The sequence below is a fragment of the Streptomyces tuirus genome (assembly GCF_014701095.1).
GTDB lineage: Bacteria > Actinomycetota > Actinomycetes > Streptomycetales > Streptomycetaceae > Streptomyces > Streptomyces tuirus.
Genome location: NZ_AP023439.1, coordinates 6,508,391 through 6,565,332 on the forward strand (window position 1 = coordinate 6,508,391; position 56,942 = coordinate 6,565,332).

At 72.6% G+C, this 56,942-nt stretch carries 50 protein-coding genes and 4 pseudogenes (2 of these 54 running past the window's edge); 32 read left to right on the forward strand and 22 right to left on the reverse strand.

From position 1 onward, the window contains the following. Window positions 1-220, reverse strand: partial view of a glycoside hydrolase family 16 protein gene (locus IGS69_RS29570; protein WP_190903519.1) — the 5' portion only. Its footprint begins 1,178 nt before the window's first position; 220 of the gene's 1,398 nt are visible here — the first part of the coding sequence; the start codon lies at window positions 218-220; the stop codon falls past the left edge of the window. Between the two features lie 328 nt (window positions 221-548). On the opposite strand from IGS69_RS29570, the gene IGS69_RS29575 reads away from it, so the two are divergent. The 4 genes from IGS69_RS29575 (at window position 549) to IGS69_RS29590 (ending at window position 4,523) form a co-directional block, all read left to right on the forward strand. After that, a complete protein-coding gene (locus tag IGS69_RS29575; RefSeq protein ID WP_190903520.1) occupies window positions 549-1,058 on the forward strand; it encodes an SRPBCC family protein in 510 nt (169 codons plus the stop codon). Further along, window positions 1,051-2,673 carry a phytoene desaturase family protein gene (locus IGS69_RS29580; protein ID WP_190903521.1) on the forward strand — a complete coding sequence of 541 codons (1,623 nt, stop codon included), beginning with the start codon at window positions 1,051-1,053 and terminating at the stop codon, window positions 2,671-2,673. The genes IGS69_RS29575 and IGS69_RS29580 overlap by 8 nt, the downstream gene beginning before the upstream one ends. 45 nt (window positions 2,674-2,718) lie before the next feature. Further along, a complete protein-coding gene (locus IGS69_RS29585; RefSeq protein WP_190903522.1) occupies window positions 2,719-3,600 on the forward strand; it encodes an SDR family oxidoreductase in 882 nt (293 codons plus the stop codon). A gap of 71 nt (window positions 3,601-3,671) precedes the next feature. Beyond that, entirely contained in the window at window positions 3,672-4,523 is an 852-nt protein-coding gene (locus IGS69_RS29590) for an oxygenase MpaB family protein (protein ID WP_190903523.1), read from the forward strand. Window positions 4,524-4,554: 31 nt separating this feature from the next. Here IGS69_RS29590 and IGS69_RS29595 read toward each other — a convergent pair whose 3' ends face one another. The 4 genes from IGS69_RS29595 to IGS69_RS29610 all read right to left on the reverse strand — a co-directional run bounded on the left by IGS69_RS29595 (window position 4,555) and on the right by IGS69_RS29610 (window position 8,511). Next, entirely contained in the window at window positions 4,555-5,298 is a 744-nt protein-coding gene (locus IGS69_RS29595; RefSeq protein ID WP_190903524.1) for an IclR family transcriptional regulator, read from the reverse strand. Beyond that, window positions 5,295-6,662 (reverse strand): alpha/beta hydrolase family protein, encoded by a 1,368-nt coding sequence (locus IGS69_RS29600; protein ID WP_232543676.1) that lies wholly within the window; start codon window positions 6,660-6,662, stop codon window positions 5,295-5,297. The genes IGS69_RS29595 and IGS69_RS29600 overlap by 4 nt, the downstream gene beginning before the upstream one ends. Then, window positions 6,659-7,957: an MFS transporter gene (locus IGS69_RS29605; RefSeq protein ID WP_232543677.1), complete on the reverse strand. Its 1,299-nt coding sequence runs from the start codon at window positions 7,955-7,957 to the stop codon at window positions 6,659-6,661. Before IGS69_RS29605 ends, IGS69_RS29600 begins: the two co-directional genes overlap by 4 nt. Before the next feature lie 128 nt (window positions 7,958-8,085). After that, window positions 8,086-8,511: a MarR family winged helix-turn-helix transcriptional regulator gene (locus IGS69_RS29610; protein WP_190903527.1), complete on the reverse strand. Its 426-nt coding sequence runs from the start codon at window positions 8,509-8,511 to the stop codon at window positions 8,086-8,088. A 289-nt stretch (window positions 8,512-8,800) separates the two neighbouring features. On the opposite strand from IGS69_RS29610, the gene IGS69_RS29615 reads away from it, so the two are divergent. The 4 genes from IGS69_RS29615 to IGS69_RS29630 are packed head-to-tail and all read left to right on the forward strand — an operon-like array spanning window position 8,801 to window position 12,582. Beyond that, a complete protein-coding gene (locus IGS69_RS29615; RefSeq protein WP_269783190.1) occupies window positions 8,801-9,718 on the forward strand; it encodes an SDR family NAD(P)-dependent oxidoreductase in 918 nt (305 codons plus the stop codon). A gap of 11 nt (window positions 9,719-9,729) precedes the next feature. Then, window positions 9,730-10,614, forward strand: a complete 885-nt coding sequence (locus tag IGS69_RS29620) for an amidohydrolase family protein (protein ID WP_190903528.1) — start codon at window positions 9,730-9,732, stop codon at window positions 10,612-10,614. 1 nt (window position 10,615) lies between these two features. Continuing rightward, window positions 10,616-12,118, forward strand: a complete 1,503-nt coding sequence (locus tag IGS69_RS29625; protein WP_190903529.1) for an acyl-CoA synthetase — start codon at window positions 10,616-10,618, stop codon at window positions 12,116-12,118. A gap of 8 nt (window positions 12,119-12,126) precedes the next feature. Further along, on the forward strand, window positions 12,127-12,582 hold the full coding sequence (locus tag IGS69_RS29630) for a MaoC family dehydratase (RefSeq protein WP_190903530.1): 456 nt from the start codon (window positions 12,127-12,129) through the stop codon (window positions 12,580-12,582). On the opposite strand, the gene IGS69_RS29635 is transcribed toward IGS69_RS29630, so the two are convergent. Continuing rightward, a complete protein-coding gene (locus tag IGS69_RS29635) occupies window positions 12,573-13,400 on the reverse strand; it encodes a PaaX family transcriptional regulator (protein ID WP_190903531.1) in 828 nt (275 codons plus the stop codon). The genes IGS69_RS29630 and IGS69_RS29635 overlap by 10 nt on opposite strands. 81 nt (window positions 13,401-13,481) lie before the next feature. Then, a pseudogene (locus tag IGS69_RS29640) lies at window positions 13,482-13,771 on the reverse strand (sugar-binding domain-containing protein); the annotation flags it as partial. A 343-nt stretch (window positions 13,772-14,114) separates the two neighbouring features. On the opposite strand from IGS69_RS29640, the gene IGS69_RS29645 reads away from it, so the two are divergent. The 4 genes and pseudogenes from IGS69_RS29645 to IGS69_RS35255 form a co-directional block, all read left to right on the forward strand. Beyond that, on the forward strand, window positions 14,115-14,879 hold the full coding sequence (locus IGS69_RS29645; RefSeq protein WP_190904699.1) for a DeoR/GlpR family DNA-binding transcription regulator: 765 nt from the start codon (window positions 14,115-14,117) through the stop codon (window positions 14,877-14,879). 190 nt (window positions 14,880-15,069) lie between these two features. Beyond that, entirely contained in the window at window positions 15,070-16,410 is a 1,341-nt protein-coding gene (locus IGS69_RS29650) for a 6-phospho-beta-glucosidase (protein ID WP_190903532.1), read from the forward strand. 71 nt (window positions 16,411-16,481) lie between these two features. Then, complete coding sequence (locus IGS69_RS29655) at window positions 16,482-19,523, forward strand: alpha-mannosidase (protein WP_190903533.1); 3,042 nt, start codon at window positions 16,482-16,484, stop codon at window positions 19,521-19,523. A 4-nt stretch (window positions 19,524-19,527) separates the two neighbouring features. Continuing rightward, window positions 19,528-19,620: pseudogene (locus IGS69_RS35255) on the forward strand (alpha-L-fucosidase); the annotation flags it as partial. 84 nt (window positions 19,621-19,704) lie between these two features. Here IGS69_RS35255 and IGS69_RS29665 read toward each other — a convergent pair. Then, window positions 19,705-20,841, reverse strand: coding sequence for an ATP-grasp domain-containing protein (locus IGS69_RS29665; protein WP_190903534.1), 1,137 nt, complete (start codon window positions 20,839-20,841; stop codon window positions 19,705-19,707). A gap of 258 nt (window positions 20,842-21,099) precedes the next feature. Here IGS69_RS29665 and IGS69_RS29670 point away from each other — a divergent pair, with 258 nt between their 5' ends. Further along, a complete protein-coding gene (locus tag IGS69_RS29670) occupies window positions 21,100-21,960 on the forward strand; it encodes a metallophosphoesterase family protein (protein WP_190903535.1) in 861 nt (286 codons plus the stop codon). Continuing rightward, the gene (locus tag IGS69_RS29675) at window positions 21,957-22,616 is read left to right on the forward strand and encodes a 4'-phosphopantetheinyl transferase family protein (protein WP_190903536.1); all 660 of its coding nucleotides are present in this window, start codon (window positions 21,957-21,959) and stop codon (window positions 22,614-22,616) included. The genes IGS69_RS29670 and IGS69_RS29675 overlap by 4 nt, the downstream gene beginning before the upstream one ends. 73 nt (window positions 22,617-22,689) lie before the next feature. Here IGS69_RS29675 and IGS69_RS29680 read toward each other — a convergent pair whose 3' ends face one another. The 3 genes from IGS69_RS29680 to IGS69_RS29690 all read right to left on the reverse strand — a co-directional run bounded on the left by IGS69_RS29680 (window position 22,690) and on the right by IGS69_RS29690 (window position 24,313). After that, entirely contained in the window at window positions 22,690-22,914 is a 225-nt protein-coding gene (locus IGS69_RS29680; RefSeq protein WP_190903537.1) for a hypothetical protein, read from the reverse strand. A gap of 176 nt (window positions 22,915-23,090) precedes the next feature. Then, window positions 23,091-23,621, reverse strand: coding sequence for a toxin-antitoxin system, toxin component (locus tag IGS69_RS29685; protein WP_190904700.1), 531 nt, complete (start codon window positions 23,619-23,621; stop codon window positions 23,091-23,093). 32 nt (window positions 23,622-23,653) lie between these two features. Next, window positions 23,654-24,313 carry a helix-turn-helix domain-containing protein gene (locus tag IGS69_RS29690; protein WP_190903538.1) on the reverse strand — a complete coding sequence of 220 codons (660 nt, stop codon included), beginning with the start codon at window positions 24,311-24,313 and terminating at the stop codon, window positions 23,654-23,656. A gap of 238 nt (window positions 24,314-24,551) precedes the next feature. Here IGS69_RS29690 and IGS69_RS29695 point away from each other — a divergent pair, with 238 nt between their 5' ends. From IGS69_RS29695 to IGS69_RS29755, 13 genes and pseudogenes are all read left to right on the forward strand, one after another. Continuing rightward, window positions 24,552-25,217 (forward strand): MmyB family transcriptional regulator, encoded by a 666-nt coding sequence (locus IGS69_RS29695; protein ID WP_190903539.1) that lies wholly within the window; start codon window positions 24,552-24,554, stop codon window positions 25,215-25,217. Between the two features lie 99 nt (window positions 25,218-25,316). Next, the gene (locus IGS69_RS29700) at window positions 25,317-26,471 is read left to right on the forward strand and encodes an NAD(P)/FAD-dependent oxidoreductase (RefSeq protein ID WP_190903540.1); all 1,155 of its coding nucleotides are present in this window, start codon (window positions 25,317-25,319) and stop codon (window positions 26,469-26,471) included. After that, window positions 26,468-26,764, forward strand: a pseudogene (locus tag IGS69_RS29705) ((2Fe-2S)-binding protein); the annotation flags it as partial. The gene IGS69_RS29700 and the pseudogene IGS69_RS29705, both read left to right, overlap by 4 nt. Window positions 26,765-27,041: 277 nt before the next feature. Further along, window positions 27,042-28,406 carry an FAD/NAD(P)-dependent oxidoreductase gene (locus IGS69_RS29710; protein ID WP_232543678.1) on the forward strand — a complete coding sequence of 455 codons (1,365 nt, stop codon included), beginning with the start codon at window positions 27,042-27,044 and terminating at the stop codon, window positions 28,404-28,406. Then, window positions 28,403-29,293, forward strand: a complete 891-nt coding sequence (locus IGS69_RS29715) for a dihydrodipicolinate synthase family protein (RefSeq protein WP_190903542.1) — start codon at window positions 28,403-28,405, stop codon at window positions 29,291-29,293. The genes IGS69_RS29710 and IGS69_RS29715 overlap by 4 nt, the downstream gene beginning before the upstream one ends. Before the next feature lie 30 nt (window positions 29,294-29,323). Further along, on the forward strand, window positions 29,324-30,325 hold the full coding sequence (locus tag IGS69_RS29720; protein WP_190903543.1) for a proline racemase family protein: 1,002 nt from the start codon (window positions 29,324-29,326) through the stop codon (window positions 30,323-30,325). Window positions 30,326-30,363: 38 nt separating this feature from the next. Next, window positions 30,364-31,035, forward strand: coding sequence for a GntR family transcriptional regulator (locus IGS69_RS29725; RefSeq protein WP_190903544.1), 672 nt, complete (start codon window positions 30,364-30,366; stop codon window positions 31,033-31,035). A gap of 111 nt (window positions 31,036-31,146) precedes the next feature. Continuing rightward, window positions 31,147-32,142: a LacI family DNA-binding transcriptional regulator gene (locus tag IGS69_RS29730; RefSeq protein WP_190903545.1), complete on the forward strand. Its 996-nt coding sequence runs from the start codon at window positions 31,147-31,149 to the stop codon at window positions 32,140-32,142. Between the two features lie 133 nt (window positions 32,143-32,275). After that, a complete protein-coding gene (locus IGS69_RS29735; protein WP_190903546.1) occupies window positions 32,276-33,619 on the forward strand; it encodes an ABC transporter substrate-binding protein in 1,344 nt (447 codons plus the stop codon). A gap of 113 nt (window positions 33,620-33,732) precedes the next feature. After that, window positions 33,733-34,743 (forward strand): carbohydrate ABC transporter permease, encoded by a 1,011-nt coding sequence (locus IGS69_RS29740; protein WP_232543679.1) that lies wholly within the window; start codon window positions 33,733-33,735, stop codon window positions 34,741-34,743. Further along, window positions 34,740-35,603: a carbohydrate ABC transporter permease gene (locus IGS69_RS29745; protein WP_190903547.1), complete on the forward strand. Its 864-nt coding sequence runs from the start codon at window positions 34,740-34,742 to the stop codon at window positions 35,601-35,603. The genes IGS69_RS29740 and IGS69_RS29745 overlap by 4 nt, the downstream gene beginning before the upstream one ends. A gap of 33 nt (window positions 35,604-35,636) precedes the next feature. Then, entirely contained in the window at window positions 35,637-37,217 is a 1,581-nt protein-coding gene (locus IGS69_RS29750; RefSeq protein WP_190903548.1) for a glycoside hydrolase family 13 protein, read from the forward strand. 47 nt (window positions 37,218-37,264) lie between these two features. Next, entirely contained in the window at window positions 37,265-39,433 is a 2,169-nt protein-coding gene (locus IGS69_RS29755; RefSeq protein WP_190903549.1) for a discoidin domain-containing protein, read from the forward strand. Window positions 39,434-39,518: 85 nt separating this feature from the next. Here the strand turns inward: IGS69_RS29755 and IGS69_RS29760 are convergent, their stop codons facing one another. Genes IGS69_RS29760 through IGS69_RS29770 form a run of 3 tightly spaced genes read right to left on the reverse strand, consistent with a single transcriptional unit; the run spans window position 39,519 to window position 41,697 of the window. Continuing rightward, entirely contained in the window at window positions 39,519-40,454 is a 936-nt protein-coding gene (locus tag IGS69_RS29760; protein ID WP_190903550.1) for a PDR/VanB family oxidoreductase, read from the reverse strand. Continuing rightward, entirely contained in the window at window positions 40,451-40,630 is a 180-nt protein-coding gene (locus IGS69_RS29765) for a hypothetical protein (protein ID WP_190903551.1), read from the reverse strand. The genes IGS69_RS29760 and IGS69_RS29765 overlap by 4 nt, the downstream gene beginning before the upstream one ends. Further along, entirely contained in the window at window positions 40,627-41,697 is a 1,071-nt protein-coding gene (locus IGS69_RS29770) for an aromatic ring-hydroxylating dioxygenase subunit alpha (RefSeq protein WP_190903552.1), read from the reverse strand. Before IGS69_RS29770 ends, IGS69_RS29765 begins: the two co-directional genes overlap by 4 nt. Before the next feature lie 181 nt (window positions 41,698-41,878). On the opposite strand from IGS69_RS29770, the gene IGS69_RS35260 reads away from it, so the two are divergent. Both IGS69_RS35260 and IGS69_RS29780 read left to right on the forward strand, forming a co-directional pair. After that, window positions 41,879-42,319 (forward strand): peptidoglycan-binding protein, encoded by a 441-nt coding sequence (locus IGS69_RS35260; RefSeq protein ID WP_190903553.1) that lies wholly within the window; start codon window positions 41,879-41,881, stop codon window positions 42,317-42,319. A 38-nt stretch (window positions 42,320-42,357) separates the two neighbouring features. Continuing rightward, window positions 42,358-43,533, forward strand: coding sequence for a hypothetical protein (locus tag IGS69_RS29780; protein WP_232543680.1), 1,176 nt, complete (start codon window positions 42,358-42,360; stop codon window positions 43,531-43,533). Here the strand turns inward: IGS69_RS29780 and IGS69_RS29785 are convergent. Beyond that, window positions 43,512-44,795 carry an MFS transporter gene (locus IGS69_RS29785; RefSeq protein WP_190903554.1) on the reverse strand — a complete coding sequence of 428 codons (1,284 nt, stop codon included), beginning with the start codon at window positions 44,793-44,795 and terminating at the stop codon, window positions 43,512-43,514. The two genes, IGS69_RS29780 and IGS69_RS29785, sit on opposite strands and share 22 nt — an antisense overlap. Window positions 44,796-44,964: 169 nt before the next feature. Here IGS69_RS29785 and IGS69_RS29790 point away from each other — a divergent pair, with 169 nt between their 5' ends. Then, window positions 44,965-47,016, forward strand: a complete 2,052-nt coding sequence (locus IGS69_RS29790; protein ID WP_190903555.1) for a phosphocholine-specific phospholipase C — start codon at window positions 44,965-44,967, stop codon at window positions 47,014-47,016. Here IGS69_RS29790 and IGS69_RS29795 read toward each other — a convergent pair. Together IGS69_RS29795 and IGS69_RS29800 are read right to left on the reverse strand one after the other, a co-directional pair. Next, window positions 47,006-47,953, reverse strand: a complete 948-nt coding sequence (locus tag IGS69_RS29795; RefSeq protein WP_190903556.1) for a DMT family protein — start codon at window positions 47,951-47,953, stop codon at window positions 47,006-47,008. The two genes, IGS69_RS29790 and IGS69_RS29795, sit on opposite strands and share 11 nt — an antisense overlap. Next, a complete protein-coding gene (locus IGS69_RS29800; RefSeq protein WP_190903557.1) occupies window positions 47,950-48,756 on the reverse strand; it encodes a phosphatase PAP2 family protein in 807 nt (268 codons plus the stop codon). The genes IGS69_RS29795 and IGS69_RS29800 overlap by 4 nt, the downstream gene beginning before the upstream one ends. Before the next feature lie 166 nt (window positions 48,757-48,922). Between IGS69_RS29800 and IGS69_RS29805 the strand changes: the two genes are divergently transcribed. Continuing rightward, window positions 48,923-49,531 (forward strand): TetR/AcrR family transcriptional regulator, encoded by a 609-nt coding sequence (locus IGS69_RS29805; RefSeq protein ID WP_190903558.1) that lies wholly within the window; start codon window positions 48,923-48,925, stop codon window positions 49,529-49,531. Window positions 49,532-49,692: 161 nt separating this feature from the next. Here IGS69_RS29805 and IGS69_RS29810 read toward each other — a convergent pair whose 3' ends face one another. The 4 genes and pseudogenes from IGS69_RS29810 to IGS69_RS29825 form a co-directional block, all read right to left on the reverse strand. Then, window positions 49,693-50,826 (reverse strand): hypothetical protein, encoded by a 1,134-nt coding sequence (locus tag IGS69_RS29810; RefSeq protein ID WP_385864727.1) that lies wholly within the window; start codon window positions 50,824-50,826, stop codon window positions 49,693-49,695. Window positions 50,827-51,045: 219 nt separating this feature from the next. Then, a pseudogene (locus IGS69_RS34830) lies at window positions 51,046-51,126 on the reverse strand (DUF2510 domain-containing protein); the annotation flags it as partial. Between the two features lie 53 nt (window positions 51,127-51,179). Next, complete coding sequence (locus IGS69_RS29820; protein ID WP_190903559.1) at window positions 51,180-52,334, reverse strand: anhydro-N-acetylmuramic acid kinase; 1,155 nt, start codon at window positions 52,332-52,334, stop codon at window positions 51,180-51,182. 46 nt (window positions 52,335-52,380) lie between these two features. Then, window positions 52,381-53,685: an MFS transporter gene (locus IGS69_RS29825; RefSeq protein ID WP_190903560.1), complete on the reverse strand. Its 1,305-nt coding sequence runs from the start codon at window positions 53,683-53,685 to the stop codon at window positions 52,381-52,383. A 180-nt stretch (window positions 53,686-53,865) separates the two neighbouring features. Here IGS69_RS29825 and IGS69_RS29830 point away from each other — a divergent pair, with 180 nt between their 5' ends. Beyond that, window positions 53,866-56,550, forward strand: coding sequence for an ATP-binding protein (locus tag IGS69_RS29830; protein ID WP_190903561.1), 2,685 nt, complete (start codon window positions 53,866-53,868; stop codon window positions 56,548-56,550). A gap of 37 nt (window positions 56,551-56,587) precedes the next feature. On the opposite strand, the gene pcaDC is transcribed toward IGS69_RS29830, so the two are convergent. Next, window positions 56,588-56,942: the 3' end of a bifunctional 3-oxoadipate enol-lactonase/4-carboxymuconolactone decarboxylase PcaDC gene (pcaDC, locus tag IGS69_RS29835; RefSeq protein ID WP_190903562.1), read on the reverse strand. Its footprint extends 764 nt past the window's final position; only the last 355 of its 1,119 coding nucleotides appear in the window; its start codon lies off the right edge, out of view — the gene reads right to left on this strand; the stop codon is at window positions 56,588-56,590.

Consider the following 56,942-nt stretch of genomic DNA (forward strand, 5'->3'; position numbering starts at 1 on the left):
CGTACTGCCAGTCGGAGGTGTTGACGCCGGTGCCGGCGGCGCCGTTGAAGTCGTCCAGGAACAGCTGCGTCCAGCCCGACGGGGGTGTCGGCGCGGAGGCGGTCGCGGACGGGGTGGCGACCGCGGAGGCGGCGGCCGCGAGACCGAGCGTGCTGACGACGGCGACGAACGCCCGCCGCAGCGGGCGCCGTCTGCGCGAGGTGCCGGTGGTGTCGCTCATGTGGGGATGCCTCTCGGATCGGATGCGGGAGGGTGAGAGCGCTCTCAAAGTGCCGTCAATGTGCTCCACGCGACCCGGGTCGTCAAGAGGTAAAGCCGGGATTGGTGCGGGGACGGTCGGTGAGTGCACAGCTTGAACAGGCCGGTGCCGAAGGGAAGGCGCGAGCGGGGAGCGAGGGAGGCCTGGTGAGGCTGCTTTCCACGGGCTGAGAGCGCTCTCACGTCTGTCTCAGTGACAGCGGCGAGCCTCAGGACCGCGCTGTTGAACCAGGGCTACCGGGGCACTCGGGGTGGACGCAGACCACCGGTCGAGGCAGCAGGAGGCATCCGTGGCCGTACGCCATCACCTGATCCGAGTCGCCCCGGGCGCCGTGTGGGACGTCCTCGCCGACGGCCACCGCTACGCGGAGTGGGTGGTGGGCACCTCGGAGTCCCACCCGGTGCGCGGACAGTGGCCGCGCACCGGCGCGGCGATCCGCTACGAGATCCGTCTCGGCCCGGTGCGGCTCGACAACGAGACGGTCGTCCGCCACTGCGAGGAAGGCAAGCTGCTGGAGCTGGAGGCCCACGCCGGTGTGCTCGGCACGGCACGCATCGCGATCGAGCTGCGGCCTTGGGGCGAGCACTGCCTGGTGATCGTGGACGAGCACCCCCTGAGAGGCGCCGGCGGCCGGCTGCACAACGTCGGCTTCGAGGTGCTGATCCAGCTCCGCCACCGCGCCATGCTGGCCCGGCTGGCCAGACTGTGCGAGGCCGAGGCGCGGGTCCCCGGAGGCACCCGCCGCGCCCTGGGCCAGGTGACCAGCGGGTCCGGCGGGGACGGAGCCGGCCATGCCTGACGCCGTGGTGATCGGCGCGGGCCCCAACGGCCTGGTGGCCGCCAACATCCTCGCGGACGACGGGTGGAGCGTCGAGGTGCTGGAGGAACAGCCCGAACCGGGCGGCGCCGTACGCCACGACCGCGGCGTCGACCCCGCCTACGTCAACGACCTGTTCAGCTCCTTCTACCCCCTCGCCGCCGCCTCGCCGGTTCTGGCAGCGCTGCGCCCCGAGGAGCACGGACTGCGCTGGAGCCACGCGCCCAGCGTGCTGGCCCACCCCCTCACCGACGGCAGCTGCGCCGTCCTGGACCGGAACATCGAGACCACCGCCGCGTCCCTCGACACCTTCGAGCCGGGCGACGGAGCCGCCTGGCAGCGGCTGCACCGGGTGTGGCAGGGCTTGCGCCCCGGCCTCCTGGACGCCCTGTTCACCCCGTTCCCGCCCGTCCGCGCCACGGCCCGGCTCGCACTCAGGCTGCGGGCAGCGGGCGGACTGCGCATCGCCCGCTCCCTGGTGCTGCCGGTGCGGCGCCTGGGGGAGGAGGAGTTCCGCGGCCAGGGTGGGCGGCTGCTGCTGGCCGGCAACGCCCTGCACGCCGACCTCGCCCCCGAGTCGGCCGGCAGCGGCGGCTTCGGCTGGCTGATGGCAATGCTGGGACAGACCTACGGCTTCCCGGTCCCGGCCGGCGGCTCCGGCGCGCTGACCTCGGCCCTGGTCCGGCGTCTGGAGAGCCGGGGCGGACGGGTCCGCTGCGGGCAGCGCGTCGAACACGTCGTCGTCCGCGGCGGGCGGGCCGTCGGCGTGCGCACGGCGGGCGGTGACGCGGTGCCGGCCCGCCGGGCGGTGCTCGCGGACGTGTCGGTGCCCGCCCTGTACGGCGAGCTGGTCGACCCCGCTCACCTGCCCGCGCAACTCCTCGACGACCTGCGGCGCTTCCAGTGGGACTTCGCCACGTTCAAGGTCGACTGGGCGCTGGACGGGCCGGTGCCCTGGCAGAGCGAGCAGGCGTCCCGGGCCGGCACCGTGCACCTCGCCGACGGCATGGACGAGCTGACCCGGTTCACCGCGCAGATCGCCATGCGGCAGGTCCCGGACCGGCCGTTCACCATCTTCGGCCAGATGACCACCGCCGACGCCACCCGCTCCCCCCAAGGCACCGAATCGGCCTGGGCGTACACCCACATCCCGCACGAGATCCGCGCCGACGCCGCCGACGAGGGCATCACCGGCCGCTGGGACACCAAGGACCAGGAACTCATGGCCGACCGCGTCGAACGCCAGGTGGAGCGCTTCGCGCCCGGCTTCCGCTCACTGATCCGGGGCCGCCGCATCCTGGCACCCCCGACCCTGGAGGCGCTCGACCGCAATCTCGCGGGCGGCGCCATCAACGGCGGCACCACCGCGATGCACCAGCAGCTCGTCTTCCGCCCCCTGCCCGGCACCGGCCGCCCGGAGACCCCGCTACCGGGCCTGTACCTCGCCTCCGCCGGAGCCCATCCCGGCGGCGGGGTGCACGGCGCGCCCGGAGCCAACGCCGCCCGGGCCGCCCTGCGCCGCAACCGGGCTCCCGGCCTGGCTGCCGGGGCCCAGCGGCTCCTCGCCCAGCGCGACCGCACCGGAGCCAGGCGCTGAACCCGGCCCTCCGGGGCAGGGCCGCGCCGGAAGAAAGGGCAGCCCATGGCAAGCAGTCCGCTCGCCGAGCGCACGATCGTCGTCACCGGAGCCGCCCGCGGCGTGGGAGCGGCCCTGGCCCGCGAGGTCGCCCGGCGCGGCGCCCGGGTCGCGCTCGTCGGTCACGAGAAGAGCGGACTGGACGCGGTCGCCGGCTCCCTGCCGGGCCCGGCCCTCGCCCTGGAGGCCGACGTCACCGACCTCTCCGCGCTGGAAGCGGCGGCGGACACCGTGCGGGAGCGCCTCGGTCCGCCCTCGGCCGTGGTGGCGAACGCAGGCATCGCCGAGGGCGGCGCACTCCTCGCCTCGGACCCGGCCGCCTGGCGCCGCGTGATCGACGTCAACCTCACCGGCAGCGCCCAGACGGCCCGGGTGTTCCTGCCGGACCTGCTCGCCACGGCGGGCTACTTCCTCCAGGTCGCCTCCCTGGCCTCGATCGGCGCCGCCCCGCTGATGAGTGCCTACTGCGCCTCCAAGGCGGGGGTCGAGGCCTTCGCCCACTCGCTGCGCGCGGAGGTGGCGCACCACGGGGTCGCGGTGGGCATCGCCTATCTCAACTGGACGGACACCGACATGATCCGCGACGCCGACCGGTACGACGTCCTGCGGGAACTGCGTCTGCACATGCCCCCGCCGGCCCGCCGCGTGTACCCCGTGGAGGTCGTCGCCGCCCGCCTGGTCACCGGCATGGAGCGCCGCCGTACGGCCGTCTACGCACCGGCGTGGCTGCGCCTCGCCCAGCCGATCCGCCCGGCCATGCCCCCGGTGGTCCTGCGCGTCGCGCGCCGCGCCCTGCCCCGCCTGGAGGCCTCGGGCCCGGTCCGCTACACGGGGCCGCTCGGCGCCGGGGGCCGGGCCGACCGGGCGGCGGCCGGGCGGGGCTCCTGACGACTCCGCCCGGCACGCCCGCACGGGCGGGCCGTGCCGGACACTGGTCAGCAGGAGAAGGGAGGCCGATCGTGCTGACCGGAGTCCGTGAACAGCTGGGCCAGGCCCTGTTCCGCCGCGTCGCGGGACCCGGCGGACCCGCGACCCGTGCCCGTATCCACCACACGCCCGGCCCGCGCTGGTTCGCACCGGACCGGCCGATCCGCACGGTCCACGGCGACGCCTCGATGTTCATCGGCGGGCTGACCGCCCTGCTCCTGCAGTCGCTGCACCCGCTCGCGATGGCGGCGGTCGCCTCCCACTCCGGCTTCCGCGGCGACCCGTGGGGCCGCCTGCAGCGCACCAGCACCTTCCTGGCCGTGACGACGTACGGCACCGCCAGAGACGCCCAGGAGGCGGTCGACCACGTGCGCGGCATCCACGAGCGGATCCGCGGCACGAGCGCCGAGGGCGTGCCGTACCACGCGGCCGACCCGCATCTGCTCGGCTGGGTGCACGCCGCCGAGACGGACTGCTTCCTGCGCGCCCACGCCCGCTACGGGGCCCGGCCCCTGGACGCCGCCGGCTACGACGCCTACGTCGCCGACACCGCACGCGTCGCCGAGGCCCTGGGGGCGGTCGACCCGCCGCGCGACCGCGCCCGACTGGCCGAGCGCCTGGCCGCCTACCGGCCCGAACTGCGGGCCACGTCCGAGGCCCGGGCAGCCGCCCGCTTCCTGCTGTTCCAGCCTCCCCTGCCCCTGCCCGTACGGCCCTTCTACGGCGGGCTGGCCGCGAACGCCGTGACCCTGCTCCCGCCCTGGGCACGCGGCATGCTCTGGCTGCCCCGGGTCCCGCTCGTCGAGGACCTCGCGATACGCCCCACCGGCCGCGCCCTGACCCGGACCATCCGCTGGGCCATGGCCCCGGCCCGGGAAGCCTGAACCCGCGGCGTCCGCCGCGCCCCTGCGCCGCTCAGGGCTGCCACCCGAGCGCCCGCGAGATCCCGCGCGCGGCCACCCGCACCGCCGGGCCCAGTACCGGGACCTGGGCGTTCGCGTGGGGCACCACGATCGACACGGCGGCGGTCACCGTGCCGTCCGCGCCGCGTACCGGCGCCGCCACCGACAGGGCGTCCTCCGTGACCTGACGGTCGCTCACCGCCACCCCCGACCTGCGCACATCGGCCAGCACCCGCCGCAGCCGCTCCGGGTCGGTGATCGTGTACGGGGTGAAGGACGCCAGGTCGCCCGCGCAGTACTCCTTCTGGAACACCGGGTCGCCGTGGGCCAGCAGGGCGAGTCCGACTCCGGTGGCGTGCAGCGGCCAGCGGGCGCCGACGCGGATGTGCACACCCACCGCCGACCGCCCCGACAGCCACTCGGTGTAGACGACGTCCCGCCCGTCCCGCACGGCCAGTTGCACGTTCTCGTGCGTCGCCTCGTACAGGTCCTCCAGATACGGCAGCGCGATCTGCCGCAGGGCGAGGCCGCGCGGGGCCAGGGCGGCGAGCTCCCACAGCCGCAGCCCGACGTGGTAGACGCCGGACTCGTCCCGCTCCAGGGCACCCCACTCGGTGAGCGCGCCCACCAGCCGGTGCGCCGTGGTCAGGCTCAGCCCGGCCCGCCGGCTGATGTCCGTCAGGCACAGCGCCGGATGCTCGTGGTCGAAGGCCGCGAGCACGGACAGCAGCCGGCCGGGCGCGGTGGGGGCGGTCATGGCCGGGCGTCTCCCGCTGGATCGTAGGGGCGGGGGTAGGCGCTCGGGCGGTACGGGAGGTACCGGGGCTCGGCCGTCGGGTCCTCGGCCCTCGCGCGGGAGTTGAGGGCGCCGGGCGAGGCGTCCCAGCGGCCGGTCTCCAGGCGGTGCTCCAGCGTGTGCAGGGCGGCCAGTGTCTCGCCCGGGGTGAAGGTGCAGTGGCCCGGGGCGTCGACGTACGCCTGGCGGAGGAGCCCGGCGGCGCCCGCCGCCGTCACGGCCCGCCGGTAGGCGCTCTCCGACTGCACCGGGATGAGGGCGTCCCCGGTGGTGTGGATGTTCAGCTGGGGGTCGGTGAGGCGGCCGGAGAGCACGCTGGTGCGGCGCATCCACCGCACCGCCGTCGGGTCGGGGGAGATCCGGGGTGCCCGGCCCAGGGCCGAGAGGTCGGTGCGCAAGGACAGTCCCGCCTCCTTGTAGAGCTCCGTCACCTCTTTGTACAGCGGGGACCGTTCGAGCATCGAGCGGTAGTCGACGCCCCTGTTCCAGGACGGGTTGCCGCCGGCCCGGCTCTCGGCCTCCTGCCGCCAGCCGAAAGCGGGCAGTTGGAGCAGGCCCCGGACCGCGGAGTACTGGTTGGACTGCGCGGTGTGCCAGTCGGCGGGGCCCGGCTCGGTCTGCGAAGGGTCGTTGTGGCCGGGGATGTTGTGCAGGGCGGCGGCCAGGGCGATCCGGGCCCTGCCCTCGGGGGTCCGCTGGGCCGCGTCGACCTTCGAGGTGAGCGCCTTGCCGGCGGCCACCGCCTCGGCCTGGTCCGCGAACCCCGCGAGCCGGACACCGGAGTCCGGGGCGAGCAGGGTGCGCAGCGCGAACACCGGGTCCAGGGTGCTGTTCCAGTTGGCGACACCGCCCTGCACCAGCCCGCACATCGACAGCGAACCGTCGAACCGGTCGGCGTGCCGCTCGGCGAGCATGCTGGTGACGAAGCCGCCGTAGGAGGTGCCCCAGGCCAGCGTCCGCCGGGCCGCCCCGAACTTCCGCGTGAACAGGTCCAGCGTGGCGAGCTGGTCGGGCACCGCCTCGGTGATCGCCCAGCCGTTCGTGGCGTAAGAGGAGCCGATCAGGGCGTAGCCCCCGGCCAGCAGTGTGTCGCGGGCGGCCGGACCAGGGGAGTTCTGGGCCGGGTTGGGAGCTCCGGCCGGGGTGTAGCCGTGGCTGTAGAGCAGGACCGTGCCGTTCCAGGACGCGGGGACGTCCATCACGTAGGCGGCGCCGGTCGGGAGCCGGCCCTCCAGGTGGGTGTCCGCGGTGGCCGCCTGTGCGGGCAGGGCGGTCGCCGCCAGGGACAGGCAGGCGGTCGCCAGTAGGGCGAGGCGGATCCTCAACGCGGGGTTCCTTCCAGGGCGGGGGCGGCGGCGGGGGAGTCCAGCGCGTCCGTGTGCGTCTCGCGCAGCCGCCACACGGTGACGGCGGTGACGGCCGCACCGGCGCACAGCAGCAGCGACACCGGGGTGCTGCCGCCGCCGAAGGAGGCCAGGAGACTGCCGGCGATCAGCGGGGAGAACCCGGCACCGATCAGGGTCGCCCCCTGGTAGCCGAGGGAGGCGCCGGTGTAGCGGACGCGGGTGCCGAACATCTCGGTGAGCAGGGCGCCCAGCGGCCCGTACATCGTGGACTGGGCGACGCCGTGGCCCAGTGCCAGGGCGAGGATCAGCAGGCCGGGGGAGCCGGAGTCGACCAGGGCCAGTACCGGGAAGGCGAGCGCCGCCGAGCCGACGGCTCCGGCGAGGACGACGGGCCTGCGGCCGACGCGGTCCGACAGCGCGGACGCGGTGGGCAGGACGACGAGGGCCACGCAGGAGGCGACGGTGACGGCGGTCAGCACCTGTGGGCGGGCGTACCCCTGGTCGACGGCGTAGGAGATCATGAAGCTGGTCAGCAGGGACTGGGCGGTGAAGGCGCCGATGCCGACGCAGGCGGCCAGCAGCACGGGCTTCGGGCGGCGCAGCACCTCCACGATCGGCGGCCGGGCCACCGGCTCCCGCTTGACCTGTGCGAACAGCGGGCTCTCGGCGACCTTCAGACGCACGAACAGGCCGACGCCGAGCAGCACGATGCTGAGCAGGAACGGCACCCGCCAGCCCCACGAGCGGAACTCGTCGTCCGGCAGGGCGGCGACGAGGGTGACCACACCGGCCGACAGCACGGAGCCGAGCGGGGCGCCGAGCTGGGTGAAGCTGGACCACAGGCCGCGCCGGGAACCCCGCGTGTGCTCGGCGTGCTCGACGACCATCAGCATCGCGCCGCCCCACTCGCCGCCGATCGCGATGCCCTGCACCACGCGCAGGGCGACGAGCAGGACCGGAGCCCAGACGCCGATGGTGTCGTAGGTCGGCAGCAGGCCGATGAGGAAGCTGCCGGAGCCCATCAGGACCATGGTCAGCAGCATCATCGACTTGCGTCCCAGCCGGTCGCCGAAGTGGCCGAAGACGATGCCGCCGAGCGGCCGGGCGAGATAGCCGGCGGCGAAGGTGCCGAACGCCGCGATGGTGCCGACCGCCGGGTCGGCCCGGGGGAAGAACAGTTCGCCGAAGACGAGCGCGGCGACGGTGCCGTAGACGAGGAAGTCGTAGAACTCGACGGTCGTGCCGAGCAGGCCGGACACGGCGACGCGGCGCAATTGCCGGGTATCGGGGGAGGGTTGGGCAACGGGCGGGGATGGCTGCACGGTGGGCTCCCTGGGGACGGGGCGCGGTTGGTCCGTGAAGTTATGCATCCATCGTGCAGCCGTCAATCATTTGCACAACATCAGTTGAGGCCGTCCTCCGCGATCCGCAGCAGCAGCGCGTGCAGCAACTCCCGCTCGGCCGGGTCCAGCGGGCCCAGCAGTTCGCCGGTGACCCGCAGACCGGCCTCGTCGGTGTCGCGCAGGAAGTCGCGTCCGCTGCCGGTCAGGACGACGATCCGGCTGCGGCGGTCGTCCGGGGAGGGGCGGCGCTCGGCGAAGCCCAGCTTCTCCAGGTCGTCGACCAGACCGACGATCGCGCTCGGGTCGTAGCCGAGCCGCGTGCTCAGTTCGCGCTGCGGGGCGCCGTCGGTGCCGGCGAGGAAGCGCAGCAGCGCGTAGTGGCGCAGGCGCAGGCCCGACTCCTGGAGGCAGGCGTTGAAGAGCTGCCCCGAGCGCAGGCCCAGGCGGTACAGCAGGTAGCCCGTGTCGGCGTGCAGGCCGCGCATCCACGGCTCATGGGCGTCGATGGGCTTCGCGGTGACGTTCTCGCGTGTGATGGCGGGCTCCCTGGGTTCGGTCCTGCTTCCCTGCTGATTCCAGCATCCCGCACCCATCGGTCGGCAACAACTATTGACGTCAACAATTATTGCTCTTAGCTTCGATCTCGCAGTCGCACCCGTGCGACGTGCAGTCGCACCCGTGCGACGTGCAGTCGCACCCGTGCGACGTGCAGTCGCACCCGTGCGACGTGCGGTCGTGCGACTCGTAGTCGAATCCGCGTGAAGGGACCCGCTCGTGCCCAGCATCGATCTCTCCGGCAAGGCCGCCGTCGTCACCGGCAGCGGTCGCGGCCTCGGCCTCGCCTACGCCCACGCCCTGGCCGCCCACGGTGCGTCCGTGGTCGTCAACGACGTGGACGAGGCGGTGGCCGAGGCGGCCGTGAAGTCCCTCGTGGAAGCGGGCGGCAGGGCCGTCGCCGAGGTCGTCCCGGTCGGCACCGCCGAGGCCGCCGACCGGCTGGTGAACCGCGCGGTCGAGGAGTTCGGCCGGCTCGACGTGCTCGTCACCAACGCGGGCATCCTGCGCGACAAGGTCCTGTGGAAGATGACCGACGAGGACTTCGACGCGGTCCTCACCACCCACCTCAAGGGCACCTTCACCTGCGCCCGCGCCGCCGCCGTCCGGATGCGCGAGCAGGGCGAGGGCGGCTCGCTGATCCTGGTCGGCTCCCCGGCCGGCCAGCGCGGCAACTTCGGCCAGACGAACTACGCCGCGGCCAAGGCCGGCATCGCGGCGATGGCCCGCACCTGGTCGATGGAGCTGGGCCGCGCGGGCATCACGGTCAACGCGATCGTGCCGGTCGCCGCCACCGCGATGACGGAGACCATCCCGGCCTTCGCCCCGTACATCGAGGCCATGAGGAACGGCGAGCCGCTCCCGGACTTCCTGCGCAAGGGGGAGGGCTTCGGCACCCCCGAGGACTGCGCGGCCCTCGTCCCGTTCCTCGCCTCCGGGGCCGCCCGGGGCGTCACCGGTCAGTGCGTCGGCATCGGCGGGGACAAGGTGGCACTCTGGTCGCACCCGCAGGAGATCAGGGCGGCCTACGCCGACGGCGGCTGGACCCCCGACAGTCTGGCCGACGCCTGGCCCACCTCGGTCGGTGCCGAGCTCCAGTCGGTCGGCATCCCGGCGCCGAAGTTCCCGGAGGCGTGATGGACCGCTCGATGAACGTCGGTGACCTGGTCGCGATCGACGTCCACACCCACGCCGAGGTGTCCTCCAAGGGCCACTCCTCCCTCGACGACGACCTGCACGACGCCTCCTCCGCCTACTTCAAGGTCGAGGGCAAGCGGAAGCCGACCCTGGAGGAGACCGCCGCGTACTACCGCGAGCGGAACATGGCAGCCGTGATCTTCACGGTGGACGCCGAGTCCGCGACCGGGACCCCGCCCGTCCCCAACGAGGAGGTCGCCGAGGCGGCCGCCGCCAACGCCGACGTCCTCATCCCCTTCGCCTCCGTCGACCCCTTCCGGGGGAAGGCGGGAGTGAGGCAGGCCCGCCGCCTGGTCGAGGAGTACGGGGTGAAGGGCTTCAAGTTCCACCCCAGCATCCAGGGCTTCTTCCCCAACGACCGCGCGGTGGCGTACGACCTGTACGAGGTGATCGAGGAGACGGGCGCGATCGCCCTCTTCCACACCGGCCAGACGGGCATCGGCGCCGGAGTCCCCGGCGGGGGCGGGATCAGGCTGAAGTACTCCAACCCGCTCCATGTCGACGACGTGGCGGCCGACTTCCCGCACCTGAAGATCATCCTGGCGCACCCGTCCTTCCCCTGGCAGGACGAGGCCCTCGCCGTCGCCACGCACAAGCCGGGCGTGCACATCGACCTGTCCGGCTGGTCGCCTAAGTACTTCCCGCCGCAGCTCGTGCAGTACGCGAACACGCTGCTGAAGGACAAGGTGCTCTTCGGCTCCGACTTCCCCGTCCTCACTCCCGACCGCTGGCTCGCCGACTTCGGCAAGCTGACGATCAAGGACGAGGTCCGGCCGAAGATCCTCAAGGAGAACGCGGCCCGCCTGCTCGGGCTGACGCGACCGCAAGGGGCGTGACATGCGCAACGAGGGACTGGGGTCATGGCCCGCACGCCGGGCCCGCAAGACCCCGCACCGCACCGCCCTGATCCACGGCGAGTCCGCCACCGACTACGGCACCCTCCACACCCGCACCACCCGACTGGCCCACGCCCTGCGCGCCCGGGGCGTGCGCCGCGGCGACCGCATCGCCTACCTCGGCCCGAACCACCCCTCCTACCTGGAGACGCTGTTCGCGGCCGGCACGCTCGGCGCGGTCTTCGTCCCGCTCAACATCCGCCTCGCCGGCCCCGAGATCGCCTACCAGCTCGCCGACTCCGGCGCACGGGCCCTCGTCTACGGCCCGTCCTACGCCGGTCTGGTCGCCGGCCTGCCCGGCAGCACGGACGTCCGCGTCTACCTGGAGGTGGGCGACGAGTACGAGGCGGCCGTAGCGGAGGCGCCCGCGGAGCCGGTCGACGAACCGGTCGGCGCCGACGACACCTGCATCATCATGTACACCTCGGGCACGACCGGCCGCCCCAAGGGCGCCATGCTCACCCACGGCAACCTCACCTGGAACGCGGTCAACGTCCTCGTCGACACCGACCTGATCGCCGACGAACGCGCCCTGGTCTCCGCCCCGCTGTTCCACACGGCGGGCCTGAACATGCTGACCCTGCCCGTGCTGCTCAAGGGCGGCACCTGTGTCCTGGTCGACGCCTTCGACCCGGACGCCACCTTCGACCTCGTCGAACGCCACCGCATCACCTTCATGTTCGGCGTGCCGACCATGTTCGACCAGGTGGCCCGCCACCCGCGCTGGCCGGAAGCGGACCTCTCCTCGCTGCGCATCCTCACCTGCGGCGGCTCCCCGGTCCCCACCCCGCTGATCGAGGCGTACCAGGAGCGCGGCCTGACCTTCCTCCAGGGCTACGGCATGACGGAGGCCGCTCCCGGCACGCTTTTCCTCGACGCCGAACACGCCGTCGCCAAGGCGGGGTCCGCGGGCGTACCGCACTTCTTCAGCGACGTCCGCGTGGTCCGGCCGGACCTGTCGCCGGTCGGCACCGGCGAGGTGGGCGAGGTCGTGGTGCGCGGCCCGCACGTCATGCCCGGCTACTGGGGGCTGCCCGAGGAGACGGCCGCCTCCTTCGCGGACGGCTGGTTCCGCAGCGGGGACGCCGCCCAGGTCGACGAGGACGGCTACGTCCACATCGTCGACCGCATCAAGGACATGATCATCTCGGGCGGCGAGAACATCTACCCCGCCGAGATCGAGGACCGGCTCCTCGCCCACCCCGACATCGCTGAGTGCGCGGTGATCGGGGTGCCGGACGACACCTGGGGCGAGGTGCCCCGCGCGGTCGTCGTGCCCCGCGAGGGCGCCGCCCTCGACCCCGACGAGGTGCTCGCCTCGCTCGCGGGCCGCCTCGCCAAGTACAAGATCCCGAAGTCGGTGGTCCTCGCGGACGAACTCCCGCGCACCGCCTCCGGAAAACTCCTCAAGTCCCGCGTCCGTACCCGCTACGGCACGAGTTAAGGATCCGCATGAGCATCACCGTCAACGGCCTGGGCGAACTCAAGAAGCTCGCCGGCAGCGACCTCGGCACCAGCGAGTGGATCGAGGTGACGCAGGAGCGCATCGACACCTTCGCCGACGCCACGGGCGACCACCAGTGGATCCACGTGGACCCCGAGCGCGCCAAGGAGGGCCCCTTCGGCGCCCCCATCGCGCACGGCTACCTCACGCTCTCCCTCTTCATCCCCCTGTTCACCGAGCTGCTCGACGTCCAGGGCGTGACGACGAAGGTCAACTACGGCCTCAACAAGGTGCGTTTCCCCGCACCGGTCAAGGCCGGCTCACGCATCCGGCTGACGGCGAAGCTCGCCGAGGCCGAGGACGTGCCGGGCGGGGTGCAGATCACCGTCGAGGGCGCCATCGAGATCGAGGGCGCTGCCAAGCCGGCCGCGGTGCTGCAGAGCCTGTCGCGGTTCTACGCCTGAGGCCGCGCGGGCACCAGGTCCAGAAGGCGTTCCGAGGCCTCGTGGGCGAGCGGGGTGAGCCGTTCGTGCACGGTCCGGAACGTCTTCTCGGCCTGCTCGGCCGGCCAGTCGTCCGGCAGGTGCCCGACGGGCAGCCGCGGGTCGCGCCGGACGATCCGCAGCCACTCCGTCTGCAGGCGCAGGCGCAGCACCAGGGCGTCACCGGCGTCCGGCAGGCCGTCCTCCCAGGGCTGCCAGCGCTCCACGAACGCCTGGTAGCGTCCGGCCAGGTCGGACAGCTCCCAGGTCTCCTCGATCATCTGGCCGATGTCCGTGCCGGTGTCCGCGTGCGCCCGGAACACCTTGACGTGGGCGGACAGACCGAGCTCGGCCACCAGGGCCGACACGTCGACCTCGCCGGGGGCGATCCACAGGCCGTTGAACAGCGGCCCGAAACCGCTCCAGGTCAGCCGGGAGCGCAGGTCGTGGCGGCGGCGCTGCCAGGACTCCGGCAGGGAGAAGCCGAGCAGCGTCCAGGTGCCGTCCCACTGCCGGTTGACGGCGCCCGTCTGCCAGATGCGCTGCTCGCCGTCGCGCAGCACCGCCTCCGAGCGTTCGGTCAGCCCGAAGTACATGCGCCGGCCCTCGCGCTGCCGGCGCAGCAGGTCACGGCCCGCCATGCGGCTCAGCGTGGAGCGCGTGGCCTGCTCGCCGATCCCGGCGCGGGCGAACACGTCGATGACGCTGCCCGAGTACACGCACACGTCACGCCCGAGCACCTGGTCGCCCAGGAACGTCAGCATCAGGGACTGGGGCCGCAGCGACTCTTCACCGGTCACGCGGCCCACCGTACCTCCGCCCGAGCGGTCTCCTCGATGGGGCCGTGAACTGCCGGTACCCGGAGGTCAGGAACCCGCGACGTCGACGATGTGCGAGGCGTCCGACCACTTCCCACGGTCAGGCGCACGGTGGCCCGCTCCCCGGGGCGCACCAGGGCCGTCAGGCCGAACTCGGCGGCCGGGTGCGCGTCCTCGGAGATCCCGACGGGCCGCCCGTCCACGTGCACCAGCAGCACGCTCCCGGCGGACCCGACCTGGAGGACGATCCGCCGCCCGGCCCACTCCGCCGGCCCGTCCACCGAACGCTCGTACACCCCGGTCGAGTTGGCCGCGGGCACGTCCGGCGGGAACTCGGCGAACGGCATACGGATGGGCACCTCCCCGGCCTCGGCGAGCTTCGCCGTCAGCCGCATGCGGGACCGGCGACCGGACCGGCGTAGGACGGGCCGTAGACGAGGGCCCGTGCGCCGGAGTCGGCGCCGGCACCCCCCGTGCCCCTTGGGGGCGCCACCCTCCGGGGGCGCGTCAACTGCCCTGCACCGCCTCGTCCGTGGCCCCCGCGATGAACCCGCGGGCGAAGATCGTGAAGACCACGGAGATCGTCAAAACTCTTCATTTCTGTGAGCGGAATCGTGCGCCGCTCGGTGGGATTGGTCAATACCCGAGCAGAAACAAACATGGTGATGATTGGAGATGACGAGTAATGTGCACCGCGTGCTGGCAGAACGACGACACCAACTCATCCTGCGGGCCCTGCGCGCCGGGGGGCCCGCGGCCGTGACCGACCTCTCCGGGCAGCTGGGGGTGAGTCCCGCCACCATCAGGCGTGACCTGGTCAAACTGGAAGAAGACGGACTGCTCACCCGTGTGCACGGCGGCGCCGTCGTGGAGGAGGGCGACCAGCCCTTCGCCGAGGTCGCCGAGGTGCGCGTCAACGAGAAGGACGCCATAGCCGCACGCGCCGCCGCGATGATCAAGGACGGCGAGTCGGTGCTGCTGGACATCGGTACGACGGCCTACCGGCTCGCCCGGCAACTGCACGGACGCCGGCTCACCGTGATCACCAGCAACCTGGTGGTCTACGAGGAACTCGCCGACGACGAGGGCATCGAGCTGGTCCTGCTCGGCGGCATGGTCCGCCGCGAGTACCGCTCCCTGGTCGGCTTCCTCACCGAGGACAACCTGCGCCAGCTGCACGCCGACTGGCTCTTCCTCGGCACCAGCGGGGTGCGGCCCGGCGGGCAGGTCATGGACACGACGGTCGTGGAGGTGCCGGTCAAGCGGGCCATGATCAAGGCCGGCGGGAAGGTGGTGCTGCTCGCCGACGCGGCGAAGTTCCCGGGGAACGGCATGGCGAAGGTCTGCGGCCCCGAGGAGCTGGACGCGGTGGTGACCAACGAGCCGGTCGACGCGGCGACGCGGGCCTCCTTCGAGGAGGCGGGCGTCGAGGTCGTCGTCGTGGGAAAGGTCCAAGCGTGAACCCATTGTCTGCCGGGGCGGGCGCACTCCCGGCCCGGGCGGCCCCGCCCTGCGGTGAACGGCGAGGTCGCACACCCTCGACACCGGCCGGGCCGGAACCGGCCCGGGGTCCTGAAGCGAGTTCAAGCAGGTGGCGCGTGCCCGGTTCACACGATGTGCCGCGCACAGCCTGCCGAATCGGAGGAACGCGGTGAAGCTGACGATTCTGGGCGGCGGAGGATTCCGCGTGCCGCTGGTGTACGGAGCGCTCCTCCAGGACCACGCCGAGGGCCGGGTGACCCGTGTCGTCCTGCACGACCTGGACGCCGGACGGCTGTCGGCGGTGACACGCGTCCTCGCCGAGCAGGCGGCCGGCGTCCCCGACGCGCCCCAGGTGAGCGCCACCACCGACCTCGACGAGGCCCTGCGCGGCGCCGACTTCGTGTTCTCCGCGATCCGCGTCGGCGGCCTGGAGGGACGCGCGAACGACGAACGCGTGGCCCTGGCCGAGGGCGTGCTGGGTCAGGAGACGGTCGGCGCGGGCGGCATCGCCTACGGCCTGCGCACGGTCCCGGTCGCCGTCGATATCGCGCAGCGGGTGGCCCGGCTCGCGCCCGACGCCTGGGTCATCAACTTCACCAACCCCGCCGGACTGGTCACCGAGGCCATGTCCCGCCACCTCGGCGACCGCGTCATCGGCATCTGCGACTCCCCGGTCGGCCTCGGCCGCCGCATCGCCCGGGTGCTCGGCGTGAAGAACCCCGGCGAGGCGTGGATCGACTACGTCGGCCTCAACCACCTCGGCTGGGTGCGCGGCCTGCGCGTCGCCGGACGGGACGAACTGCCGCGGCTGCTCGCCGACCCCGGCCTGCTCGGCTCGTTCGAGGAGGGCAAGCTCTTCGGCGCCGACTGGCTGCGCTCCCTCGGCGCGATCCCCAACGAATACCTGCACTACTACTACTTCAACCGCGAGGCCGTACGGGCCTACCAGCAGGCCGAGCGGACCCGCGGCGCCTTCCTGCACGCCCAGCAGGCCCGCTTCTACGCCGAGATGAAGAACCCCCACGCCCGCGCCCTCACGGTCTGGGACCGCACCCGCGCCGAGCGCGAGGCCACGTACATGGCCGAGAACCGCGAGACCGCCGGCGCCGGCGAACGCGACGAGGACGACCTGTCGGGCGGCTACGAGAAGGTGGCCCTCGCCCTGATGCGGGCCATCGCCCGGGACGAGCGCACCACCCTGATCCTCAACGTCCGCAACCGGCGCACGCTGTCGGTCCTGGACACCGAGGCCGTCATCGAGGTCCCCTGCCTCGTCGACGCCAACGGCGCCCACCCCGTCACCGTCGACCCGCTGCCGGACCACGCCACCGGACTGGTCTGCGCGGTCAAGGCGGTCGAGCGAGAGGTGCTGGCCGCCGCCGGCTCCGGCTCCCGCGCGACGGCCGTGAAGGCCTTCGCCCTGCATCCGCTCGTGGACTCCGTCAACGTGGCCCGCAGGCTGGTCGAGGGCTACACCGAGGTCCATCCCGGGTTGACGTACCTTAGGTGAACGCTACTCGGTAAGCGCTTTCCTCCACCGCTTCCCGTCTGCTCGCTCTTCCCGCTTCCTGGAGACAGCCCATGCATGACGAAAGCCGCCGCATCGAGGAGCGCGTGCAGCGCCTTCACGACCAGCGCATCAAGACCGCCGTCTACGCGGCCACCGTCCCCTTCGAGGTCGAGGCCTGGCAGGCCCCCGGGGAGCCGGTCCCGTTCCAGGAGGCCGCCGCCGCGTCCTACGAGCCGTTCACGATGGGCACCCCGTGGGGCCCGCCCTGGGGCACCACCTGGTTCCGCATGCGCGGACGGGTCCCCGAGGAATGGGCGGGCCGCCGCGTCGAGGCGGTCATCGACCTCGGCTTCGTCGGCGACTGGCCCGGCAACCAGGCCGAGGCCCTCGTCCACCTCACGGACGGCACCCCGCTGAAGGCCGTCAACCCGCTCAACCAGTACGTGGCGGTCGCCAACCCCGCCCGCGGCGGCGAGACGGTCGACTACCTGGTCGAGGCCGCCTCCAACCCGGACATCCTCGCGGACGACTTCTCGAGGCCCACGCCCCTCGGCGACAAGCTCACCGCGGGCGACAAGCCCCTCTACACCTTCCGCAGCGCCGACATCGCGATCCTCGACGAGGAGGTCTGGCACCTCGACCTCGACGTGCAGGTGCTGCGCGAGCTGATGCTGGAGCTCGGCGAGCACGACCCGCGCCGGCACGAGATCGCCCACGCCCTCGACCGCGCGATGGACCTGCTCGACCTGGACGACGTCTCCGGCTCGGCCGCCGCCGTCCGCGAGGCGCTGAAGCCGGCGCTGTCCAAGCCCGCGCACGCCAGCGCGCACACGATCTCCGGCGTCGGCCACGCCCACATCGACTCCGCCTGGCTCTGGCCCATCCGCGAGACCAAGCGCAAGACGTCCCGCACCTTCTCGAACGTCACCTCGCTCGCCGACGAGTACGACGACTTCATCTTCGCCTGCTCCCAGGCCCAGCAGTACGAATGGGTCCGCGACAACTACCCCAAGGTCTGGGCCCGCATCCAGGAGTCGGTCAAGAACGGCCAGTGGGCGCCGGTCGGTGGCATGTGGGTCGAGTCCGACGGCAACCTGCCCGGCGGCGAGGCCGTCGCCCGCCAGTTCATCCACGGCAAGCGGTTCTTCATGGACCACTTCGGCATCGAGACCAAGGGCGTCTGGCTGCCGGACTCCTTCGGCTACAACGCGGCCTACCCGCAGATCGCCAAGCTCGCCGGCAACGAATGGTTCCTCACCCAGAAGATCTCCTGGAACCAGACCAACAAGTTCCCCCACCACACCTTCTGGTGGGAGGGCATCGACGGCACCCGCATCTTCACCCACTTCCCGCCGGTCGACACCTACAACGCCCGCTTCAGCGGCGCGGAGATGTCCCGCGCGGTCCGCAACTACCAGGAGAAGGGTGGCGCCTCCCGCTCCCTGGCCCCCTTCGGCTGGGGCGACGGCGGCGGCGGCCCCACCCGCGAGATCATGGAACGGGCCCGCCGGCTGGCCGACCTGGAGGGCTCCGCGAAGGTCGTCGTCGAACACCCCGACGAGTTCTTCGACAAGGCCCGCGAGGAGTACCCGGACGCGCCCGTGTGGGTCGGCGAGCTCTATCTGGAGCTGCACCGCGCCACCTACACCTCCCAGGCCCGCACCAAGCAGGGCAACCGCCGCTCCGAGCACCTCCTGCGCGAGGCCGAACTCTGGGCGACCACGGCCGCGCTGCACGCGCCGGGCTACACCTACCCGTACGAGAAGCTGGACCGGCTGTGGAAGACGGTGCTGCTGCACCAGTTCCACGACATCCTGCCCGGCTCCTCCATCGCCTGGGTGCACCGCGAGGCCGAGGCCGAATACGCCCGGGTCGCACGGGAGCTGCACGCGCTGACCGCCGAGGCGGTCGCCGCCCTGGGCGCCGGCGACACCCGCGTCTTCAACACCAGCCCCTACGACCGTGCCGAGGTGGTCCGCACCGCCGACGGCACACCGGTGTACGTGGAAGTGCCCGCGAGCGGCTCCGCGCCCCTGGCCGCCACCGCGCCCCCGCGGCCGGTGACGGTGGACGGCCGGGTCCTCGACAACGGACTGGTCCGCGTGGAGGTCGCCGAGGACGGCACCCTGTCCTCCGTCCGCGACCTGCGCGCAGGCCGCGAGGTGCTCGCCGAGCCGGGCAACCTGCTCCGCCTCCACACCGACCTGCCCAACTACTGGGACGCCTGGGACATCGACAAGCACTACAAGAACCGCTACACGGACCTCCTGGACGCCTCGTCCGTCACGGTCGTCGAGCAGGACCCGCTGATCGGCGCCATCCGCGTCGAGCGGTCCTTCGGCAAGGGCTCCACGATCACCCAGACCATCACCGTCCGCGCCGGCAGCCCCCGCATCGACATCGAGACGGACATCGACTGGCACGAGACGGAGAAGATCCTCAAGGCGGCCTTCCCGGTCGACATCCGCGCCCCGCACTCCTCCGCCGAGATCCAGTTCGGCCACATCCAGCGCCCCACCCACACCAACACCAGCTGGGAGTCGGCCCGCTTCGAGGTCTCCGGCCACCGCTGGGTGCACCTCGCCGAGCCCGGCTACGGCGTCGCCGTCATCAACGACTCCACCTACGGCCACGACGTCTCCCGCACCGTCCGCGAGGACGGCGGCACCACGACCACCGTCCGCCTCAGCCTGGTCCGCGCCCCGCGCATCCCGGACCCCGAGGCCGACCAGGGCCGCCACCGCTTCACCTACGCGCTGCTGCCCGGCGCGAGCGTCGAGGACGCCGTCGCCGAGGGCTACTCCCTCAACCTCCCGCTCCGGGTGGCCGACGCGGCCGGCGCCCCCGAACCGGTCGTCACCGCCGAGGGCCAGGGCATCACCGTGGAGGCGGTCAAGCTCGCCGACGACGCCTCCGGCGATGTCGTCGTACGGCTCTACGAGTCCCGCGGCGGCCGGGCCACCGGCACCCTGCGCACCGGATTCCCGCTCGCCGGCGCCCGGATCACCGACCTGCTGGAACGCCCCCTGGAGGACGCGGAGATCACCGACGGCGCCGTCGCCGTCGCGCTGCGGCCCTTCCAGATCCTCACCCTGCGCCTGCGAAGGGCCTGACCGCATGGCCGTACAGCCGTGGTTCGAGGACGCCAAGCTCGGCGTCTTCGTCCATTGGGGCATCTACGCCGTCGACAGTGTCGAGGAGTCCTGGTCGTTCTACGACGTGGGTCGCCCGGCTTCCTGGGGCGCCGACCGTCCCGTGGGACCCGCGAGGCGATCGCCTCGCGGGTCCGAGGCCTCAGAGGGGCAGCGCCTGGGCCGCCGGCCCGACGGAGCCGGCGGTCTCCGGCGACGGGGGCGCCGGTACCGCCGGCAGCGGGTCCGTCGTCTCCGGCCGCTGCTGGGGCAGCGACACCGGCCGCAGCGGGCGCGGCCCCGACACCACCGTGTAGTCCTGGCCCAGGAACGGCGGCACCACCTCTCCCGGGTCCTCGCCGAGGGCCAGCTGCACGGCGGCCCAGGGGGCGTTGACACCGCACAGCGACAGCTGGTGCAGCCCGCCGGCCGGGCGGGTGTTGACGTCCATGAGGACGGGCCGGTCGCCGAACATCCGGAACTGGATGTTGGACAGGTAGTGCAGACCGAAGCCCTCCGCGATCCTTCGGGCCGGGTCCAGCCACTGCTCGTGCAGCGTGAAGCCCCGGCGGCGGCCGTTCTTGGTGCGGCCCACCGCCAGCCGGACCCGGTTGTCCGGGCCGGTCAGACAGTCCACCGACACCTCGGGCTGCTCCAGACGCGGCATCACCAGCCAGTCGACCGGCTCCTCGGCCTGCCGCAGCGCCTCCAGCACCAGGTCGAGCGGCACGTACGGGCTGGGGAACCCGCTCAGCTGCATCAGCGAGAAGGGCGTACGCGTGATCACCCGGAAGCCCACTCCGCCGGCCCCGGACGCCGGCTTGAAGCACGCCTTGTGCCCCTCGGACTCCAACTCCTCGACAGCCGCGACGAGTTCGTCCTCCGAGCGGACCCGGTACCACGGCGGAACCGGCACGCCGATCGCCTGGACCGCCTCGTAGGCGATCACCTTGTCCTGGAAGACGGCCACGGCCTCGGGCGGCGGCGCCAGCACCGCGGTGCCGGCCGCCTCGAACTCGGCGCGGTGCGCCACGATCGCCGACTGGTGCAGCCGGGGCACGAACACGTCGATGCCGCGCCGCGCGCACTGGTCCAGCGCGAACTCGACGTACCCGGCAGGGGACAGGTTCTCGGGCTCCAGCTCGGCGGTGTCGGCGGCGGCCAGCACCGGCGAGTCGGCGTCGCCGTGGGTGGCGTGGATCTCGACGGCCCGGTCGCTGGGATTTCTCCGCAGCTGATCCATGAAGAACACGTTCTCCGCGTACGTGCGGTTGAGCCAGACGCGTACGCGAGAGACCATGCAGGCCGCCTTTCACGGTTCGCGGGCAGGGCTGAGCAGCCCGTGCCCGGGCAGGAGAAGGGAGGGACACCAAACCGCCCCTGTGAAAGGGATTTCCGAGCGGTGGTGTTGGGCCAGATCATACGGCTTCGGCGAGCCCTGTCGTGCAACGCGCGTGTGAAGGAATTCTCCGCCCACCGCCCCCGGACCGCTCTTGCTCCCCGTCGCGCCGATGTGATCTCTTGGTGACGTCCGGGCGCGCGCGGAGGGGGCGAGAGGGTGACGTCGACGGCCGGTGGCGCCGCACAACTGCTGGCCATCAGCGATCTGCACATCGGCTACCCGGAGAACCGCGCCCTGGTCGAGGGCATGCGGCCCGGGACGGACGACGACTGGCTGCTCGTCGCCGGTGATGTCGCGGAGACCGTGGCGGACATCCGCTGGGCCCTCAAGACGCTCGCGGGCCGCTTCCGCAAGGTCGTCCGGGTGCCCGGAAACCACGAGCTGTGGACCCACCCGGGCGACGCCGTCACCCTGCGCGGCGTCGACCGCTACACGTACCTCGTCGAACTGTGCCGCGAACTCGGCGTGACGACACCCGAGGACCCCTACCCCGTCTGGGACGGCCCCGGCGGCCCGGTGGCCGTCGCCCCGCTGTTCCTGCTGTACGACTACTCGTTCCTGCCGGCCGGCTGCACCACCAAGGAGCAGGGCCTGGAATACGCGCAGGGCACCGGGATCGTGTGCACCGACGAGTACCTGCTGCACCCCGACCCGTACCCGAGCCGGGAGGCCTGGTGCCGGGCCCGGGTCGCCGAGACCGAGCGCAGACTCGCCGGACTCCCCGGCGACCTGCCGGTGATCCCCGTCAACCACTACCCGCTGCACCGGCATCCGATGGACGTGCTGTGGCACCCCGAGTTCGCCATGTGGTGCGGCACGGACCTGACCGACGACTGGCACCGCAGATTCCGTGTGCACACCATGGTCTACGGCCATCTGCACATCCCCCGCACCACCTTCCACGAGGGCGTGCCCTTCGAGGAGGTGTCGGTGGGCTATCCGCGCGAGTGGAGCAAGCGGGCCCGGCCGCCGGGACGGCTGCGGCGCATCCTGCCGGGGGAGGGCGACAAGCGGTGATCGAGGAACTGCTGCCGGACGCCGTGGTCGCCGTGGAGGCCTACGGCCACGAGGACGCGGGCACCTCGCTGTACCCCGAGGAGGCGGCGCTCGTGGCCCGGGCGGTCGCCAAGCGGCGCAGGGAGTTCGCCGCCGTGCGCTCCTGCGCCCGCAGGGCCATGGAGAAGCTGGGTGTGCCGCCGCAGCCGATCCTGCCCGGGGAGCGCGGCGCCCCCCGCTGGCCGGCCGGTCTGGCCGGCAGCATGACCCACTGCGACGGCTACTGCGCCGCGGCCCTGGTCCGCGCCGGCGACCTGGCCTCTCTCGGCATCGACGCCGAGGTCCACGAGCCGCTGCCCGAAGACGTCCTGCCGTCCGTGGCCCTGCCGGCCGAGGCGGACCGGCTGCGCGGGCTCGCGGCCGAACGCCCCGGCATCCACTGGGACCGGCTGCTGTTCAGCGCGAAGGAGTCCGTCTACAAGGCGTGGTTCCCCCTCACCGGGAAGTGGCTGGACTTCATGGAGGCCGACATCGAACTCACCGCCGACGGCACCTTCCGCGCGGCGCTGCTCGTCCCCGGCCCCCGGGTGGGCGGCCGCCGCCTCAGCCACTTCGACGGCCGTTGGACGGTGGGGCGGGGCCTGATCGCGACGGCGATCGCGCTGCCGCACGGCTGACCCCGCCACGCAATCCGGCCGGGGTCTGCCGCACAGCTACCCTGCCCCGCCAACCCTGCCAGGGAGCCCCGGGTCAGGGGCCGGGCTCCGGGCACCAGTTCTCCAGAAGGCGGAAGAAGGCCTCCTCGTTGCCGCTCAGCCCCGCGCGCTCCAGGGCCTGCTCCGCCTCGGCGAGCACCGCGGGCGGGACGAGCGGCGGGCTGCCCTCCAGGTCGAACGCGGCGCGGACGGTGTGCAGCAGCCGCAGATAGGCCTGGACGGCGGTGCGTTCACGATCGGTCAGAACGGCGGTGGGCATCGGTCGGCTCTCCCCGTGTCGGCGTCGTCGGTCCCGCGCCCTCGCGGCGCGCACGCCCCGCACAGCGGTGGCGCCCCTCCAGCTTGCCGCCCACCACTGACAATCCGGTCCCGCCGCCCCCTGGTTCGCCCGCTCGGCGGAGGCGGACCGCACCACGTTGCCGTGGCGGCGGCCCGTCAGCCCTGCGGTCCGCGGTACCCCAGCGACGCCTCGATCCGCCCCGCCAGGTGATCCCGCTGCACCGGCCCCCGCGACGACGAACGCGCGAGCCACGCCCGGCATTTGCTGGCGAGCAGCAGGCCGAAGCTCTCGGCCTCCATCTCGTCGTCGAGGTCGAAGCGGGTGCGCGCGGCGACCTTCAGCACCGTCGCCTCGAGGTCGGCGCCGTCGTGGAGCAGCCGGGCCGCCACGGCCGCGCCCTGGACGTGGTGGGAGCAGTGCCCGGCCTTCATGTGCCACAGCTCGTGGCCCAGGATCACCAACTGGTGGTCGGGAGCGGTGCGTTCCTCGATCACGACGAGGTCCTGGTCGGCCATGTCGAGCCAGAGCCCGCTGGCGGTCCCGGGCGGGAACGCGGCCGTACGGAAGAGGACGCGGCGGCCGCGTCGTCTGCTCATGCCGTCGCACAGGGCGGCGTACAACTCCTCCGGCCGGGCCGGCGCGGGGAGGGTCAGCTCCGCGACCAGCTCGCCGCACAGACGGCGCATTTCCTTACCGATGCCCACAGTTCTCCCCACGGTCACGACTCGGGCCGCTTGACGCTCTCCAGGAGCATGTCCAGCCACTCCGCGACCTTGTCGCGGTGCTGGTCGGTGGGCAGTTGCGCGGCCCGCCAGGCGATGCCGCGCACGCCGTGGTCCTGCAGCAGCCGCTCCAGCGGGTCGTCCGCCACCGCGGCCGCCTCCCGCTCGCGGTCGGCGAGCTTCTGCAGCAGCTCCTGCTCGGTGTGCTGGAGGGCGCTCAGGAGCGCCTCGGGGTCCTCGGCCGTCAGGAAGCCGGCGTGCACCCGGAAGAACCTCTGGAGGGCGTCGCAGTGCTCCATGGTCGGCCGCCGGTCGCCGTTGATGAGGGCGCCGGCCTGCTGGCGCGACATGCCCGCGCCGTCGGCGATCTCCTGCTGGGTGTACTTGCGGCCGTTGGGCTTGAGCCGGGTCCGGCGCAACAGGTCCAGGCGCTGGAGGAACCGGGCCTGCACATCGGGCTCGCCGGCCGGCCGGCCACAGAGCAGGGCCTTGACCACGGGTTCGGGGACCCCGGAGGCGACGGACAGCCGGCCGATGTCGAAGACCTCGGCGTGCGGCACGCCGAGCCGGTCGGCGAGCGCGCCGACACGGGAGACGACGGCCGTCAGCACGGCCGTCGGCGTGGCGCCCGGACCCTCGACGAAGCCACCCGTCACCGACAGATCTCCTACGTATCTCACAGGCTTCTCACAAGTGGATGCCGTGACCTACCCCGGCGTGAACTTCCCGGAGCGTAGCCCGTGCTTCGAACTCACATCCAGGTCTCGCCACAACTGTGGCCAATTTCAGCCGTCAACAGGCACGGAATGCCACGATAGTTGACACGCCTCAGCCCGGGGCAGCAGGATCGGGGCGCCGCGTCAAGGCCGCACAGGCAAGAGGGGTGACCTCCCGATGGCATATCAGGCAGGAGGGCAGCGGCCGGCACCGCGGCCCGTCCCCGAGACTCCCGGGACCCAGGCCTACCTGGAGGACTACGCCGGGCTTCTGGAGGGAGTCTCCTTTCCCTCCCTCGTCGTCGACCACTGCTGGGACGTGGTGCTGACCAACAGCGCCTTCCGGTCACTTTTCCGCGAGGTCGGCCCGCACCCGACGGCGATGCCGGGCGACAACTTCCTCCGGTTCGTGCTGTTCCACCCCGACGCTCCCGGCGTGCTCGGCGACCACGAGGCGAGCTGGTGCCTGCCGATGCTCGCCCACTTCGCCCGGACCGTGGAGGGCCACGGCCCCGACCACGGCCTGCAGGCCATCCGCCGCGACATCGCCCAGGACCCGATCATGGAGGCCGCCTACCGGCACGGCCTGCCGCACTGGATCCGGGCGGTCGGCGAGGACGCCGTCGAGCAGGACGGTGCCGTACGGCCGCTGCTGCACCCCGATCCGCGCCGGGGCGCCACCGAGTGCCGGATCGTCGTCGAGACGTCCAGGACGCTCGAGGAACTGGGCTGCGCCCGGGTCACGTTCGTCCTGCGCGAGGCCCGCCGCTCCGCGTTCCGGGAGCGCCGCCCGCGCCGCACGGCGACCGGGTCCCACCTGAGGGTCGTCCCCGCGGCCGACTGACCGCTCCCGCGCGTTCGCTCCCTCTCGGCCGCTCCCACGCGTTCACCCGCCCCTGTCCGCGCCCTTCCCAGGCTCTGTGGTGTGTGACATGGTACTGGCGTGAGCGAGTCGCTGACCTGCGATGTCGTGGTGGTCGGAGCCGGCGTGGTCGGCGCCGCCATCGCCCTGTACGCCGCTCGCGCCGGCCTGGACACCGTCGTGGTGGACCGGGGCCCGGTGGCCGGCGGTACGACCGGGGCGGGGGAGGGGAACCTCCTCGTCTCCGACAAGGAACCCGGACCGGAGCTCGAACTGGCCCTGCTGTCCGCCCGGCTCTGGGCCGGACTGGCCCGGGAGGGGCTGGGCGAAGCCGTCGAGTACGAGGCCAAGGGCGGTGTCGTCGTCGCCGGCACGGACCGGGCCCTGACCGCGCTGGAGAAGCTCGCCGCCGAGCAGCGCGCGGCCGGGGTCGAGGCCGTCCCGGTGCCGCCCGACCGCCTCACCGACCTGGAACCCTGTCTGGCCCCGGGCCTCGCGGGCGGTATGCACTACCCGCAGGACGCGCAGGTGATGCCCGCTCTCGCGGCGGCCCATCTGCTGCGCGCCTCGGGGGCCCGGGTGCGCACCGGCCGGGAGGTGACCGGGGTGTTGCGCGGCCCGGGCGGCGCGGTGTGCGGCGTGCGCACCGACCGGGGCGATCTGCACGCGCCCGCGGTCGTCAACGCGGCCGGCACCTGGGGCGGCGAGGTCGCGGCCCGTGCCGGAGTCCCGCTGCCGGTACGGCCCCGGCGGGGTTTCGTGCTGGTCACCGAACCGCTGCCGCCCCGCATCCGGCACAAGGTGTACGCCGCCGACTACGTGGCCGACGTCGCCAGCGACTCGGCGGCGCTGCAGACCTCCCCGGTGGTCGAGGGCACCCCCGCCGGGCCGGTCCTCATCGGCGCCAGCCGCGAACGGGTCGGCTTCGACCGGTCCCTGTCGCTCCCGGCGCTGCGCGCGCTGGCGGCCGGCGCGACCGCCCTCTTCCCGTTCCTCGCCGGGGTCCGGGCCATGCGGACGTACGCCGGCTTCCGGCCGTATCTGCCGGACCACCTGCCCGCGATCGGCCCCGACCCGCGGGTGCCCGGGCTCTTCCACGCCTGCGGGCACGAGGGCGCGGGCATCGGACTCGCCACCGGCACCGGGCATCTGATCGCCCAGGCGCTGACCGGGCGGACGCCCGACCTCGACCTCGGCCCGTTCCGGCCCGACCGCTTCACCGAGGAGGGCGAGTGAACCCACTGGAGCCGGCGGGGGCCGGGCCCGGCCCCGCCTTCACGGTCACGTTCGACGGGCGGCCGGTGGCGGCGCTGCCCGGGCAGACGGTCGCCGCCGTGCTGTGGTCGGCCGGGGTGACGTCGTGGCGTTCCACCCGGGGCCAGGGCCGTCCCCGGGGGGTGTTCTGCGGGATCGGCGTCTGCTTCGACTGCCTGGTCACCGTCAACGGCCGCCCCAACCAACGGGCCTGCCTGATACCGGTCCGGCCCGGGGACGAGATCGGCACGCAGGAGGGAACGGGGCACGGGGAGAGGGGCCTGCGGGGCGCCCCGGGGCGTGGGGACATGGGCGCTGAGGGGGACACGGGCCGCGGGGAGAGGGTCCGGCAGGGCGGCACGGGCCACCACGGGGATACGTGCACGCCGGGGGACTCGGGCCACGAGGAGATGGGCCCGAAGGGCGGCACAGGCCGCGAGGAAATGCGCACGCAGGGCGGCACGAACCCTGGAGAGATCGGCACGCAGGGCGGCACGGACCATGGGGAGATGCGCACGCAGGGCGGCGGCACCGGCAACGAGGAGGCGCGTGGTGGGGACTGACCTCGTCGTGATCGGCGCCGGGCCGGCCGGGCTCGCCGCCGCCCTGGCGGCCTTCGCGCGCGGCGTCCGGGTCACGCTCGTCGACGCCGCCGCGCGGACCGGCGGGCAGTTCTACCGGCAGCCCGACGCCGGACTCGGCGCCGGGCGGCCCGAGGCGCCGCACCACCAGGGGCGGACGTGGGAGCGGCTGCGGGACGGGCTCGCCGCCAGTGCCGTACGGGTCCTGACGGAACACCACGTGTGGTGCGTGGAGCGCACGCCGGACGGCTTCACCGTGCACGCCCTGCTCGGCCCGGAGCAGGAGGAGCCCGCCGAGGTGCACGCGCGTGCCGTGCTCCTGGCCACCGGCGGCTACGAACACGTGCTGCCCTTCCCCGGCTGGACCCTCCCGGGCGTCGTCACGGCCGGGGGAGCCCAGGCCATGCTCAAGGGCGGTCTCGTGGTGCCGGGGCGCCGAGCCGTGGTGGCCGGGTCCGGGCCGCTGCTGCTGCCTGTGGCGACCGGGCTCGCGGCGGCCGGCGTCGAGGTCGCCGCACTCGTCGAGTCCACCGGCCCGGGGCGCCTCGCCCGGCACGCCCCCGCCCTGGCCGGCAAGCTCCCCGAGGCCGCCGGACACGCTGCCGGGCTGCTGCGCCACCGCGTCCCGGTCCTCACCCGGCACACCGTCGTCCGCGCCCACGGCGACGACCGGCTGACCGGCGTCACCGTCGCCGCGCTCGACGCCGACGGGCGCGTCCGGCCCGGCACCGCACGGCACCTGTCCTGCGACACCCTCGCCGTCGGCCACGGCATGCTCCCGCACACCGACCTCGCCGAGAGCCTCGGCTGCCGGCTCGACGGGCTCACCGTGGCCGTCGACACCGAGCAGCGCACGGACGTGCCCGGCGTATGGGCGGCCGGCGAGGCCACCGGCATCGGCGGCGCCGCCCTGGCCCTCGCCGAGGGGCACATCGCCGGCTGCTCGGCCGCCGCCCGCCTGCGGGGCACCGCCCCCGAGCCGGCCCCCGCCGCCCTCAAGGCCCGCACGAAGCTCGGGCGATCTGCGGCCGCCCTGGAATCCGCCTGCGCGCCGCCCGCCCACTGGCCCGAGCACCTCACCGACGACACCGTGGTCTGCCGCTGCGAGGAGGTCACCGCGGGGTCCGTCCGCGAGGCCCTGGACCTCGGAGCGGGCGACGAACGCACCGTGAAACTGCTCACCCGGGCAGGGATGGGCTGGTGCCAGGGCCGGATGTGCGGCACCGCGATCGCCGCTCTCGCCGGCCGCGCACCCACTCCGGCCAAGCGCCCGTTCGCCCGGCCCGTGCCGCTCGGAGTCCTCGCCCGGCAACACCCCCAGGAGGGACCGTCATGACCCCACACCGCCCTTGGCGCGGCGTACTCGTCGCCACCGCGCTCCCGCTGAACGACGACCTCTCGGTGAACTACGACCGGTACGCCGAGCACTGCGCCTGGCTGGTCGCGAACGGCTGCGACGGCGTCGTGCCCAACGGCTCCCTCGGCGAGTACCAGGTGCTCACGCCCGAGGAGCGCGCCCGGGTCGTCGAGACGGCCGTCGCCGCGATCGGCGGGGAGCGCGTGATGCCCGGCGTCGCCGCGTACGGCTCCGCCGAGTCCCGGCGCTGGGCCGAGCAGGCCGGCGAGGCCGGCTGCCGGGCGGTGATGCTGCTGCCGCCGAACGCCTACCGCGCCGACGAGCGTTCCGTCCTCGCCCACTACGCCGAGGTCGCCCGGTCGGGCCTGCCGGTCGTCGCGTACAACAACCCGGTCGACACCAAGGTCGACCTCGTGCCCGAGCTGCTCGCCCGGTTGCACGGCGAAGGGCACATCCAGGGGGTGAAGGAGTTCTCGGGCGATGTCCGCAGGGCCTACCGGATCGCCGAACTGGCCCCGGAACTGGACCTGCTGGCCGGCGCGGACGACGTCCTGCTGGAGCTGGCCGTCGCGGGCGCCAAGGGCTGGGTGGCGGGCTACCCGAACGCGCTGCCCCGGGCCTCGGTGGAGCTGTACCGCGCGGCGGCCGACGGCGACCTCGACACCGCGCTGCCCCTGTACCGGCAGCTGCATCCGCTGCTGCGCTGGGACTCACAAGTGGAGTTCGTCCAGGCCATCAAGCTGTCCATGGACATCGCCGGCCGGCACGGCGGGCCCTGCCGTCCGCCCCGCGCGGCACTGCTGCCCGGGCAGGAGGCGGCGGTCCGCGCCGCCACGGAGAAGGCCGTCGCGGCCGGACTGGCCTAGACCGCACCGCACGAGGATCTGGGGACCGACATGCGCAGCAAACTCGTCCTGCACGCCGTCGACTCGCACACCGAGGGCATGCCGACCCGCGTGATCACCGGCGGCATCGGCACCATCCCCGGCGCCACCATGAACGAACGCCGGCTGTGGTTCCGTGAACACCGCGACGACGTCAAGCAGTTGCTGATGAACGAGCCACGCGGGCACTCCGCCATGAGCGGCGCGATCCTCCAGCCGCCGACCCGCCCCGACTGCGACTGGGGCGTCGTCTACATCGAGGTCTCCGGCTATCTGCCGATGTGCGGGCACGGCACCATCGGTGTGGCGACCGTGCTCGTCGAGACCGGCATGGTCGAGGTCGTCGAGCCGGTCACCACCATCCGGCTCGACACCCCGGCCGGCCCGGTCGTCGCCGAGGTGGCCGTCGAGGAGGGGGCGGCCAAGGCGGTCACCCTGCGCAACGTGCCCTCCTTCGCCGTCGGCCTCGACCGCAAGGCCACCCTCGCCGACGGCCGGACGGTGACGTACGACCTCGCCTTCGGCGGCAACTTCTACGCGATCCTGCCGCTGGAGCAGTTCGGCCTGCCCTTCGACCGCGAACGCAAGGACGACATCCTCGCGGCCGGCCTGTCCCTGATGGCGGCCGTGAACGCCGAGGGCCCGCCCGTCCACCCCGAAGACCCGTCCATCCACGGCCTCCACCACGTCTACCTGGCCGCCCCCGGCTCGGACGCCCGCCGCTCCCGGCACGCCATGGCCATCCACCCCGGCTGGTTCGACCGCTCGCCCTGCGGCACCGGCACCAGCGCCCGCATGGCCCAGCTGCACGCCCGGGGCGAACTCCCGCTGCACACCGAGTTCGTCAACGAGTCCTTCATCGGCACCCGGTTCACCGGCAGACTGCTCGGCACGACCGAGGTCGCCGGACGCCCGGCCGTGCTGCCCAGCTTCACTGGACGCGCCTGGATCACCGGCACCGCCCAATACCTGCTGGACCCCGAGGACCCGTTCCCCGCGGGCTTCGTCCTGTAGGCACCCGGTACGCGCACACGAGAGGAACCCCGACCGTCATGGCCCCCCGGCACACCCCCGCCCTGCCCGTGCTGGGCAGCAGGAAGCCCAGCCACCGGGAGCGGGTCGCGGACGCGCTGCGGGCCGCCCTGATCGCGGGTGAACTGCGGCCCGGCGAGGTCTACTCGGCCCCCGGCCTCGCCGCCCGCTTCGGCGTCTCCGCCACGCCGGTGCGCGAGGCCATGCTCGACCTGGCCAAGGAGGGCCTGGTCGACACCGTGCCCAACAAGGGCTTCCGCGTCACCGCCGTCTCCGGGCAACAGCTCGACGAGTACACCCACATCCGGGCGCTGATCGAGATCCCCACCACGGCGGAGCTGGCCCGCACCGCCGACCCGGTGGCCCTGGAGGCACTCCGCCCGGTCGCCCAGGAGATCGTCACCTCCGCCGCGTCCGGCGACCTCATCGCCTACGTCGAGGCCGACCTGCGCTTCCACCTCGGCCTGCTGGCCCTCGCCGGCAACGGCCATCTCGTCGACGTCGTACGCGACCTCCGACGCCGCTCGCGGCTCTACGGCCTGACGGCGCTGGTGGAACAAGGACGGCTGGAGGCGTCGGCCGAGGAGCACCTGGAGATCCTCGACGCGCTGCTCGCCGGGGACGAGGAGGCCGTACGGGCCGTGATGGCCCGGCACCTCGGGCATGTCCGGGGGCTGTGGGCTGGGCCCTGACCGCAGGACGCCGGGCTTGCCGTTGAAGTACACCGGGCTTTCCGCTGATCCTGGCCAAGATTTTGCGCAGATCTGCAAGCCACTTGCATACCTTGCGCTACTCTTGCGCGCATGACGCGACGACTTGCCGAGGTGGCGAAGAAGGTCGGGGTCAGCGAGGCCACGGTCAGCCGGGTGCTCAACGGCAAGCCGGGAGTCTCCGAACCGACCCGGCAGGCGGTGCTCTCCGCCCTGGACGTCCTCGGCTACGAGCGGCCCACGCAGCTGCGCGGTGAGCGGGCCCGGCTCGTCGGGCTGGTGCTGCCCGAGCTGCAGAACCCCATCTTCCCGGCGTTCGCCGAGGTCATCGGCGGCGCCCTCGCGCAGCTCGGACTGACACCGGTGCTGTGCACACAGACCCGGGGCGGCGTCTCCGAGGCGGACTATGTGACGCTGCTGCTCCAGCAGCAGGTCTCCGGCGTCGTCTTCGCCGGCGGTCTGTACGCGCAGGCCGACGCGCCCCACGACCACTACCGGCAGCTCGCCGAGCGCAACATCCCGGTCGTCCTGGTCAACGCGGCGATCGAGGACCTCGGTTTCCCGGCCGTCTCGTGCGACGACGCGGTGGCCGTGGAGCAGGCCTGGCGGCATCTGTCGTCCCTGGGGCACGAGCGGATCGGGCTGGTCCTGGGGCCCGCCGACCATGTCCCGTCGGCGCGCAAGCTGGCCGCCGTCCGGGCCGTCGGGCACGTCCCCGACAGTTACGTCGGCCGGGCCATGTTCTCCATCGAGGGGGGACACGCGGCCGCCGCCCGGCTCATCGACCGGGGCGTCACCGGCTTCATCTGCGCCAGTGACCCGCTCGCCCTGGGAGTCGTCCGGGCCGCCCGCCGCAAGGGACTCGACGTTCCGTCACGGATCTCCGTGGTGGGCTACGACGACTCCGCGCTGATGAACTGCACCGAACCCCCGCTCACCACCGTCCGCCAGCCCATCGAAGCCATGGGCAAGGCCGTGGTCGAGCTGCTGAACGCGCAGATCAGCGGCAGTTCGGTGGCGGCCGAAGAGCTGCTGTTCGAGCCCGAGTTGGTCGTACGGGGGTCGACGGCCCAGGCGCCCCGTCTCTGAGATCCACTCTCCTGTTCAACAATTGCAGATTCTGCGCGACATCTTGCGGTGCGATGTCGCCGGTGCTTGAGTGTGCGGCGCCCCCGCTCCTGTCCTGAGGCGTCCACACGCTCCTGCCCTAAGGGGTTCACCGATGAGAAGCACCGGGATCCGCCGTACCGTCGCCGCACTCGGCTTCAGCGCGCTCGCGCTCACCGCCTGCGGCGGGAACACCGACGACTCCGCGAGCGGCAAGACCCGCATCACGGTCAACTGCATGCCGCCCAAGAGCGCCAAGGTCGACCGTGGGTTCTTCGAGGAGGACGTCGCCGCCTTCGAGAAGCAGAACCCGGACATCGACGTCGTGGCGCACGACGCGTTCCCCTGCCAGGACCCGAAGACGTTCGACGCCAAACTCGCCGGCGGACAGATGGAGGACGTCTTCTACACGTACTTCACCGACGCCCGGCATGTCGTCGACATCAACCAGGCCGCCGATCTCACGCCGTACGTCAAGGAATTGAAGAGCTACGGCACGATCCAGCAGCAGCTGCGCGACATCTACACCGTCGACGGAAAGATCTACGGCATTCCGCGCACCGGATACTCGATGGGCCTGATCTACAACCGGGCCCTCTTCGAGAAGGCCGGACTCGACCCCGACCGGCCCCCGGCGACCTGGGCCGAAGTCCGCACCGCCGCACGGGAGATCGCAGACCTCGGCGGCGGCACCGTCGGATACGCCGACTACAGCGCCCAGAACCAGGGCGGCTGGCACTTCACCGCCGAGCTGTACTCCCAGGGCGGCGACGTCGTCAGCCCCGACGGCCAGAAGGCCACCGTCGACACCCCAGAGGGCCGGGCCGTCCTGCGGACCCTGCACGACATGCGCTGGACCGACGACTCGATGGGCAGCAAGCAGCTGCTCGTCATCAACGACGCCCAGCAGCTGATGGGTTCGGGCAAGCTCGGCATGTACCTCGCCGCTCCCGACAACATCCCGATCCTCGTCAAGGAGAAGGGCGCCGCCTACGAGGACATCGCCATCGCCCCGATGCCCGGCGGCCGGGCCACCCTGGTCGGCGGCGACGGCTACATGGTCAGCAAGAAGGCGAGCCCCGCCCAGATCCGCGCCGGCCTCAAGTGGCTCGACCACATGTTCCTCACCCCCGGCGACGGCTTCCTCGGCGACTACGCCCGCGCCAAGCGGCACGACGCCCCGGTCGGCCTGCCCGAGCCGCGTCTGTTCAGCGGCGCCGCCGACGCCAAGGACCAGCAGGTCAAGAAGGCCAACGCCAATGTCCCCGTGGGGAACTACCAGCCGTTCCTCGACGGCAACGCGCGCCTCGACATGAAGATCGAGCCACCCCACGCCCAGCAGATCTACTCCGTCCTCGACGGGGTCGTCTCCGCCGTCCTCACCAAGGAGGACGCCGACATCGACCGTCTGCTCAAGGACGCCTCGGGCAAGATCGACGGCATCCTGGCGCGAGGCTGAGCCCGGTGGAGAACACGCGGCCGAGCCAGAACCCGGGACCGAGCCCGATGACGACCCCGGGACCGAGCCCGAACTCGCGACCGAACCCGGTGACGACCCCGAGGCCGAAGCCCATGCAGCGTCCGGGCCCGAGCCCGACCTGGACCACCGGACACGGGGCCGCCGGACACGGGGCCTCCTCCGGACACCGGACCGCCCCGGCGTTCGAGGTCCGCCCGGAGCAGGCGCCGCCCCCGGCAGGGGACCGGAGGCGGCGCCGCCTCGCCGACCAGGGCCGTGCCTACGCCTTCCTCCTCGGCGGCCTGATCTGCTTCGCGCTGTTCTCCTGGTACCCGGCGATCCGCGCGGTCGTGATCGCCTTCCAGACGTACACGCCGGGCGCGGACCCCGAATGGGTCGGCACCGCCAACTTCACGCGTGTCGTCCAGGACCCCGAGTTCGCCGCCGCCTGGCGCAACACCCTCACCTTCACGCTCCTCGCGCTGCTGATCGGCTTCGCGATCCCGTTCCTCCTGGCCCTCGTCCTCAACGAACTCCGGCACGCCCGGGCCTTCTTCCGGATCGTCGTCTACCTCCCGGTGATGATCCCGCCGGTGGTCAGCGCCCTGCTGTGGAAGTGGTTCTACGACCCCGGAGCCGGCCTCGCCAACGAGGCGCTGCGGTTCCTGCACCTGCCGACCTCGAACTGGTCCAACGGCGCCGACACCGCGCTGGTCTCCCTCGTCATCGTCGCCACCTGGGCCACCATGGGCGGCACCGTCCTGATCTACCTGGCCGCCCTCCAGTCCATCCCGGGCGAGCTGTACGAGGCGGCCGAGCTGGACGGGGCGAGCCTGCTGCAACGCGTCCGGCACGTCACGATCCCGCAGACCAGGTTCGTCATCCTGATGCTGATGCTCCTTCAGATCATCGCCACCATGCAGGTGTTCACCGAACCGTTCGTCATCACCGGCGGCGGACCGGAGAACGCCACGGTGACCGTCCTCTACCTGATCTACAAGTACGCGTTCCTCTACAACGACTTCGGCGGAGCCTGCGCGCTGAGCGTGATGCTCCTGCTGCTGCTCGGCCTGTTCTCCGCCGGCTACCTCCGGCTCACCCGGACCGACGGGGAGACCGCATGAGCAGCACCCGTACCCTCCTCTCCCCGGCCGTCCTGGCCCGCCCGCGCGGCAGGGCCGTCTACTGGACCGTCTTCACCGGGGTCGTCCTGCTCTTCGCGCTCGCCTTCCTCTTCCCGGTCTACTGGATGGTGACGGGCGCGATGAAGTCCCCGGACGAGGTGGCCCGCACCCCGCCCACCCTGGTCCCCGAGGACTGGCACCTCGGCGGCTACACCGACGCCTGGGACCTCATGGAACTGCCGGCCCACCTGGGGAACACGCTCGTCCAGGCGTCCGGAGCCTGGCTGTGCCAGCTGGTGTTCTGCACGGCCGCCGCCTACGCCCTGTCCAGGCTGCGGCCGGCCTTCGGCGGGGTGATCCTCGGCGGCATCCTCGCCACGCTGATGGTCCCGGCCCAGGCGCTCGTCGTACCGAAGTACCTGACCGTCGCCGACCTCGGCCTGCTCAACGAACCCCTGGCCATCTGGCTGCCGGCCGTCGCCAACGCCTTCAACCTGTATCTGCTCAAGCGGTTCTTCGACCAGATGCCGCGCGATGTGCTGGAGGCCGCGGAGATCGACGGCGCCGGGAAGCTGCGCGTCCTGTGGTCGATCGTGCTGCCGATGTCCCGGCCCGTCCTCGGCGTCGTGTCGATCTTCGCGCTGGTCGCCGTGTGGCAGGACTTCCTGTGGCCGCTGATGGTCTTCTCCGACACCGGCAAGCAGCCCATCAGCGTGGCGCTCGTCCAGCTGTCGCAGAACATCCCGCTGACCGTGCTCATCGCCGCCATGGTGATCGCCAGCGTCCCCATGGTCGCCCTCTTCCTGGTCTTCCAGCGGCACATCATCGCCGGGATCAGCGCGGGCAGCACGAAGGGCTGACACCGGCCCCCGATCCGACGAAAGGTACCCACCGTGGGACAGCCCACCCCTGCCTCGCACCACGACGACTGGTGGCGCTCCGCCGTCATCTACCAGGTGTACGTCCGCAGCTTCGCCGACGGCGACGGCGACGGCACCGGCGACCTCGCGGGCGTCCGCGCCCGGCTGCCCTACCTCGCCGACCTCGGGGTCGACGCCCTGTGGTTCACGCCCTGGTACCTGTCCCCGATGAAGGACGGCGGCTACGACGTCGCCGACTACGGTGCGATCGACCCGGCGTTCGGCACCCTCGCCGAGGCCGAGAAGCTCATCGCCGAAGCCCTCCAGCTGGGCATCCGCACGATCGTCGACATCGTGCCGAACCACGTCTCCGACCAGCACCCCTGGTTCCGGTCGGCGCTGCGGGGCGGCCCGGAGCAGGAGCTTTTCCACTTCCGCGCCGGCCGCGGCGCCGGGGGCGAACTCCCGCCCAACGGCTGGCGCTCCCAGTTCGGCGGCCCCGCCTGGACCCGGCTGGCCGACGGCTCCTGGTATCTGCACCTGTTCGCCCCCGAACAGCCCGACCTCGACTGGTCCCACCCGGCGGTCCGCCGGGAGCACGAGGACATCCTGCGCTTCTGGCTGGAACGGGGCGTCGCCGGTGTCCGCATCGACTCCGCGGCCCTGCTGGTGAAGGACCCGCGGCTGCCGGACTTCCTGGAGGGCCGCGACCCGCACCCCTACGTCGACCGCGACGAACTGCACGACATCTACCGGTCCTGGCGGGCGATCGCCGACGAGTACGGGGCCGTCTTCGTCGGCGAGGTCTGGCTCCCCGACAGCGAACGCTTCGCCCGCTACCTCCGCCCCGACGAGCTGCACACCGCCTTCAACTTCTCCTTCATGACGTGCCCCTGGGACGCGGAGCGCTTGCGCCGGTCCGTCGACGAGACCCTCGCCGAGCACGCCCCGGTCGGCGCGCCCGCCACCTGGGTGCTGTGCAACCACGACGTCACCCGCACGGTCACCCGCTACGGCCGCACCGACACCGGCTTCGACTTCGCCACCAAGGCCTTCGGCACCCCCGCCGACCTCGCGCTCGGCACCCGCAGGGCCCGCGCCGCCGCCCTGCTGTCCCTGGCCCTGCCCGGCGCGGTCTACGTCTACCAGGGCGAGGAACTGGGCCTGCCCGAGGCCGAGATCCCCCTGGACCGCATCCAGGACCCGATGCACTTCCGCTCCGGCGGCACCGACCCCGGCCGGGACGGCTGCCGGGTGCCGCTGCCCTGGACGGCCGGGGCACCGCACGCCGGTTTCGGCGGGGAGCCGTGGCTGCCCCAGCCCGACGGCTGGCCGGCCTACGCCGCCGACCGGCAGGCCGCGGACCCGCACTCGATGCTCAGCCTCTACCGCGAGGCGATCCGGCTGCGCCCGGCCTTCGGTGACGGCCCCCTCACCTGGCTGCCCGCCCGGGACGGCGTTCTCGCCTTCCGCCGGGGAGCCGGAATCTGCCTGGTGAACCTCGGCGACACCCCCGCCGACCTGCCCGCGCCCTCCGAACTCCTCCTCACCAGCGGCCCGTTGCCCACGGACGGCCGGCTGCCGAAGGACACCGCGGTCTGGCTGCGCGCCTGACACCGCACCGCGCTGTCCCCACACCCCCACCCCGAAGGGATCAGCACATGCGCACCTTCAGAACTGTCAGGAGCATGCCAGCACTGGCGACGGCTGTCGCGATGGCCGCCGGAACCCTCGTCGCCCTCGCTCCCGCCCCGGCCCACGCCGCGGGCGCCGCCCTGCCCTTCACCTCGGTCGAGGCGGAATCGGCGACGAGCACCGGCACGAAGATCGGCCCGGACCACACCCAGGGCACCCTGGCGTCCGAGGCCTCCGGGCGCCGGGCCGTGCGCCTCGCCTCCGGGCAGCGCGTCGAATTCACGGTGCCCCGCGCCTCGAACGCCGTGACCGTCGCCTACAGCGTCCCCGACGGCCAGTCCGGCTCGCTCGACGTGTACGTCAACGGCCAGAAGCTCGCGAAGAGCCTCCCCGTCACCGCCAAGTACTCCTACGTCGACACCCCCTGGATCCCCGGCGCCAAGACCCACCACTTCTACGACAACGCCCGGCTGCCGCTCGGGCAGAACCTCCAGCCGGGCGACAAGGTCGCCCTTCAGGCCACGAACGTCCAGGTCACCGTGGACGTGGCCGACTTCGAGCAGGTGGCAGCGGCGGCAGGCAAACCCGCCGGAGCCGTCTCCGTCACCGACAAGGGCGCCGACCCCAGCGGGCAGGGCGACTCCACCCAGGCCTTCCGCGAGGCCATCGCCGCCGCACGCGGGGGAGTGGTGTGGATCCCGCCGGGCGAGTACCGCCTCACCTCGTCCCTCAACGGCGTCCAGGACGTCACCCTCCAGGGCGCCGGGCACTGGCACTCCGTCGTGCGCACCTCCCGCTTCATCGACCAGTCGAGTTCCTCCGGCAACGTCCACATCAAGGACTTCGCGGTGATCGGCGAAGTGACCGAGCGGGTCGACTCCAACCCCGACAACTTCGTCAACGGATCGCTCGGCCCGGGCAGTTCCGTCTCCGGCATGTGGCTCCAGCACCTCAAGGTCGGCCTCTGGCTGCTGGGCAACAACGACAACCTGGTCGTGGAGAACAACCGCTTCCTCGACGTGACCGCCGACGGCCTCAACCTCAACGGCAACGCCCGCGGGGTCCGCGTCCGGAACAACTTCCTGCGCAACCAGGGCGACGACGCCCTCGCGATGTGGTCCCTGTACGCCCCGGACACGAACAGCAGCTTCGAGAACAACACCATCACCCAGCCGAACCTCGCCAACGGCATCGCGATCTACGGCGGTACCGACATCACCGTCAAGAACAACCTGATCTCCGACACCAACGCCCTCGGCAGCGGCATCGCGATCTCCAACCAGAAGTTCCTCGACCCCTTCCACCCGCTCGCCGGCACCATCACCGTCGACGGCAACACCCTCGTCCGCACCGGCGCGATGAACCCCAACTGGAACCACCCCATGGGCGCGCTGCGGGTCGACTCCTACGACAGCGCCATCGAGGCCCAGGTGCGGATCACGAACACCACCGTCACCGACAGCCCCTACAGCGCCTTCGAGTTCGTGTCGGGCAGCGGCCGCGGTTTCGCCGCGAAGAACATCACCGTCGACGGAGCGACCGTGAGGGGCGCGGGCACGGTCGTGGTCCAGGCCGAGACGCCGGGCGCCGCCACCTTCCGCGACGTCACGGCGACCGGCGTCGGGGCCGCCGGTGTCTACAACTGCCCCTACCCGTCCGGCTCGGGCACCTTCACACTCACCGACGGCGGCGGCAACACGGGCTGGAACAGCACCTGGTCGGACTGCTCCACCTGGCCACAGCCCGGCCAGGGCAACCCGGACCCCGACCCGGGCCGCAACCTCGCCAAGGGCCGCCCGGCCACGGCCACCGGCTCGCAGGACGTCTACGCGCCGGGCAAGGCGGTCGACGGCGACCCCGACACGTACTGGGAGTCCGCCAACCACGCCTTCCCGCAGTCCCTCACCGTCGACCTCGGCGCCCGGGAGGCGGTCCGACGCCTGGTGCTGAAGCTGCCGCCGCAGGCCGCCTGGCAGGCCCGTACCCAGACGCTGTCCGTGCAGGGCAGCACCGACGGATCGGCCTGGTCGACCGTCGTCCCCGCCAAGGACCACCGCTTCGACCCGGCCACCGGAAACACGGTCACCGTCCCCCTGCCCGATGGCACGAACCTGCGCCATCTGCGGCTGCACGTGACCGCCAACACCGGCTGGCCGGCAGCCCAGTTCAGTGAGGTGGAGGCGTACCTGTCCTGACGCGCCGCACGCCCGGCCCCACGAGAGCGATCGCCGTCCCGGTGCCCGACGGTCCGGGCCCGGGGCGGCGCACCGGGCGACCTGTTCACAGATCCAGCACGAGCCGCTTCCCGCGGCAGCGGGACACACAGATCAGCATGGTCTCGCCGGCCGCGCGTTCGTCCTCCGTCAGCACCGAGTCACGGTGGTCCGGCTCGCCGTCGAGGACGTCGGTCTCGCACGTGCCGCAGGTGCCCTCGGTGCAGGAGTACAGCACCTCGACCCCGGCCTCGCGCACGGCGTCGAGCACCGACACGTCCGGGGCGACGGTGAGCGTCCTGCCGCTGCGCGCCAGCTCCACCTCGAACGCGGTGGCGTCGCCGCTCTCCTGCTCCTTCGGCCGGAACCGCTCGACGCGCAGCACCCCGGACGGGCACCGGGCCTCGACCGCGTCCAGCAGCGGCCCGGGGCCGCAGCAGTAGACGAGTGTGCCCTCGGGCACGTCGTCCAGCACGGAGGGCAGGTCCAGCAGGCCGGTCTCGTCCTCGGGCGCGATCGTCACCCGGTCGCCGAAGCGGCCCAGTTCCCCTCCGAAGGCCATGGAGCCGCGGGTGCGCCCGCCGTACAGCAGCGTCCACTCGGCGCCCGCCGCCTCGGCCGCCGCCAGCATCGGCAGGATCGGCGTGATGCCGATGCCGCCCGCCACGAACCGGTACCGGGCAGCGGGTTCCAGAGCGAAGTTGTTCCGGGGACCGCGCACCCGCACCTCGGCCCCCTCGCCCAACCGTTCGTGCACATGGACCGAACCGCCCCGCCCGGCGCTCTCGCGCAGCACCGCGATCCGCCAGGCCGACCGGTCCGCCGGATCGCCGCACAGCGAGTACTGCCGCTCCAGACCGGGCTCCAGCAGGGCGTCGACGTGGGCCCCCGGCTCCCAGGCCGGAAGCAGCTCGCCCAGCGGATGGCGCAGGGTCAGGGCGAGCACCCCCTCGGCCGCGAACTCCACCCTTTCGACGACGAGTTCGGCCTCGTACACACTCATGAGCTGTTTCCTCGCGGCTCGTCGACGGAGTGCCCCCGGGGATGGGCGAGCATCCACTCCCACATCTCGACCGGGTCCTGCGCGGTGTGCTCACGGCCGCAGTGGCAGGTGCCGTGCAGGGTGTCGGTGCCGGGCAGCCAGTCGATGCGGTAGACCTCGCCGGTCGGAGCGGTCACCGGATCTTCTCCACGGGCTTCTCGCCCTGCTCCACCAGCCGGGCCAGGATGCGGCGGGCGGCCAGACCACCGGTGTCGATGTTGATGCTCAGCTCCTGATAGCCGGTGCGTTCGGTACCGAGCGTCTTCTGCAGCAGGTTGAGCGCGGTGACGTCCTGCATCACGACCGTGTGGTTGTTGCCCCGCAGGAACTCGGTGACCTCGGTGTCGTCCGTCGCCCAGTCCCGGGACACCGCCCAGAAGTCGTACACCGTGCCGTCGCCGGACGGCGTGATCGCGTACGTGATCTCGGTGTGGAAGCCGTTCGGGTCGCTGCCGTCGGCCTCGGGCAGCACCCCGGACGGGGCGATGCGGCTGTGCAGCAGATACAGACAGGGGGCGTGGTACTCGATGTCCTGCCAGCGGGTGATCCGGCCCTCGATGCCGGTCGACCTGGCGTAGAACGGCGGGCATTCGGCGTCGTCCATGCGCCGGCTCACCCGGACGATCCCGGCGCCCTCGTCGACCTCGGTGGTGATCGGCGTCTCAGCGACCTCGGGGGTGCCGATGTAACCGCCGTGCAGATACGTCTCGTGGGACAGGTCCAGCAGGTTGTCGACGAGCAGCCCGTAGTCGCAGTCGATGGGCTCCATGCCGCGCACGGTGACCCAGCCGGGGGAGTCGAGGTGCCGTGCCCGGGGGATGGTCTGCGCGTCGGCGAGGGCCGGGTCGCCGATCCACACCCAGATCAGCGAGTCCTGCTCGACGACCGGGTAGGAGGCGATCCGGGCCGTGCGCGGCACCCGCTTCTGACCGGGCACGTACACGCAACGGCCGGACGTGTCGTACGTGAACCCGTGGTATCCGCACACGATCCGGTCCCCGTCCAGCCGCGTCGGCGCCTCGGACAGCGGGTAACGGCGGTGCACACACCGGTCGTGCAGCACGACCGGCGTTCCGTCCTCCTCGCTCCGGTACAGCACGAGCGTCTCACCGAGAATCGTCCGGCCGAGCAACTCCCGCCCCACCTCGTGACTGTAGGCGGCGACGTACCACTGGTTCCTGGCGAAGGCGGTCATGTGAGGCATGGGCGCTGGCTCCCGTCTGTGGTCGTGCCGTCATGGTCGGGGCGGGCCTCCGGACACCGCAACGGCCCTTCCGTCAGGCGGAAGAGCCTGTTTACAGTGTCAGCGGTTTCCGAATCAAAAAGTGAAATCGAAACGGAATTCCGGGGTTTATTGTCGCGAAGGATTGTCCTAGCCTGGATGCATGGAAAAGACAAGAACACAGTTCTACGTAGTGAAAACCGGCGACAATCTCACCAAGATCGCGCAGACGTTTCATGTGACAGTCGATCAGCTCATGGCATGGAATCCGCAAATCAAGGACCGCAACAAGATCTTCCCCGACCAGCGAATTCGTGTGTCCCCTCCGGAGGGAACGGGCGGTGATGTCGAGTACGAGCCCTTTCCAGGGGCAGACTTCTTCCAACCGTCAGTGACCAGTCCCGTCATCGAGGCCATGGGCTACCGTCTGATCGAGGAGGAGTGCTCGGTGTATTCCGGCGGCCCTGACTCGACGTGGAGTCCGGCGGATCAGAAGTCTTACGCGAACTGGCAGCGCAAGCTCGGATTCAGCGGCCCTGACGCCGACGGCATTCCGGGGCGAACGTCCTGGGACAAGCTCCATGTCCCGGCAGTTTACGCATGACCAGAACCGAAAGCCGGCCGGCCCGTAAGCGCAGCCGAATGTCTGGCCTGCGCAACGGGCCGCCGCGGTCCGCATGGCGCGCACGGGCCAGGGCCCGCATCGCCTATCTTGAAGCGGAGCTGGACCGCGAGAGCGGCAGACTTCCGCCGGGCGACCGGGCGGCGCTCATCGAGGGAATGCGAAGCCACCTGGAAAAGGCCCGCGCGGCCGCGGACGAGGATTTCGGATGGCGGAAGTTGTGGTCGGGATCGGCTGCCCGTGAGGGCGTGTGCTCGAACATCCGCAATGCCGAGGTTTTGCTGATCCAACTGGTGTCCGACGACGAGGCCGCGGGCCGCGTCAGCGAGGTCATGGCACTGGTCAAGGAACACCTGGACGCGGACGACCCACGGCGGGTCCGGCTCGCCCGGCGCCTGCGCCACATCATCTCCTGCGACGTCACCGCGAGCGACAGGGACCTCATGGCCCGGGCGCTCGACGCCGCGTACTGCAGCCTGGACGACGAGCTGGCCCGGGTGCGCAGTCTGCGCAACATCCTCTGGGCCGCGACGGTCCTCGTGCTGATCGGTGTGGTGAGCCTGGCCCTGTACGGGTGGTTCTCGCCCGGTTCGCTGAGCTTGTGCTTCTCACCCCAGGGTGCCTCCGGAGACAAAGTCACCGTCGTGTGCCCCACCTCCGAGCACTACAAACAGCCGGCCGACACCGACGCGAGCAAACTGGCCAGCGCGAAGGACATCCTCACCGTCGAGATCACCGGACTCGCCGGTGCCGCCCTCACCGTCATCGCGTCACTGCGCCGCATCCGCGGCACCGACTCCCCCTACATGCTGCCCCTGGCGTCGGCGGTGCTGAAGCTGCCCACCGGCGCCCTGTCGGCCTTCCTCGGACTGCTGCTGATCCGTGGTGCCTTCGTCCCTGGACTCAGCGACCTCGACAGCAGGGCGCAGGTCCTCGCCTGGGCCGCCGCCTTCGGCGCCGCACAGCACCTGGTGACGCGTCTCGTCGACGACCGTGCCCAGATGACGCTGTCGGAGGTCGGCCGGACCACCGACGCCGTGATCAACCCCGAGAGAGTCGCTGTCAGGGAAGGACTGCCGGCGTCCGCCACCGGGTCGCCCAACGGAGCGGGACCGCACGACGAGCCGCACGGGCACGACGGAAACGGTGAACCGGTTCCCGACGGCGGGCCACCTCACCGCCGCAGCGGTACATGAGCCGTCTCCGGAAGTCGCAGATACACCACCGACGACACCAGGCAGAGCCCCGCCACGTACCAGGGGAACAGCTCCGCATGCCCCAGCTCCTTGAAGAGGGTGCCGACGTAGGGGGCCGTGCCGCCGAAGAGGGCCACCGTCAGGGAGTACGGAAAGCCGATGCCCGCCGCGCGGACCCGCGGCGGGAAGATCTCCGCGTTCACGGCCGCGCTGATCGAGGTGAACCCCGTCAGCAGCACCATGCCCGCGCACTGCACGAGCAGCAGCACGGCGAACGAGTCGCGCAGGGTGTGCAGCAGCGGCACCGCGAGCAGCGCGAAGCCCAGGCCGAAGAAGAGCAGCAGCGGGCGGCGGCCGAAGCTGTCCGAGAGGAGGCCCCCGAGCGGCTGCAGCAGCGCGAAGAAGGCCAGTGAGATCGTGCCCGCCAGCAGCGCGTCCGACTTCTCGACGCCCGCGTTGAGTTCGGCGTACGTCGGCAGATACGACGTCCACGTGTAGTACGCGAGAGTGCCGCCCGCCGTGATGCCGCCGATGAGCAGCGACTCGCGCGGATGCCGGCGCAGCGCCTCGAACAGGCCCGGGCGCGGGGCCTGCCGCTGCTCGGCGCTGAGGGTCTCCTGCGCGCCCCGCCGGATCCAGAAGCCGACCAGGCTCAGCACGGCCCCGAGCACGAACGGCACCCGCCAGCCCCAGCCGTTCATCTGTCCGTCATCGAGCGTGTCCACCAGCAGCGTCGCGACGCCGGAGGCGACCAGCTGCCCCACGGTCGTGGACACGTACTGGAAGCTGGAGAACAGCCCGCGCCGGCCGGGGCCCGCCGACTCCACCAGGAAGGTCGTCGAGGCAGCGAACTCGCCGCCCACGGACAGCCCCTGGAGCAGCCGGGCGAGGACGAGGATCACCGGTGCCAGGACGCCCACGGAGGCGTAGGGCGGGGTGAGCCCGACCAGCAGGCTGCTGCCGCCCATGAGCAGGATCGTGACGGTGAGGGCGGCCCGCCGCCCGTGCCGGTCCGCGACGGCGCCCATCAGCAGCCCGCCCACCGGCCGCATGAAGAAGCCGACCGCGAACACCGCGAACGTGGACAGCAGCGGCACCAGTGAGTTGTCCGCGCCCTTCGGGAAGACCTGGGCAGCGATGTACGTGGCCAGAAACGTGTAGGCGTACCAGTCGTACCACTCGACCGCGTTGCCCACGGAGGCGGCGAGGAGCTGGCGAACGGGCCGTTTCGTCGGCGGCGAAGCCGTCTGCGTCTCTGTCACGCCCCTCACCCTCCCCTGACAACACCCCGGCGCACCCTCCGTACCGGCGACTTTCACATGAGTGTCACGCGCCCCTTCCTTGTCGTTTGGTGTCCCTGAAACACTCCTTCCGCGCAGATTCCGTCACGTTCAGGCCATCGCGTACCTCAGGATGAGAGGTCTGTCCTTCATGTCCGAAGTCAACCGGCGCCGCTTCCTCCAACTCGCGGGCGCCACCACGGCCTTCAGTGCGCTGTCCGCCAGCATCCAGCGCGCCGCCGCCCTTCCGGCGAACCACCGCACCGGGTCGATCGAGGACGTCGAGCACATCGTCGTCCTCATGCAGGAGAACCGTTCCTTCGATCACTACTTCGGCACCCTGAGAGGCGTCCGCGGCTTCGGCGACCCCCGCCCGGTCACCCTCGACAACGGCAAACCGGTCTGGCACCAGGAGAAGGACGGCAAGGAGATCCTGCCGTTCCACCCGGACGCCGACGACCTCGGTATGCAGTTCCTGGAGGGTCTGCCGCACTCCTGGCCCGACGGCCACCAGGCCTACCGCGGCGGCAAGTACGACCGGTGGGTGCCCGCCAAGGGCACCACGACCATGGCGTACCTGACCCGCGAGGACATCCCGTTCCACTACGCCCTCGCCGACTCCTTCACCATCTGCGACGCCTACCACTGCTCGTTCATCGGCTCCACCGATCCGAACCGCTACTACATGTGGTCGGGTCACACGGGCAACGACGGCACCGGCGGCGGCCCGGTCCTCGGCAACGACGAACTCGGCTACGGCTGGACGACCTACCCCGAGCGCCTGGAGCAGGCCGGCATCTCCTGGAAGATCTACCAGGACATCGGCGACGGCCTCGACGCGAAGGGCTCCTGGGGCTGGATCCAGGACGCCTACCGCGGCAACTACGGCGACAACTCGCTGCTGTACTTCACAAAGTACCGCGACGCCAAGCCCGGCGACCCCTGGTACGACAAGGCCCGCACCGGCACGGACGCCAAGGCCGGCGACGGCTACTTCGACGTACTGAAGGCGGACGTGAAGGCCGGCACGCTGCCCCAGATCTCCTGGATAGCCGCCCCCGAGGCCTTCTCCGAGCACTCCAACTGGCCGTCGAACTACGGCGCCTGGTACATCGCCCAGGTCCTGGACGCCCTCACCTCCAACCCGGAGGTCTGGTCGAAGACCGCCCTGTTCATCACCTACGACGAGAACGACGGCTTCTTCGACCACGTGGTGCCGCCGCTGCCGCCGAAGGACGCCTCCCGCGGCCTGTCCACCGTCGACGTCTCCCTCGACCTCTTCCCGGGCGACGGCAAGAACACGGCCGGCCCCTACGGACTCGGCCCCCGGGTCCCGATGCTGGTCGTCTCCCCGTGGAGCAAGGGCGGCTACGTCTGCTCCGAGACCCTCGACCACACCTCGATCCTGCGGTTCATGGAGCGCCGCTTCGGGGTGCGCGAGCCCCACATCTCGCCCTGGCGCCGGGCCGTCTGCGGTGACCTGACCGCCGCGTTCGACTTCTCCCGCAAGGACGCCCGCCCGGCCCCGCTGCCCGGCACCGACGGGTACGAGCCGCAGGACCGCGAACGTCACCCCGACTACAAGCCGGTCCCGCCCGCCGACCCCCGCATGCCCCGGCAGGAACGCGGCCTGCGCCGCTCCCGGCCGCTGAAGTACGCCCCGCGCGTGGATGCCGCGGTCGACGCGGCGGCCGGGAAACTCACCCTCACCTTCGCCTCCGGCGCGAAGGCCGGCGCCGCCTTCCACATCACCTCCGGCAACCGCGCCGACGGCCCCTGGATGTACACCACCGAGGCCGGCAAGACGCTCTCGGACACCTGGAACTCGGCGTACTCCGGGGGCTCCTACGACCTGACCGTGCACGGCCCCAACGGGTTCGTGCGGGTCTTCAAGGGCGCGAACAAGACGGCCGGCTGTGAGGTGACCGCCCGCCACGCCGGTGACGACATCGAGCTGACCTTCACCAACAAGGGCTCCGGCACGGCCCGTCTGAAGCTGGCCGACAGCTACGGGGGACGGCCCTCGACCGTCACCGTCCGCCCGGGGGCGACGGTGCGCCGGACCGTGGAACTCGCCGCCGGCCGCCGCTGGTACGACCTGACCGTCACCGCCGAGGGGGACGAGGCGTTCCTGCGGCGGTTCGCGGGGCACGTCGAGAACGGGCAGCCGGGGGTGAGCGACCCGGCGATCATCACCGCGTAGCGGGAGTGAGGTGCCCCGGATCGTGCGGCCGGGGCGCCAGCGCCGGTTCGGCCGTCGCCGAGCCCGGTTCCAGAGCCAGGACGGCGGCCACCGGATGGTCGTCGTCCACCGGGGCGGGCGCGGGTGCCGCCCGGCTGAGCAGTACCACGCCCCAGGACGCCAGAGACGCCCCGGCGAGTGCGAGCAGCGCACCCGCCGGGCCGCCCTGGAGGCGTTCGCCCAGCAGCGACAGGCCGATCACCGCGGCGGCCAGCGGGTTGGCCAGCGTCACCATCGCGAGCGGCCCGCCCAGGCCGCCCCGGTAGGCCGTCTGCGACAGCAGCAGCCCGCCGGCGGCGAAGGCCGCAACGAGCAGGGCCACGGCGACCACCTGGAAGCTCAGCACCGGACCGGACCGGTCCGTCGCGGCCACCGTCACCGTCTGCGTGAGCGCCGAGGCGACCCCGGAGGCCAGGCCCGACGCGGAGGCGTGCCGCAGCCCGGGGCGGGTGCCCGGCCGGGACAGCGCTGCGATGAGGGCCGAGGTGGCGCCCGCCACCGCCAGCGCCTCGGGCACGCTCAGCACGTCGTCCGGTTCCGGACCCGACGCCGTGACCAGGATCGCGCCCAGGCCGAGCAGCGTCAGTGCGGTGCCCTTCCACTCGACGGCGCTCACCCGCCGGCCCGCCAGCCGCGCCCCCATGGGCACCGCCGCGACCAGGGTGAGCGCGCCGAGCGGCTGCACGACGGTCAGCGGACCGTAGCGCAGGGCCACGACGTGCAGCAGTGCGGCCGACGCGTTCAGCCCGACCGACCACCACCAGGCGCCGCTGCCGAGCAGCCGCAGCGTGCCGGCGCCGGGGGAGCGGGACGCGAGCCGCTCCTGGGCGACCGCGGCGGCCGCGTAGGCGACGGCGGAGACGAGGGACAGGGCGACGGCGATCAGCACGGCGTTCATCGGCCCGCTCCCACGAGTGCCTGCTCGTCCCGCTGAGCCGGTACGAGGGTGCCGTGCGCCCGGCAGGCCGTGGCCGCCGTGCGGTGGGGCACGTCGATCACGGCGAGCGCGAGGCCGAGCAGGGCCGCCGCGACGATCGCGTCCAGCCAGTAGTGGTTCGCCGTACCGACGATCACCAGCAGCGTCACCAGCGGATGCGCCAGCCACAGCCACCGCCACCGCGAGCGGGTCGCGACGATGAGTCCGACGGCCACCATCAGCGCCCAGCCGAAGTGCAGCGACGGCATCGCAGCGAACTGGTTGGACAGGGAGTCGGTCGTGGGGTCGCCGTAGACCGAGGGCCCGTACATCCGTGCCGTGTCGACCAGGCCGGTCGCCGCCCGCATGCGCGGCGGGGCGAGCGGGAAGAGCAGGTGCAGCGCCAACGCCGCGGCGGTGACCGCGGCCAGCACCCGGCGGGCCCGGACGTAGTGGGCCGGGCGGCGCAGGTGGAGCCAGATCAGGAAGGCGGCGGTGGCAGGGAAGTGAACGGCCGCGTAGTAGGTGTTCGCGAGGTGCGCCAGGCCGTCGCCGTGCAGCAGCAGCAGCGACTGCACCGCCCCCTCGCCGGGCAGGTGGACCGCTCGCTCGAAGTCCCATACGCGGTGCGCGTTGCGGAAGGCCTCACCGGTATGGCCCGTGGCCAGCTGCCGGCCGAACTTGTAGACGAGGAAGAGCCCTGCGACGAGCAGGAGCTCCCGGACGAGCGGTGGCCGCGCTATCGCGTCGGACCCCGCCGGCGCAGGCTCGGTGCGGGCATTCATCCCCCGGCCCCTTCGGTGACGGTGGTGCTGTTATCGGTACGGGAGCGTACCGATACGCCAGTGTACCGATACGGCCGCGTACCGGTACACTGGCGTATCGATAGACGGAGAACACATCGCGAGCCGGAAATTTCCCGGCCGCCGACGAAAGCCAGGAGCACCGCCCATGACGTCGCAGGCTGCGGACCGGCCCGAGCCGGTCGGTGTCACGCGCCGCTCCAAGATCACGCCCGAGCGTGAGCAGGAGTTCTACGACGCCGTGCTGGAGCAACTCCGTGAGTGCGGCTACGACTCCGTCACCATGGAGGGGATCGCCGCCAGCACCCGGTGCAGCAAGTCCACGCTCTACCGCCAGTGGAAGACCAAGCCCCAGCTCGTGGCGGCGGCGCTGCGCTCGCACCGGCGGACGCGCTGCATCGACACCGGCTCGCTCGCGGACGACCTGCGCGAGGCGGCCCGGGCGGCCGGAGAGCTGTCGGGCCGGGACACCAAGCTCCTCCAGGCGCTCGTGCACGCGGCCCCTCAGGACCCGGAGTTGCTGCGCGCCCTGCGCGAGGCGCTGGTCGAGCCGGAGATCGCCGCGCTGAAGGAGATCATCCGGCGCGGGATCGAGCGGGGGGAGGTGCCCGCCGACCATCCGGCGCTGGAGTACATCCCCGCCCAGATGTTCGGCGTGGTGCGCATCCGGCCCGTGCTGGAGGGCACGTACGCGGACCCGGACTACCTGGTCCGCTTCGTGGAGGCCGCCGTGCTGCCGGCACTGGGCCTGACCTGAGACCCGGGCCGCCGTCCGCCGGATGACCGGACGGTGACCCGACCGCGCCGACCCGTGGGGACGGGGGCGGCGCGCACCCCCCGGCCGGGTGGGGTTCCCCTGTGAGCGGCGGGGGCGCCCCCCCCGGCCGACCGGTGTGTACGGGGCGCCCGCGCTCGCGGTCAGACGTCCTGGCCGTTGCCGCTGCCCGTCGACACCTTGATGCCCTTGGTCATGTCGTCGAGCACGGTCTCCTTCTGGTCCGCGTCGACGCCGAACCGCACGACCACCATCTGCTTGGCGTTGGCGGGGGAGGGGAACGCGAGCGACTCCACGATGCCGTCGGCGCCCTTGCTCGTGACGGCCTTCCAGCGCACGAAGTAGCCCTTCTGCCCGGCCACCGTCACGGCCTTGGAGTCCAGTACGTCGTGGGAGGTGATCCCGCCGTAGGACTTGCTGCCGTAGGACTCCTCGGCGTTCTTCGCGATGTCCGCCTTCGCGATCTCCTCGGCCGTGCCGCCCTTGGCGCCGAGCAGGAGGGCCGGGGCCGAGTAGGCGCCGCCCTTCGTACAGGTGGAGGCGGTGTCGCCGGGGCACTTGTAGGACTCGTCGGACGTCACCTGGGCGCCGGCGTTGGCCTGCTGGCCGTACCAGCCCTTCGGGATCGGCAAGCTGATCCCGCTGACGGCGTCGGTGACCGACCCGCTCCTGACCTTCGGCGGCTGAGACTGCTCGGGCTGCGGGCCCTGCCCACCGGAGCCGCCGCCGTCGCCGCCGGAACCCCCGGACCCGCCCGGCCCGCCGAACGGGCCGCCCTGGCCTCCGGGCGCGCCCGGCCCACCGGGCCCCTGCGAGGAGGGCGAGCCGCCACCGCCGCCGTCGTCGGCCAGCGCGTACACGCCCACGCCGATACTGGCGAGCACGACCACGGCCGCGCCGACGGCAGCACCCAAGCGAAGCCGCCGCCCCTTTCCGCCCTCGGACGCGGCGGGACAGGCGGGGTAGGCCGGATACCCGGCGGCCCCGGGATACGCACCACTGCCGGGCTGTCCCCCGTCTCCCGGATACACACCACTGCCGGGCTGTCCCCCGCCTCCTGGCTGCCCGGCGGCACCTGAAGAGGCGGCGGCCCCGAAGCCCCAGGCGCCCGCGGGCTGGCCGGCGCCACCGGGCTGCCCGGCCCCGCTCGACTGCCCCGCGAATCCCGGACTTTCGGCGGATTCCGGACCTCCGGCTGATCCTGGACCCCCGGACTCGGCCGCCGCCTGCCCGGTTCCATCCGCTTCGGCGGCATTCGGCCGTCCCGTTCCCGGTATCTCGCTCCCGGTCTGCTCACCGGCTCCTGGCGCTCTGGTCCCGGCTGGCGCTCCCGTTCCGGTCGGCTCGACGGCCGTCGGTCGGTCCGGCGGTGCCGTCGGAGTTCCGGCAGGGGGTGCCTGATCCGTCGGTGAGGGGGCGGCGGATGCCGGACCCGTCGGGGGACCCCAGGTCGCGGGCGGCTGCGCAGGGCGGATGCGGTCCGTCCAGGCCTTGCCGTCCCACCAGCGCTCGGTGGCGGGCCCGTCACTTGTCTGTCCGGGATCGGCGTACCACCCGGGAGGAGTCTCCTGCGTCATGCCCCCACCGTATGAGGCGTCGGTGAAAGAGGCATGAGAGGAGTCGGAACCGGCTATTCCAGGAGCAGCCGCGCCGGCTGTCGAGCTGCCCGTGGCGGAAGCCGCAGCCCGTCCCGGCCCGGGGTCACCGACCCCAGCACACTGGGATGCCGGGCCCCCGTGCTCGTCGGGTCCGTGCCCGGCAGGCCGTGCAGGGTCAAAAAGCCCAGCACCGCGAAGGCGTACGCCTCCTTGGCGTCCGACGGCAGACCCAGCTCGTCCGAGGTGCGCAGGGCCACGCCCCGCAGCAGATCCGCGAGCATCGCCATCAGCACCGGGTTGCGCGTCCCGCCGCCCGAGGCGATCACCTCCGTCGCACCCACCGACCCCACGGCGTCCGCCACGGTCCGGGCCGTGAGCATCGTGAGCGTCGCGACGACGTCCTCGGCCGGCAGCGTCCCGAACCCGGCCAGCGCGTCCCGCAGATGACCGAGGTGGAACAACTCCTTGCCCGTCGTCTTCGGCGCGGGCAGCGCGTAGTACGGCTCCTGGAGCAGCCGGTCCAGCAACGGCTCGTGCACCCGGCCCCGCGCGGCCAGCGCCCCGTCCGTGTCGTAGGCCAGCGTCCCGCCGCTGAACCCCCGGGCCGCCGCGTCGGTCAGCGCGCAGCCCGGACCGGTGTCGAAGGCCGTCCCGTCGGGCGCGGTGAGGTTGGCGATCCCGCCGATGTTGAGTGCGACGGGTCTGCCCGGCCGGCCGCGCAGCCACAGCAGATCGACCAGGCTGACCAGCGGTGCGCCCTGCCCGCCGGCGGCGATGTCACGCGGCCGGAAGTCGGCGACCACGGGCAGCCCGGTCGCCTCGGCGATCCACGCCGGCTGCCCCAGCTGGAGCGTGCCGTGCACCTCGGCGCCCGCGACCCAGTGGTAGACGGTCTGGCCGTGCGAGGCGACCAACTCAGCTCGTCCCTTGCACAGTTCGCGGTCGGCCCGGACCGCCGTCGCCGCGAAGGCCCGCCCGATCCCGGTGTCCAGCCGGCACACCTCGTCCAGCGTGGTGGTCCCCGGCGGCAGCGCGGCGGCCAGTGCGTCGCGCAGTTCTCCGTCGTACGGTTCGCTCACGCTGCCGAGCGGCTTCAGCACCAGGCTGTCGCCGACGAGGTCCAGCTCGGCCGCCGCCGCGTCGATCGCGTCGTACGACGTGCCCGACATGAGCCCGATCACCCGCATCCGATCACCTGCATCCGATCACCTGCATCCGACCACCTGCATCCGATCAACCAGCCCTCTCCACCTCCGCTTTCGGCAGCCCGGCCCGCCGCGCGGACGGCAGCGTCAGAAGCGCCGGCACGCTCACCGCGCACGCCGCGGCCGCATAGTACGCGGGGACGTCCACACTGCCCGTCCGCTCGATCGTCTCCGTGATGATGAGCCCGGCACACCCCGAGAACACCGCATTGGACAGCGCGTAGGCGAGCCCGAGACCCGTGTAGCGCACCCGGGTCGGGAACATCTCCGACAGCATCGCGGGCCCCGGCCCCGCCATCAGCCCCACCACCGCACCCGCACCGCACACCGCCGCACCCTTCACGGTGTTCGAAACGCCGGGCTCCTGCAGAAGGTTGAGCAGCGGCACCGCGAGGACCACCACCAGCACCGCCCCCGACACCATCACCGCCCGCCGCCCGAGCCGGTCGCTGAGCAGCCCCGCCGGCACGATCGTCGCCGCGAAACCGAGATTGGCCAGCACGGTCGCCACCAGCGCCTGCTGGAACGTCGCGCCCAGCGAGCTCTGCAGATACGACGGCAGCACGACGAGGAACGTGTACCCCGCCGCGGCCCAGCCCATGATCCGCCCGGCACCCAGAACGACCGCCCGGACCACCTCGCGCGGCGGAGGCGTCCGCTCGGACCGCTCCGCCACGAACGCCGGTGTCTCGTCCAGCCGCAGCCGCAGCCACAGCGCGCCCAGCCCCAGCGGCAACGTCAGCAGGAACGGCAGCCGCCAGCCCCACGCGCCCAGCTGCTCCGCCGTCAGCACCGTGGCGAGCAGCGCCGCCGCACCCGCGCCGCCCAGCAGTCCCAGCGCCACCGTGAACGACTGCCACGACCCGTACAGCCCACGCCGCCCCGGCGGTGCGAACTCCGTCATCACCGACACCGCCCCACCGAACTCCCCACCCGCCGACAGCCCTTGGACCACCCGCAGGAACGTCAGCAGCCAGGGCGCCAGGGCACCCGCCTGCGCGTACGTCGGCAGGGCACCGATCAGCGTCGTCGCCACCGTCATCAGCATGATCACCAGGACCAGCACCGGACGCCGCCCGACGCGGTCGCCGAGTCGGCCGAAGAGCGCCGCTCCGACGGGGCGGAAGAAGAACGCCAGCGCGAAGGACGCGTACGTCTTCACCAGGGCCTCGGCCTCGCTGCCGCCCTCCGGCGTGAAGAACCGCGCCGCGATGATCGTCGCGAAGTAGCCGTAGATGCCGAACTCGTACCACTCGATGAGATTGCCCACCGACCCCGCGACCAGCGCCCGGCGGCCGCTTCGTGTGTCCCGTTGTTGCTGAATGACCGTCACCTCCCGTGACTTTGCGCGTCGTTGACCCCAAGGCGGCTGGTGGCGGGCCCGTCGCGTCGCCGGGCCGCACCCGGTGTCACTCGTCACGGCAAGAGGTGCCCCGACCACCCTCCACTCAGGCAATCGGACGGCTACGCTCGACATCTGTACGTCGTTCGGGCGACTTGGGGAGGTAGCGGGATGACGGAGGTACGGCCCATGGCCGCCGCCTCGGCTTCCCTGTGGGAGCGCGACGAGGAGGTCGCCGCCGTCGCGCGGGCGGTCGACAGCCTGTGCACGGACCGGTCCTCGTCCGGCGCACTGCTGGTCTTCCGCGGCGAGGCAGGACTCGGCAAGACCGCGCTGCTGGCCGAAACCCGTCGCATCGCGGAGGCCCGCGGCTGCACGGTCTGGTCGGCGCGCGGCGGCGAGACCCTCAGGTCGGTCCCCTTCAACGTGGTAAGGCAGTTGCTGCAGCCGGCCCTGGTGTCGATGCTGCCGGAGGAGGCCCGCGAGTACCTCGGCGACTGGTACGACATCGCCGGCCCCGCCCTCGGCATAGCGGAGCCCGGCGACCGGCGGGCCGACCCGCAGGGCGTGTGCGACGGCCTGGTCGCGGCCGTGCGCCGGCTCGCGCGCCGGGACTGGCCGCTGGTGCTGCTGATCGACGACGCCCACTGGGCGGACCAGGAGACCCTGCACTGGCTCGCGGGGCTCGCCGAACGCCTGGACGAGATGTCCGTCCTGGTCGTCGTCGCCCGCCGCGCCGAGGAGATCTCCGGCCCGAGCGCCCGCCACCTCGACACCGTCGCCGCCGCGGCGGACGGCCCCGTCACGACCCTGAGCGCCCTCACCCCGGACGCCACGGCCGGGCTCACCCGCGCCACCCTGGGCCGGCACGCCGACGCCGCGTTCTGCCGCGAGGTCTGGGCCGTCACCGCCGGCAACCCCTACGAGACCGTCGAACTCCTCGCCAAGGTGCAGGACAGCGAGCTCGACCCGGTCGAGGCGCGGGCCGGCGAACTGCGCGAGCTGAACCGCTCGGCCCGCGGCGGCGGCCTCGTCGCCCGCCTGGAGGAACTCGGCATCGACGCCACCCGGTTCGCCTGGGCCGCCGCCATCCTCGGCACCGGCATCTCCGTCGGCCTGGTCGCCAAGCTCGCCACCCTGCGGCCGGACGACGCCCGCCGCTGCGCCGAACTGCTGCGCACCGCCCGCATCCTCACCGCGCCCGACCCCGCGAACGGCCGCAGCACCGACGGCGACCTGGAGTTCGTCCACCCGCTGATCGCGACCGCCGTCTACAACTCCATCCCCGACGCCCTGCGCACCGCCATGCACGGCATCGCCGCCCGGATCGTCGCCGACGAGGGGCACGGCGCCGCGGCCGCCGCCCGCCACCTCCTGGAGGTCCACCCGGACGACGACGAGGAACTCGTCGGGCAGTTGCGCGAGGCCGCCCGCGAACACCTCGCCGTGGGCGCACCCGACGCCGCCCGCCGCTGCCTGGAGCGCGCCCTGAGGGAACCGCCCCGGCCCGACTCCCACCCGCACGTGCTCTACGAACTCGCCGGGGCCACCTTCCTCACCGCGCCGGCCCGCACCATCGGCCATCTGCGGACCGCGCTCGGCATGCCCGGCCTCGACGGCGACCAGCGGGTGGACGCTGTCTTCCGGCTCTCCCAGGCGCTCCTGCACAACGACCAGCTGGAGGAGGCCGTCCGCACGGTCGAGGCGGAGGCCGCCCGGCTCCGGCCCGGACCCGCCCGGATGCGGCTCCAGGCCGCGCACTTCATGTGGGAGGGCCTGCACGCCGGAGAGGCCACCTCACCCGACCGCTCCCAGCGGCTCGCCGACCTCGCGAGCACCTGCACCGGCCGGGACAACTCCGAACGCGCCCTGCTCATCCTGCGCGGCTTCGACGCCCTCATGCACGGCGAGAGCGCCGAGGAGGTCGCCGAGCTGTGCGACCGGGCCCTCGTCAACGGCCGGCTGGCCCCCGGACTCGGCTGGACCGACACCGAGTGGGGCATCGAACTGCTGCTGATGCTGGCCAACGCCTACTGCTTCACCGACCGCCTCGACCGCGCCGAGACCCTCTACAACGAAGCGCTGCGCGCCTACGAGACGGCCGGCTGGAGCGGCGGCCACCTCGCCCTGGCCCACGCCTACGTCGGGATCGGCCACCGCAGGCGGGGCCGGCTGAGGGAGGCCGAGACGTCGCTGCGCGAGGCGCTGCGCCTCGCCGAGCGCGTCGGCCGCGGCCTGCCCCTGTACTGGTCGGCGACGTGCAGCCTGGTCGACACCCTGCTGGCCCGCGGCCATGTCGAGCAGGCCTGGGACGTCGCCGAACGGCACGGCTTCCGCCCGCCCTACCCGTCCACCATCGTGCTGCCGGACCCCCGCTCGGTGCGCGGGCGGCTGCTGCTGGCCGTCGGCCGGACCAAGGACGGCATCAACGAACTGGAGGCGGCGGAGAAGGCCGCGGCGGCCCGGGGTCACCACAACTCCGTGCTCGTCCCCTGGGCGGCCGACCTCGCCCGTGCCCTCAGCGCCGAGGACCCGGCCCGGGCCGCCCGGCTCGCCGTCGACGTCCGCCGCCAGGCGGAGCGCTTCGGCACGGACACGGCGATAGGGGAGGCTCTGCGCTGCGCCGCCGACCTGGAGACCGGTCAGCGCGCGGTCCGGCTCTACGCCCAGGCCGTCACCTACCTGGAGGCCTCGCCCTGCCAGTACGAGTACGCGGCGGCCCGCGTCGAGTTCGGCGTCGCCGCCCGCTCGGTGAGCGACCTCGAGCGCGGCCTGGACCTGGCGATCTCGTGCGGGGCCGACGGACTGGCGGAGCGGGCGCGGGCGGCGCTCACGTCCGGCGGGGGACCGGCGTAGTTCCGGAGCGCGGTCGTGCGCGCGATCACGCGCGCAGTCAGGAGGTGCCGTCCTCCTCCGCCAGCACCCGCTGGGCCGTCGCGAACGCCGAGTTCGCCGCCGGCACCCCGCAGTACACCGCCGTCTGGAGCAGCACCGCGCCGATCTCCTCCGGGGTGAGGCCGTTGCGGCGGGCCGCGCGGACGTGCATGGCCAGTTCGTCGTAGTGGCCGTGCGCGACCAGCGCGGTGAGCGTGATCATGCTGCGCTCGCGGCGCGACAGGGTCGGGTCCGTCCAGATCTCGCCCCAGGCGTAGCGCGAGATGAAGTCCTGGAAGCGCGCCGTTAACGGTGTCTGACGGGCCTGCGCCCGGTCCACGTGCGCGTCGCCGAGCACCTCCCGCCGTACCGCC

What these genes read in the sequence shown, in the direction of transcription:
- IGS69_RS29780 (WP_232543680.1), top strand. Translation starts at nt 42,358, where the DNA reads ATGTCTGGCCTGCGCAACGGGCCGCCGCGGTCCGCATGGCGCGCACGG.
- IGS69_RS29800 (WP_190903557.1), bottom strand. Translation starts at nt 48,756, where the DNA reads ATGAATGCCCGCACCGAGCCTGCGCCGGCGGGGTCCGACGCGATAGCG.
- IGS69_RS29830 (WP_190903561.1), top strand. Translation starts at nt 53,866, where the DNA reads ATGACGGAGGTACGGCCCATGGCCGCCGCCTCGGCTTCCCTGTGGGAG.
- IGS69_RS29630 (WP_190903530.1), top strand. Translation starts at nt 12,127, where the DNA reads ATGAGCATCACCGTCAACGGCCTGGGCGAACTCAAGAAGCTCGCCGGC.
- IGS69_RS29685 (WP_190904700.1), bottom strand. Translation starts at nt 23,621, where the DNA reads ATGCGCCGTCTGTGCGGCGAGCTGGTCGCGGAGCTGACCCTCCCCGCG.
- IGS69_RS29795 (WP_190903556.1), bottom strand. Translation starts at nt 47,953, where the DNA reads ATGAACGCCGTGCTGATCGCCGTCGCCCTGTCCCTCGTCTCCGCCGTC.
- IGS69_RS29745 (WP_190903547.1), top strand. Translation starts at nt 34,740, where the DNA reads ATGAGCAGCACCCGTACCCTCCTCTCCCCGGCCGTCCTGGCCCGCCCG.
- IGS69_RS29625 (WP_190903529.1), top strand. Translation starts at nt 10,616, where the DNA reads ATGCGCAACGAGGGACTGGGGTCATGGCCCGCACGCCGGGCCCGCAAG.
- IGS69_RS29715 (WP_190903542.1), top strand. Translation starts at nt 28,403, where the DNA reads ATGACCCCACACCGCCCTTGGCGCGGCGTACTCGTCGCCACCGCGCTC.
- IGS69_RS29595 (WP_190903524.1), bottom strand. Translation starts at nt 5,298, where the DNA reads ATGACCGCCCCCACCGCGCCCGGCCGGCTGCTGTCCGTGCTCGCGGCC.
- IGS69_RS29730 (WP_190903545.1), top strand. Translation starts at nt 31,147, where the DNA reads ATGACGCGACGACTTGCCGAGGTGGCGAAGAAGGTCGGGGTCAGCGAG.
- IGS69_RS29580 (WP_190903521.1), top strand. Translation starts at nt 1,051, where the DNA reads ATGCCTGACGCCGTGGTGATCGGCGCGGGCCCCAACGGCCTGGTGGCC.
- IGS69_RS29725 (WP_190903544.1), top strand. Translation starts at nt 30,364, where the DNA reads ATGGCCCCCCGGCACACCCCCGCCCTGCCCGTGCTGGGCAGCAGGAAG.
- IGS69_RS29695 (WP_190903539.1), top strand. Translation starts at nt 24,552, where the DNA reads ATGGCATATCAGGCAGGAGGGCAGCGGCCGGCACCGCGGCCCGTCCCC.
- IGS69_RS29680 (WP_190903537.1), bottom strand. Translation starts at nt 22,914, where the DNA reads ATGCCCACCGCCGTTCTGACCGATCGTGAACGCACCGCCGTCCAGGCC.
- IGS69_RS29740 (WP_232543679.1), top strand. Translation starts at nt 33,733, where the DNA reads ATGCAGCGTCCGGGCCCGAGCCCGACCTGGACCACCGGACACGGGGCC.
- IGS69_RS29760 (WP_190903550.1), bottom strand. Translation starts at nt 40,454, where the DNA reads ATGAGTGTGTACGAGGCCGAACTCGTCGTCGAAAGGGTGGAGTTCGCG.
- IGS69_RS29665 (WP_190903534.1), bottom strand. Translation starts at nt 20,841, where the DNA reads ATGGTCTCTCGCGTACGCGTCTGGCTCAACCGCACGTACGCGGAGAAC.
- IGS69_RS29655 (WP_190903533.1), top strand. Translation starts at nt 16,482, where the DNA reads ATGCATGACGAAAGCCGCCGCATCGAGGAGCGCGTGCAGCGCCTTCAC.
- IGS69_RS29720 (WP_190903543.1), top strand. Translation starts at nt 29,324, where the DNA reads ATGCGCAGCAAACTCGTCCTGCACGCCGTCGACTCGCACACCGAGGGC.
- IGS69_RS35260 (WP_190903553.1), top strand. Translation starts at nt 41,879, where the DNA reads ATGGAAAAGACAAGAACACAGTTCTACGTAGTGAAAACCGGCGACAAT.
- IGS69_RS29770 (WP_190903552.1), bottom strand. Translation starts at nt 41,697, where the DNA reads ATGCCTCACATGACCGCCTTCGCCAGGAACCAGTGGTACGTCGCCGCC.
- IGS69_RS29790 (WP_190903555.1), top strand. Translation starts at nt 44,965, where the DNA reads ATGTCCGAAGTCAACCGGCGCCGCTTCCTCCAACTCGCGGGCGCCACC.
- IGS69_RS29735 (WP_190903546.1), top strand. Translation starts at nt 32,276, where the DNA reads ATGAGAAGCACCGGGATCCGCCGTACCGTCGCCGCACTCGGCTTCAGC.
- IGS69_RS29805 (WP_190903558.1), top strand. Translation starts at nt 48,923, where the DNA reads ATGACGTCGCAGGCTGCGGACCGGCCCGAGCCGGTCGGTGTCACGCGC.
- IGS69_RS29585 (WP_190903522.1), top strand. Translation starts at nt 2,719, where the DNA reads ATGGCAAGCAGTCCGCTCGCCGAGCGCACGATCGTCGTCACCGGAGCC.
- IGS69_RS29820 (WP_190903559.1), bottom strand. Translation starts at nt 52,334, where the DNA reads ATGCGGGTGATCGGGCTCATGTCGGGCACGTCGTACGACGCGATCGAC.
- IGS69_RS29755 (WP_190903549.1), top strand. Translation starts at nt 37,265, where the DNA reads ATGCGCACCTTCAGAACTGTCAGGAGCATGCCAGCACTGGCGACGGCT.
- IGS69_RS29620 (WP_190903528.1), top strand. Translation starts at nt 9,730, where the DNA reads ATGAACGTCGGTGACCTGGTCGCGATCGACGTCCACACCCACGCCGAG.
- IGS69_RS29610 (WP_190903527.1), bottom strand. Translation starts at nt 8,511, where the DNA reads ATGCGCGGCCTGCACGCCGACACGGGCTACCTGCTGTACCGCCTGGGC.